Raw genomic sequence first — 57,671 nt, 5'->3', positions numbered from 1 at the left:
AGGCATTCGGAGGTCATTGCTCCGCTGTTGACAAGATCTGTGGCAGACAGGTGCTTGTTGCTGAATTTCCGGATACTGAGGGAAGGTCCGTCGAGGGCAATCGGGGGCACGATGGCGTTGACACGGGAACCGTCCGGCAACCGGGCATCCACCATCGGGCTGCTCTCGTCGATACGGCGTCCAAGCGGTGCCAGGATCCTGCGAATGATCCTGACAACGTGCTCGTCGTCGATGAAACGGGTCTGTACTTTCTGCAGCACGCCGGCGACTTCAATGAACACCACATGGGCGCCGTTCACCAGGATGTCGTTGATCTGATCATCCGCAAGCAGGGGCTCAAGCGGACCGAAACCGACAATTTCGTCGAGGGTTTCCCGGGCCAGCATGGTCTGATCCGGCGTAGCCAGCGGAATCCGGTGGTTGGCAATGTACTGGCCCACGGCCGTTTGCACGAACGCCTGGAGCGACTCGCGAGTCGCTTTTTCGACTTCCACACCTTCCTCATCGAGCCGCTCAATCAGGTAGATATGAACGCTCTTTTTGAGTTGCTGGTAGTCTTCGTCAATTCGAGTCGCCACGCTTTACCCCTGGGTGCTACTTCCGGCCCAAAAAACCAAAACGGTGTCTTGAGGGTGACTTTGACGAGAACGTTGAACGAACGTAGCCACTCAGTTTTTTGTGGTATCCGGAGCGGCTGGGCAGCATGCCAAGAGGCACGCCGGCATTGATCGAGTCGAGGCGGTGGCGCCACTCCATGGGCAGCACCAGGTCGCAATCCACACCCGCGGTCTTTTCGATGTCGTCGATCGACAGCTTCGCCCGCCGCTCGTAACCGTCAACGATCAGGCATTTGCGACACTCTGCGGGCAACCATTCATCCACTTTCTCAAAAAACGCCTCGGCCTCCTGAACCTGATCCACCACCGGGTGCATAACCACATATAGGCGACTAATGTTCGCGCCAATGGCTGACAACCACATCTCGGCCAGATCGTGATCGACGCGCACAATCACTTCATCAAACAGTTCGCCGAGCTGGGTGAGGGTGATGAACAGATCGGCGCCCGCGTCACCGCCCAGCTCGCCGCGGTCGAGACCGCCCGAGAGCAGGCGCAACCCTTTCGAGTACTCGCCAAGGGCGGCTTCAACAAAGGATCGGTCAATCGAGTCTTGCCGCGTAACCATTTCATCAAGAGTCAGGCGATTCAGGTTATCGAAATAAAAGGTTCTCTCACCGCGAGACAGGGAGTCGATTGCCAGAACCTGCTTGTCTGGCAGTGCACGATTGATTTCACTGACAAAGTTCTGACAGAAAAAGCGGGTATCGGCGACAGCGCTCACCGAGGTGACCAGGGTGATGTTGCGGCGCGACCGCCCACCCTCTGCCGGGGTTGGCTTTTTATTGGCCGCTTCAATTATCCGGCGTATGCGCTCCGGGGCTGACTCCGTATCGACACCGGTAATCAGGCAATCCCTGGCGCCAGCACGCATGATTTTGAGCAACATATCCTGGGAGATGCGCTTGGCAATGGCGATTAGCTCGGCCGATTCGCACACCTTACGGATGGCGGCAAAAGTCTTGATGGCCCGCTCCGGATTGTCTTCCTCAACGGCGACCAATACCACGGGCGCACCCATCGCCTTGACCAGGCGGCTTACCCGTGAAAGATCCGAGGAGCTGACGGATTCAACGGTCCATTCGCTGTCGAGGGAACGTTCCAGCCAGACCCTGACACCAATGTCGTCAGCTACACAGACAAGGGATTCGTTCATGTATGGTACTCCCTACCAACTCAGTCCATGTTCAATGGGCTCACCAGCTTTTCGTGTTCCCATGAACATGTCCGGCCAGTCCGTGCTGCTGCTCTCGTATTCCATACCGAAACGTTTGACGGAATCGGGCATTTTTTTCTGAGGGCTGACGATTCGGGGCGTGACCACCATGATCAGCTCCTTTTCCTCAGTGGATACCCGGTCGGAGCGGAACAGCGCGCCGAGAATGGGAATGTTGCCAAGCCCGGGCAGACGATCACTGTTGTTTAGTGTGGATCGGCTGACCAGCCCGCTGATGATGAACGTTTCGCCGGGCGCCATGGAGACGGTTGTCTCGGTGCGGCGAATCCTCAGGCCGGGCACCGCAACCCCGGATGTGGCAACACCCGCGGTAAAGTCCAGCTCGCTGACTTCCGGAGCCACCTTGAGAATGATCTGGTCATCTGCAACGACGGTGGGGGTTAACGACAGGCTCACGCCGAATTCCTTGAATTCGATTTGCGTGCCATTGTTATTCGACTGGGTCGGAATCGGAAATTCCCCACCTGACAGGAATGTGGCGCTTTGCCCACTCAGGCTGACCAGTGACGGCTCCGCCAGGGTATAGGCGAACCCGCCGGACTCAAGCGCGTTAATGATGCTGAGCGAGCTGCTGCCAAACCCGAACAGGTTGAAGCCTTCACTGGAAATGCCGGCAGCCGCGCTTGAAGGCGACCCGAAACCGCGAAATCCACCGCCACCGGGAGGCGCAATCCCAAAACTGCTGTTGCCACCATTGAACAGCTTGGCGTAGTAGAGCCCCAGCGTGTTCAGCTCACTGCGATTGACTTCCACAATGCGTATGTCGGTCTGTACCTGCATGGCAAGCGGTGATTTCGCACCACGGGTGGCACTGACAACCACACTGGACACCCGCGGCTCGTCATCGCCTTCCAGCCAGATACTGAGCGTTGCGGTGCCACTGCCCTGGGCGGTGACCAAAACTTCTGAATCGCCCGAGGCGGTGATCCTGACAATATCCGGATTGGACGTGGCCACTTTGCTCAGCTCACTCGGGAAATTCAGGGCGCGCTGCTCGCCGGGCCCCATTTCCAGCACGGCCTCCTGCTGCTGGGCCGCAACGCTACCGACAAGAAACAGCAACACCAGAACCTGGCTTGCGGTTGTGATTAACCGGTGCATTCCTCGCTTACTGGACATAAACATTCCTTGCTTCGGAGCCTTCAAACACCTGCACCTTGCGCCCCGGATCTTCAGGCGGGCGCTCAACAGTTGCGCTTCTCTGGGGCGCCCGCGGCGCTTCCGGAATCAGGTCAGACAGGAAAATGGCTGTTTCTTCCTCGGCCGCTTCCGGTTTTTCAGCCTCGGGGTCTGCAATCACCACGGGCGATCGCTTCACGGCCGTGAAATTAAGCTGCGCCTCTCTCGAGGCCAGCACCAGCGCTCTGACCTCCTCTTCGGGCACCGCCAGCACCATCGTGCTGTTGCGCCGGCGCTCGTCATCGGAAGAGGCAGATCCCACCGTGGTTTCGCCCTGCACCGCCAGCACTTCGATGGATTTCAGCAACGTTTTCGACGACGACTCGCCATCTGCGCGGCCCTTGAACGAGGCGACCACATCGACGAAGTCGCCTGGCTTCAACAAGCCGCCGATACTGGCCACACCGCTCATTTCAAGAGCGATGGCGGTATGGCCGTCCGGTACGATCTGGCGGATCAGACTTTGCTTTTCGAGGGTCTGAGCGGTTAACAGTTCACCGGGTTCCAGAGCAGTCTCGATGGTGAGATCGTAAGGCACATCGGCAACAGCGATGGCGCCCTCGATGGGTGAGGCAGTTTCGATTTCAATAAAGCTCTCGGCAGACAGGGTGTCGCCCGCCTCGATTGGATGAACGGCCACCACATAACGGTAAACCGGTGCCTGCTCGGCCTCGGGCGCGGTGGTTCCGGATTCCGACCCGGTAGACAGCGCTTTCTGCGCCTCTTCGGCGGCGTCGTACTTCATCAACCCGAACAAGGCCAGGGCAATGGCCAGCGCAGCCATGAGAAGAGAAGGGATAAAATAAACAAAACGAGACTTCATAGTGGCTTCATCCCGTACTTACAAAGGTATGGTTTCGGGCTGTCTGACATAAACACCTCATCCTTGAGCAAAGCCGCGCAAAATCAGAATGCCACCGCAGACCGGACCTCGATGGTATCCGGTAACGGTGGAAACTCTCCCAGGAATCCGAATTGCAGCTGTGGCACGAACGGGGACTCTTGCCCGTTTGCCACCACCCGGCACTGGACGAGCGAGACGCCACCCGCGCCCTCTACGCTGCAGCCTCGCTCGCCGGAGCGAGACACCAGTGAAGCCGGCAAATCGGACATCAGGAATTCCAGCGCCTCGGACGCCCGGGTAACCGCCTGTTGCCCGGCGTTTTCTCCGAACTGACTGCGGTCGAGCGACATCACCGACGAGGCCGCACGATCCACAGCCTTCTGAAGCTGAAATTTCTGGAAAAACACCACACCGTAGGCCGCCGAGCCGTAGACCATGGCCACGATCAGAGGAAAGACCAGCAGGAATTCCAGCGCGACAGCGCCCCTGCTGCGACCGATCGTGTTTACGTTTGGATATGACACCATGATCTTCGCCCAGTCATCCGCTGTGCAACGCCCGTTCCGGCCTCGTCTGCAACTGCCGGGCCAGGGAAAGCTCAAGCCAGCGCCTGTTCGTTACGGGGTGCCACCAGAGGTGTCAGCCGCATCGGTGAAGATACCTTCAAACGCGCCCGAAACAATGGTCCCGAGACCACTATCACTGGCCGCAAGTGCGCCAATGACAATGATGATGGCCGCTGCCAGCACAAGATACTCGAGTGCGGAAGCGCCCTTCTGCCGATTGGGGCTAGCGATAGAACCGAATCTTTGTCGTATGGTATGCAAGCTCATGGTATGCCTTCCGTTTAATTGTTTTTCCGACTGCCCGACCCTGAAACCCTCCAGAGCCTTACTCTCACTTGATCTTAGCATCGGTTGCTTGTAAAGGTGTGTAATTTTTATGGCATTATTCGATAACTATTATTGTCTTTTTATGTGATCTAGCTCTCACTCAGCAACATACCCCCTACACTCCTGTCCCAACAAGCGGCATAACGCAGCAAAATGTCAACTTTCGTGAAAACCATGCAGATCAGGCCTAAACGTTATATTTCGCGATGTTGCATGATTATCATTACCGCTTCCATTGGCCGAAAGTACCGGTTGGGCTATTTGTGCCAGCGGCCGTCTCGCCAGAACTTGATGGGGTCCAGGCCGCGAGCGGACAACTCATCTTCGACACATGCGCGCATACGTTGATAAATGGGCTCACCCATGTCAGACCGCTGGCGAAAAATACTGGCCAGGCGCCGCGCAAAAAACGGGCAGGGCAAATCGTCGTTGGCAAAGCCGTAGCTCATGACTCGTGACGCGCCGAACAACGGGCCCAACTGACTGAGCCGGAAGCCCGGATCTTCGCGCTGGATGCGCGCCAGGATGTCGCTGCCCTTCTCCGGGCTACGAACGAATATTGCAATGTCTTCCGGGTATCGGAAGAGGTAGCGGATCAAGATGGAAGTGGGTGCGGAAATTCGCTGATTCGCGCGCTGACGGAAGCGATAGAACGCTTTTACCTGGATGCCAAGGGTCCAGTATGCCTCGGCACTGGTCAGCTCAAAACTTTCCCGAAACAGCGAAAACAGGCTTTCGTTATTGCCCAGAATGGGCTGGGTTCTGCGGGAATACGCCCTGAATGCGGCATCGGAAACTGGCTCATTGTTCGTCCAGTTACCTTTACGCAACGCTTTTTCGGGGTCCAGGTCCCTGGAGACCGCTTCATCCTCCAGCACGCGAAGGTAGTGGCTCTGGAACCAGTCGCCCCACTGTGCGTGCAGCTCTGCGGAGAACACCTGATAGGTCTCATCCGGCATCCAGGCGGCCAACGAATCCTGCTCCCGCAAGGCGGCCCAACCGTTCGATTCTATTTTGCGGATGTCTGGCTGAACATCTACCCCGGCCGCCTCTGCGTACCGAAGCAGCAACGTCAGAAACAGTTCGCCAAACTTGCCTGCCACCAGCATTTGCAGTCGGGTTACCGGCAAACTGCTGTTGGCAGAGCCCGCCCCGTCTTCTGCCAGCATTTTGTATGAAGAAATGTAGGACCGCCCGAACAATGGCGCAAAACCACTCTTCTTGGGCATCACATCACTGCCGTCCACCCCTGCTTCCTCGAAAGGAATATACCGTGCAAGCAGACTGAACACTTCCGGATTGGACGGACGCAGCATCAGCTGTCCGTAATGAGGGTACTTCAGCAACAGCCGTATCAGAATAGCCTGACTTGGCCGCAGGCTCGGCAGTTCGCTTGCGGTTTGATCGTCGTCGTCACTGACATCCGTGTCTGCGCTCACGTTTCCCAGCACATCGATCGACGACTTCGCACGCTTGAGCTGACTGAGGCGATTCACCGGCACGTTCATCAGCATGGCGAGGTCCAGATCCCGGACTTCGTCCCCACCCAGTACACTCTCAAGCATAACTTTCAGATACTGCAAATTTTCGCCGCAGATCGGTTTACTGGGATGGATCAGCTCATTTTTGTGTGACACAGACATGTTTATAATCTCTGAGAGCAGTTTTAACTGACAGGAATTTTACACGTTTTCCCCACCCGGTTTCGATGGTAATATTGGCCTCTTCGCCCGATGGCGGAGCGCTCTCCGACGTTGACATAAAAGAGCATCTGTGAAGTACATTCAGTTTCAAGAAGGTATGGTCTGTGTCAGTAATCGGGGCGAAAACGTTTTTCTTTTTCGAGGGTGAGTCTCAACCCTCGGATATCGTAATCAGCCAACCGGACTATTTTCAGAAACCGGACCTGGTATTGCCGAAGTCGGGCATCACTCTGCTCTACGGCCACAAAGGGCCCGGCAGCCTGATCGGCGCGGCTATCCGCAGGAGCGCCAGTGAGAATGTCGGCGTGTGCTTCGCAGATGTGAAAATTGACATTGGCGACTGGGACGCCAACAAGCAAACCCTCGAAGGTTTTGACCGCTGCCGCTTTCTTAACCTGCCCACCAGGGCCAACAAAGAGATTCTCGACGACATTAACCAGCACTGGAATCGATGGCTGGATGAAGAATGCCTTGAGAGAGAATCGTTCCCACGCAAGCCCTCTGCGAACATGCACCTGCTCGACAGACTTATCAAGGAGGAGCCTTACTCCAGGCTGAATGCCATCGCGTTCGATGCAGTCACCAAATTCGGCATTTCAAAATTCGTGACCGTTTTCAACCTGGACGCCATTCTTCAGGACGAGGTTATGGTCATCCCACCCTCCACACGCGTATCGTTCGTCAGTCCCGAAATGCGCGATTGACACTGGGCACCACGTTGTTTCTGCCACTGTTTTTGGCTTCGTACAGCGCCAGATCTGCTCGCTTGATCAACGAATCTCTGGTATCGCCCGAGGCATGCTCCGCGACCCCCATACTGACGGTGATCGACTCACCCAGGCCGAAATTGTAAGCACCCACGTCCCGACGAATGGTGTTGGCAACACCAATCGCCTTATCGAGCGGGGTTTCCGTCAGAATGATGATGAATTCCTCGCCCCCCCAACGACCAATCAGGTCTGCGGCCCGCAGTTTCTGCCGCACCAGTTCCGACATGTCGGTTAATACCCGGTCCCCCACATCATGGCCAAAGTTGTCGTTGATCAGCTTGAAATGGTCTATATCGAAAAGAATCAGTGACAGCGGGTTGTCATAGCGCTGGCTGCGCTCCAGCTCATGCTGTAGAGCTTCTTCGATTTTATTGCGGTTGAACAGCCCGGTCAGACGGTCGTGCAGGGCTTTGTGCATGAGACTTTCGATCAGCCTGTGCCGGCCCAACGCACTCGCCAGGATCGGGGCGATCGTGGACAGCAGGTTCAGCTTTCTATCCAAACGGTACTCCCGGGGGTTGAAAACAAGAAATCCCTCGAGGGTCCGGTCTGCGGACAATGGGAACACCAGAAATTGCTGGGTCAGGCTCTGCTGTGTCTGATCGCTGTCTTTGTGCAGCTCCATCAGGCGGGCCATTCTGTGATCAGTACTCAGATGCAGACACTGGTACTCGGCTTCCAGCGATGCTTCGAATTCTGACTTATGAACAAGCAACTCATCGCTTGCCAACCAGCGCCTGACCTTCTCACCTTCCAGCATTGGACAGACAATAACGTGTCCCTCGGCAGCACTGCCCACGGGACGGTAGACATCTTCTTTTTCGTTCAGCATCCAGCAACGAAGACTGGCGGCAGGGATTTGCATGAACGAGATGATTTTACTGACGGCATCAACAAATGTGCTGTCATCCGGCTGATGGGGCGTGGTCATTAACTGCTGATTGAAGAACCGCAAAAACCCCTCGAACCGGGCGTTCTCTCGAAGCGCCTGTAGAGACTGGTGCCGCTCAATGGTGGCACTCGCCAGGTGAAAAGGGGTGGCCAGCTTTTCAAAATCGATCCGTGCATCTGTGTCATTATCGAAATGAAAGAAATCCAATGTACCGAGGAGTTCGTCGTTGATACCCAGGATGGGAAGAGCGGTCCAGCGAGTGACACCACTGGACTTCAGCGCACTCAGCACCTCATCCGTTGCCATGTTTTCAGGCCCCTGGAAATCCGAGAACACTTCCTTTTTAAGCACGGCAGCCGTGGCGTGAATGCCGTTTCCGAACACGATCTTGGCGCGGTTGATTGTGCTCAGGGTCGACTCGCTCACCTTCTCCGGTTCGACGACGTAATGCAGACAATCCGTCTCATCATCAAAGATGCTGATCGCGATGGACGCGTCAGTCGCGGTAACGCTCTGACAGAGCTGAGTGACCGCATGCAAAGCCTCGGGAAGCTTCTGCTCCGTCAGGGCGAAATCCACCAACTGGTAGTATTCACGAAGTAACTTTTCCTGATCACCACTTCCTGTCTTGTCATCCAGGGAAATAATGTAGCCCTGACCAAAGGTACTGCGGACCGGCTTCAGGCTGACGGTTACCGCCAATGATGCGGCATCACCGCTTTGCCGGGAATGCGCCAGCATAGAATCTTCAACATCAATGGGTGACGACACACCCTCACGCAGCAAGCGCCTCAGATTGACCAGCTCTTCGGACGTTTGATCGTCCCGGGCCAGAAGTCGCTCGAGCTTTTTCTGCGCCGCCCCCTCCGAGTTCTCCCCCAGGAATTCCACACAGGCACTGTTGAGCGATCGGACGGAAAACGGCGTTTTCTGCACCACGAACAAGGGCACATGAACCGCATTGAATATCTGCACCAGATCAAGATTGGCTACCTGAATCTGGCGCGAGAGCTGGCGATTCCGCTCCAGAATAGATATCGACTGGGACTCGGCAACGGATGCTTTCGAAAAAATCGCCCATAGCGCCACCACCGCGAGTATCAGGATGAGCGCCAGCATTAACAGCGCCAGCCAGTTTACGGGCAGCCCCAGATTCGCCATTTTATTGGTCGCCTACTTCTCTCAACGTATCCACCAAACCGAAAATATCATTGGCATTTTTGTTCCGGTCCACCAGCAATCTGTAACGAACACGAATTTCCTGGTCCTGCCGGATCGTGGGCACATTGCCGCTCACACTATCGCGCCATAACAGGGTAAAGCCTTCGCCACAGTGAATGTCGCTGGACATGTCATCCACCAGAATATACTGATGGGAATCCATATGGGTAAGAACTTTGATCACCCGGAAGTCCTGCGCGAAGACAGGTTCGGGGAAACCCTTGCCCCACGGCTGCTTCTCTATCCAGTGCGCCAGGGCAAACACTCGCTGCTTTCTGCCCAGAGGGCCATCACTCTCGCCCAACTCACCGGGCCCGGTATGTTCGCGGGACACCTTTCCAAGGTAGTCCCGGATCGATGCTTCGAACTCGGCAAGCCCGGCCTCATCCAGCTCGAGCGAGGCATACAGCGTGTCGGCCTCCCACTCAGGATTGCGGTTCATCAAGCCGGATGCGAACGACAGGGCGACCAACGCATCGGCAAGATGGATGTTTCTGGACCTCAGATAGCAATGAACCCGGTCCGCGTCTTCGGTTTTCGACGACACCAGCAAATAGACCCCGCCCAGTTGGCTGCAGTTTTGGCCTGCAACCACAGGCAACAGCGCCTCCGACAGAGAATCATTTCTCTCGGTTCTCAGGCTGTACAGGATATCGCAGGCATCGCCCCAGTCTTCGTCCGGCTCAGTCAGCGCAGGCATTGCGTCACTGCTTCCGCGAAAGCTGGGGAAATCGGCTTTTGAGGCGAGCAGCGCGGCTTTCGCGCTTTTGTCGTTTGCCACTTTACGATCATTGGTCAGCAAGCATTCGATCAGGGTCCGAGTGTCTCCTGCCAGAGCCATCACCTGGAAAAACGGCGCCAGGCAGAGAGCGACCTCTCGAGACGTAAAGGGATAATCGGCGCCGCTCTCGGTCAGCAGCGACCTCAGACCGTAACTCAGCAATCCCCGGGAATGCGCAGTTCTGGCAGGAAGGGACCATCCACGGTTGATCTGTTCAAGACCGGATCGGACCATCAGTCGCATCGGCGCAGTCATGGGCATATCGTCCATAATCACCGACAACCCGGCCAGGGCCACGTTGGTCTCCAGTCCGGAGGATTGCAGTTGCGCTACCAGGGCCTGATTACGGGGATGGGACGCGATGGATTGAGAAACCTCGTCACGCACTCTCAACAGCAGAAAATGAAGAACACAGCACAGAGTGTACCGCTTGTGAGAGTCGCCCCCGGATACAGGCGAAACGTTGAGCTGGTCCGAGGCATCATCGATACAGCCAGCCAGCGTCGAAACACCCGCAATTGGGACGTTGTCACCGGCAGCGTCAAACATGTCCCCGATACGACTGGATACGCTTCCGGCCGGGTTCAGTAACAAAATCAGATCCGGTGCCTGCTGGCTGGTGTGATTGCGGATAAGGGACTCAGCCTGCGACTCAAGTGAGCCCAACACCACATTGACCTCAGCGCCTGACCGCCAGGCCCCGAGATCGCCCCGGGAGGTCGTCACCACGTCTCTGGTGCGCCCCATTGCCTGCACGAGCAACTGAATGCCACGCTGAAAGCAGGCGGCACTCAGAATCACTTCGGATGACGCTTTGCCGACGACAAGAATTCGCTGCCCATTAAGGACGATGTGCGCAAGCATGGACGCCAGTTTCTGGAATTCCGCCGTCGCCAATTCGCTGGCAATGGTCTCAACGCCCTGCAAATCCGGAAAAGTGGCGCCCCTTGCGTCGAAGATTCCTTCTTTGACCGCGTCGAGTTCACCGGATGAGTCTGATTTGCGTACTCTGAGGTGACGATCAATGTTTGCGGTGATCACAGTATCCGGCATGCGGTGTCCCCATCGTTAGGACGATCGTTATTTTTGGACCTTTGGCTGACTGCCTCGAGCTGCTCAACGCCACTTTGCGGCTTGATTGCGCCCTTGCTAGCATCTACAGCGGGGGTATCGGGTACGCGGCGCTGTTTACCGGTATATGCACAACATCTTTTTGTAGTATAGGCGGGTTTATTCTGTATTTTCAAAAAAACCGCTGCCTCTGCAGGCAGCGGTTAATAGCTTGACGGAAGCTTAAGGTTTACAGCCAAAAGACACTTCAACCCAACCGGCAAATACAGTAACCGCGTTGGTAAAGTGAGTATTGTACGATAACCGTAATTAGTCAAACGGATATCAACACTCGACCAGCAGGGACTCGAAATCATGGCAGTCTTCAATGAAAGAAAAGCGGCGGGTCAGCTGACCGCCGAAGCCAAAAAGATTCGCCCCGAGAATCTTGAAGCGTTGCTGGCCAAACAACGCGCCATCGAAGACAAGGTAAAAGGCAGCGGCAAGCTCAACCGTTTCAAGTCAGACATCAAGCTGATGTTTGACATGATCCGGGATTACTGGAACGGCAGCTATCGAGACGTGCCCTGGAAAAGCATTGCGGCGATCGCCGGGGCGCTGGTGTATGTTCTGAATCCGTTGGACCTCATCCCTGACCTGCTCATCGGCATAGGCTTCCTTGATGACGCTGGTGTGGTTGCTTTGTGCCTGAAACTCGTTGAAACAGATCTGTTCCGCTACGCCGCCTGGAAAGAGCAACAGCGAGAGGTCACAGATTCGCATCCGACGAATTGATTAAGTTCTGGCCGGGGAGTAATCTCAGCCCCTTGCCTCGGCCTTGCCCTCTTCCAACCGTTCTGGAGTCACTGTGGATTTCGCCACTCTTATCGGTCTTGTTGGTGCGTTGCTGCTGATCGCCACGGCAGTGATTGTGGGTGTATCGCCCACCGTATTCATCAACCCGGCGTCTCTGCTCATCGTTGTCGGAGGCACCCTGTTGGTGGTTCTGGCCAAATTCAGCTTTGTCCAGTTTTTCGGCGCATTCCGGGCCGCCGCAAGAGCATTCAAGTTCAGGCTGCCAGCAACCCAATCGAGCATTGAAGAGCTGGTAGAGATCAGTAATGTCGCCCGGAAGGAGGGCGTGCTCGGCCTTGAAGGGCGCGAGACAAGCAGCCCGTTTCTGAGCCAGGGCATCCAGATGCTGGTGGACGGTCGTGATGGTGCCACTATCAAGCAGATTCTCAACAAGGAACGCCTGATGACGCTGGACCATAACCGGTCAGGCGCCAAGGTATTTACCGCCATGGCGGACGTTGCGCCCGCCATGGGCATGATCGGTACGCTGATCGGTCTGGTTCAGATGCTGTCGAATATGGAAGACCCCAAGTCCATCGGCCCTGCCATGGCTGTCGCGCTGCTGACCACATTATACGGCGCCATGATTGCGACGATGATCGCCACACCCATTGCAGACAAGCTGTCACTGCGCATGACCGAGGAGGCTCGGCTGCAATCGCTCTATACGGACGCCCTGGTTGCCATTCAGGAAGGCACCAACCCCCGAATTATCGAGCAGATGCTGTCCAGCTACCTGCCACCCAAAGAACGCGAAAGAGCCGCCGAATCCGAGGGTGCCTGACCATGGATGAACTGCCAGAGGAGGAGAAGCCGGGAATTCCGGCCTGGGTTGTCACCTTTGCCGATCTGATGTCCCTGCTTATGTGCTTCTTTGTGCTGCTACTCTCTTTTTCCGAGATTGATGCCCAGAAATTCAAGCAGATCGCCGGTGAGCTTTCCAAGGCGTTCGGTGTGCAGCGGGAGGTACCCGCGCTGGAAATCCCTCAGGGCACGAGTCCCATTTTCGACCGGTTTTCCCCCGCTCCGCCAGAGCCGACGGTGCTTGACGAGGTCAAACAGATCACAACCGATCAGAAGCCGGAACTCCAGACCCTGACAAGCCCGACGGACCAGGCGGTGGAGGCGGCGATTGAAGACCGGATGAAGGAGACCGTGGACCGGATTCTGCAAGTGTTGGAACCTGCCATCATCGATGGCCGCATCAATGTCAGCCAGGACCAGCGCCGTATTGTCATTCGCGTGGAGGAAAAAGGCTCGTTTCCATCCGGTTCTGCTCAGTTGACCTGGGAGTTTGAGGGGCTGCTGCTGGACATGGCAAAGATCCTCGCGGATATTCCCGGCAAACTGACCATTGAGGGTCACACCGATGACGTTCCCATTCGCACGGAGCGTTTTTACAGCAACTGGGACCTCTCAGCGGCCAGAGCCGCGGCCGTTGCCAACGTGCTGCTGGCACAGAATTATGTTGAGCCGGCGCGGATTGCCGTAACCGGCCTGGCCGATACAGAACCCAGGGTGCCGAACACCTCCGCAGACAACCGCGCCAGCAACCGTCGGGTCGAAATCATCATCGATCTCTCCGAGCCCATGCAGGAGCAGGAAATTCGCCTGAGGGAGCTCATCCGCTCGGAATCCGCAGACCCTGACACCGCCCTCGACATCGAGTCCGACAGCACCTCACCCGAGACCTTGAACTGGTAACCAAGCCAATCCATTTTGGTGCGATTACGCCTTAAGCGCACCTTCGTAGTGCGCTTTCATCGGAGAATGTGCGCTTAACGGTGGCACTTTATCCCGCAACCACCCCTCCGCCCTCAAAATGCATTGTTTTGGAACACCTCTTGCTTACTGTGCACTCCATTCATGCACACGTTGCCCGACAAACGGCAGCCAATTCATCTATCAGGAGCAAAACCCGTGGACATCACGAGTGCAGTACAAACCCTGACCGACAGCTCCAACACGCTGTTCATTCTGATCGGTGCCATCATGGTACTGGCCATGCACGCCGGCTTCGCCTTTCTGGAAGTGGGCACGGTGCGCCACAAGAACCAGGTAAACGCCCTGGTGAAGATCATGACCGACTTCGGCGTGTCCGCCGTGGCCTATTTCTTTGTCGGTTACTACATTGCCTACGGCAGCCACTTCATGGCCGGCGCCGCTGAACTGACCGCCGCCAACGGCTACGATCTGGTCAAATTCTTCTTCCTGATGACCTTTGCCGCCGCCATCCCCGCCATTGTGTCCGGCGGCATTGCCGAGCGGGCAAAGTTCTACCCGATGCTGATCGCGTCGGCGTTAATCGTGGCGTTTGTGTACCCGTTTTTCGAGGGCATGATCTGGAATGGCAACTACGGCTTCCAGGCCTGGCTTGAGAGCCAGTTTGGTGCAAGTTTCCATGACTTTGCCGGCTCTGTTGTGGTGCACGCTGTGGGTGGCTGGATCGCTCTGGCGGCGGTTCTGCTGCTGGGTGCCCGAAACGGGCGCTATCGCAATGGCCGGGTGGTGGCCTTTGCCCCCTCCAACATTCCATTTCTGGCCCTCGGTGCCTGGATTCTGACCGTGGGCTGGTTCGGCTTTAACGTGATGTCAGCGCAAACCCTCGACGGCATCAGCGGCCTGGTCGCCGTAAACAGTCTGATGGCCATGGTCGGTGGTGTGCTGGTCGCCATGCTGGCTGGCCGCAAGGACCCGGGCTTCATCCATAACGGCCCACTGGCCGGCCTGGTCGCTGTGTGCGCGGGCTCGGACTTGATGCACCCCGTTGGTGCGCTGATCACCGGCGGCATTGCCGGTGCCATCTTCGTTTACCTGTTCGAATGGGCCCAGGCCAAAATCGAACGCCTGGACGATGTACTGGGTGTGTGGCCACTGCACGGGGTGTGCGGCGTGTGGGGCGCTATCGCGGCCGGCATCTTTGGCCAGGAAGCCCTCGGGGGTCTTGGTGGCGTCAGCCTGATGTCTCAGATTGTCGGCTCTGTTGCCGGTGTATTGGTGGCGTTCGTGGGCGGCCTGATCGTCTACGGCATCGTCAAAGCCCTCTCCGGCCTGCGCCTGAGCGAGGAAGAAGAATTCAACGGGGCGGATGTCAGCATCCACAAGATTGGCTCTACCTCACAGGAATAAACCGTAAGTGCCAGCCGCGCAAACAGCGGCTGGCACTCCACCGCTTCACCCTCCACTTTCCCTGTGAACCCACCTTCCTCTTCCCCCGGAATTGACACTGCCCTCCGCCTGACCTTTGCTTAATCAGAGCCTTCCGGCCAGAAACTTTACACTTTCAGCCAGGATGGCCTGCCTTTTGCTGTTTCTTTTATAACGGAACAGCTGGATATCGACTCTTCACATCCGGTGAGGGGCGTGTTCAGGAGAGGTTCATGGTTATGCTGATTCAAACCCCGCCCGAGGGTATCTACGACGAGCTGTTCGACGAGAATAACCGGGTACGCCCAAGCTGCCGGGTACTGGAAAACTGGCTCATGCAGTCGGAAGAAGCCATGCTGGCCGAAAAGCGCCGTGAGGCGGATGTCCTCTTTCAGCGCCTGGGCATCACCTTCAACGTGTATGGCGAAGATCAGGGTGCTGACCGGTTGATCCCCTTCGACCTGATCCCGAGGGTGATCTCCGCCAGCGACTGGCAGCGCCTGCAAGCCGGACTGCGCCAGAGGGTTCAGGCGCTGAACCGGTTCCTGTTCGACATTTACCACGATTTCGACATTATCCGTGCCGGGGTGATCAGCGCCGAGCAGGTCTTCGCCAATCCCCAATACCAGCCCGGCATGCAGAACCTGAAGCTGCCCCGCAATCTGTACTCCCACATTGCTGGCATTGACTTGATCCGCCATAGCGACGGCGACTTCTACGTGCTGGAAGACAACCTGCGGTGCCCCAGCGGTGTGTCTTACATGCTGGAAAATCGCCGCATGATGATGCGCCTGTTCCCCGAGCTGTTCGCACAGGCGCCGGTTGCGCCGGTGGAGCAGTACCCGGCACTGCTTGGTGAAACCTTGCGCGCCGCCTCCCTGAAACCCGACCCCACAGTGGTCGTGCTCACCCCGGGCCGCTTCAACAGCGCCTACTTCGAACACGCGTTCCTGGCCCGGCAAATGGGTATTGAACTGGTGGAAGGGGCGGACCTGTTCGTTCGCCAGAACCGGGTCTACATGAAAACCACCGTGGGGCCCCAGCAGGTGGATGTGATCTACCGCCGGGTCGACGACGACTTCCTCGACCCGTTGGCCGGCAACCCCGACTCCATGCTCGGCGTACCGGGGCTCTATGCCGCCTACCGCACCGGCAATGTGGTGTTGGCCAACGCCATGGGCACCGGCGTTGCCGACGACAAGGCCATCTACCCCTTTGTCCCGGACATGATCCGCTTCTATCTGGGCGAAGAGCCAATCTTGAAAAACGTACCCACCTGGCAGGGCAGGAAGCCCAAGGATCTCAGTTACATCCTCGACAATCTCGCGGATCTGGTGGTCAAGGAAACTCAGGGGGCCGGCGGTTATGGCATGCTCATCGGACCTATGGCCAGCAAGAAAGAGCTCAGCCACTTCCGTTCGTTATTGAAAGCCCGGCCCGACAACTACATCGCCCAACCCACGCTGAGCCTGTCTACCTGCCCCACCTTCGTTGATCAGGGCGTGGCGCCCCGGCATCTCGACCTGCGCCCGTTCGTGCTCTCTGGCAAAAAGGTGCAAATGGTACCGGGGGGGCTTACCCGAGTGGCGCTGAAAGAAGGCTCACTGATTGTAAATTCGTCCCAGGGGGGTGGCACCAAAGACACCTGGGTACTGGAGGACGACCCATGCTGAGCCGTGCCGCATCAAGTCTGTTCTGGATGGCCCGCTACCTGGAACGAGCCGAAACCCAGGCCCGCCTGCTGGATGTCAGCCTCACCATGGCACTCATCGATGTGCCGGAAGATCGCGAAGAGCAGCTCTCGGTACCCTTGCTGGTCACCGGCACCCAGGCGGTGTTTCAGGAATTGTACAAGGAGACCACCCCCCAGAACTTGATCGACTTCCTGCTGCTGGACGATCGCCACCCCGCCAGTGTGTTCAGCATCATCGGCAGCGCCCGTGACAATGCCCTGCACGTGCGCGGTAACCTGTCGGCAGACGTGTGGGAAAGCATCAACCTGGCATGGATGGAACTCAAGGAATTACGCAAGAAGGGCGTGACCGAATCCAGCGCCAGCCGGGTATTTGACTGGACTCGTGAGAGATCAAACGTATTCCGGGGGGCTGCCTACGGCACCTTGCTGCGCAACGACGCCTTCAATTTCCTGCGCCTGGGCACCTTTATCGAGCGGGCAGACACCACCGCGCGGGTGCTGGATATTCGCCATCGCATGGCCACCAAATCCCTGGAGGGCCACCCGACCCAGTCGTTCTTTGAATGGACAGCCCTGCTGCACTCACTGGCAGCTTTCGAGGCTTACCAGAATACCTACGGACACAACATCGAACCGATGAACGTGGCGGAACTGCTGATCCTCAAGCGGGACGTGCCCCGCTCTCTGCACGCCTGCCTGCAGGAAATCTCCGACTTGCTGGAGCAGATCGAGAGCGGCGAGGCGCGCCGTGCACGGCGCCTGGCCACCAGCCTGTACGCCAACATCCGTTTCGGCGACCGCGAGTACATCGAGGAACGCGGGCTTCACGAGTATCTGACCGATTTTCTGGCACGTATCCAGCGCATCACCGGCCAGATCCAGAAAGACTACATGGGGTGGTAACAATGAAACTGAACATCCGCCATGACACGACCTACACCTACGATGCGCCCATGCACAACGGCATTCAGTACCTGCGCCTGACACCCCGCAACACACCGCAGCAGAAAATACTGGAATGGCATCTCACCACCCCCGGCGAAACCAGCCAGATGACCGACGGTTTCGGTAACCTGGTGACGGTGATGACCATGGACAAAGCGGTCTCCGAGATCACCCTCACCGCCGAAGGCATAGTGGACCTGACCGGCAAACCGCTGACCAGGGACGATTCCCCGTTTCCGCCGGCGGTCTTCCTGCGCCACACCCCGCTAACCGAGGCAGACAAAGCCATCAAGGCGTTCGCCAGCCAGTTCTCACCGAACAAGCGCAGCCTGGTGAGGATGATGAACCGCATTCTGGAGCACATCGAGTTCATGCCCGGTGCCACCAAGGTCACCCACACCGCAGCCGAGGCCTTCAAACAGAAAGCCGGCGTGTGCCAGGACCATACCCACATCTTCATTTCCTGCTGCCGCCACATCGGGGTGCCCGTGCGCTACGTCAGTGGCTACATCCACACGTTCAGCGAAGACCACCTCTCCACCCACGCCTGGGCTGAGGCCTGGCTGGGTCACAACTGGCACACCTTTGATGTGGTCAATCTGCTCAATGTGGCAGAGAGTCACATCAAACTGGCGACGGGACTGGATTATCGCGACGCCGCACCGGTGCGCGGCATCCGCAGTGGCGGCGGCATGGAAAACCTGCACACTCGCGCCTGGGTGACCCTGGCCGGTGATGGCCAGTAACAAAAAGCTTTGAAAACACACACGCCAAATCATGTTTTCCTCGCAGAAAGGATTACACTGGGCGGATTCCGACGACCCGAGGGCAGCCCCCATGACTTACTGCGTGGCGATGCGCCTGGCCGATGGCCTGGTGTTCGCATCCGATTCCCGCACCAACGCGGGCTTTGACCAGATTTCCACCTTCCGTAAGATGCATGTGTTCGAGCAGCCGGGCGAGCGGGAACTGGTCATCCTGTCTGCTGGCAATCTGGCCACCAGCCAGAGTGTGATCAGCCTGCTGGAGAAGCGCGCGGGTTCCGAAGAACCCAATGTGTTTTCCACCACGTCGATGTTTGAAACGGCCGAGATTGTAGGCAAAACCATTCGCGAAGTGGTCCACCGTGACAACCCTGATGGCAGGATCAATCACGTGGATTTCAGCTGCTCGCTGATTCTCGGCGGCCAGATAAGCGGTGAAGAGTCCAGACTGTTCAACATCTACCCCGAAGGCAACTTCATTGAAGCCACGGTAGAAACGCCGTATTTCCAGATTGGCGAATCCAAGTACGGTAAACCGATACTGGACCGGGTGGTGAGCTACCAATCCTCCCTCGACCGGGCCTATCAGTGTGCATTGATCTCCTTCGACTCAACCATGAAAAGCAATTTGTCGGTGGGTATGCCCATTGATGTGGCGATCTACCGCAACGACGAGCTTAAGCCCTGCTTTACAGACCGGGTCGGTGAATACGATGACTACTTTCATCAGCTCCGCCAGCAATGGCACCAGGGCATTCAGGCGTTGATTGAAGGCCTTCAGCCGCCCCGGGTAAGGTGAGGCGCACGGCTTGGTGGGCGTTGCCGGCGGCGCTCAGCCGCCGTAGCCCGTCAGTTCCATGTAACCCACACCACCGTGGGAACCGGTGACCGACACCGGGCTCTCCCAATAGGGGAAAAGCCCATTGTTCCAATAGTCACCTGCGGGTGCTTCGATAAGCAGGTCCACCTCATGCGGTGGAATGCGCAACCGCCACTGCGCCGGCACTCTGCCATGTTGCGATGTCTGCCAACCGGCCGGTTCCAGCAACAGGTCACCAGCGCCCAGCGATTCCACGTCGCCGTTGGCGTTGATCCAGCTACCGGATACAAACGCGCCTTCGTCCTCGCGCAGGCGAAACGCCATAAGCTTGTAGCCACCGTCCAGATGCAGTGCAAACCAGTCCCAACCCTGCTGGCCGGCTTTCAGAAACTGACTGCTCCACTCCCGATCAAACCAGCCGAGCCCGGACACCCGGTGAACCTCTCCGTTCAGTGTTACCTCACCGGCAATCGCCAGATTCACCAGGCTGAAATACATCGAGCCCTCGCCACTGGCGGATTTGGCGCTGAACCCATGGTCGCCATGGGCAACCGGCTCTCGCTGCACTGTTAACCGCAGATCGTAAGACCACCCCTCACCATTGACCTGCAAGCGCCATTGCCCTTCTTCCAGGGCCTGTAAGTGCCAGTCATCCAGCCACACGTTGAACGGCTCGGCCGTGGCGCCGGCCTGCCCGATATCACCCCGGGCCAGCTTTTCCGCGAACCCGTGCTGTTCCCGGAAAGACACGGCGGCGTGGGCCATCCAGCCCGCCTCCATGGGCCAACGGTTGGCGGCGGGCGCCGGTGCATCGGCGTCGCGGGCCACCAGAGCCTGGCGAAACTGAGTCCATTGCAGTCCCAGCGGTTCACCCTGATCAGTGGTGAGGTTGGCGGTCAGATACCACCATTCAATGCGATGGCGTGGATGAGGGCCGAAGTCTTCCGGAAAACGTAGCCGGTCCCCGGGTGCAGGCTGGGCAAACTCGCCCGCATCCGCCTGCTCATCCAGCCCGGCAAACCCGGAAGACGGCGGAGACTCCGAACAGGCTGACAACGCCAGACAAAGCACCAGTGCAGCCCGCCGCAGCGAACCCGGGAATCCCATCATCGCTCACCCCCACCTGCCACATTGGCCATGGCCGGCACCGCAGCCACACCATGCAGCTGCCGGCGCATCAATGTGGCGATGGCCAGACCAATGGCGAGGCACAACACCAGCATTTCCAACCAGAATCCCGGATATACCGCCATGGGTAGCGACCAGCCGAAGGCCAGGGGATTGATCCGGCCCACCAACACCCAGGTCAGCCACACGCCCAGCGGTAACGCCACCAGAGCCACGGTGCCGGTGAGCACCAGCGCCAGCCACCGCAGCTGCGCTGCCACCTCCCGCCGTGACAGGCCTCACACCGACAACAGGCGGTAGTACCAGGCCCGCGACGAAAAGAAGACCCACCCCATCATCAACAACGACGTACCGGCCAGCACCAGGGTCAGCACGGTAATGGCACGGGTCAGCAGGAACGTTTGATCAAACACCCCGGACGCCAGAGCCTGGATGCTGCGATTGTCCCGCACCGTGAGCTTCCCGGCGTTCCAGACCTCCGTCAGGCCCTGCTCGATCTCCGTCATGGTCACGTCTCCCGGGTTCATTGACAGGCTCTCGAACTGCGGCCGGAACGCCTGCGGCAGACGCTGCCCGGCCGCCAGGATCTCGCCGGCGGGCCGACCGTAATCCGCGTAGACGCCCAGTATCGCGAATTCCCGGGCCTGCCCCCCCACCGTGAGGCCAAGGGAATCACCGGGTTTGAGGCCCTCCCGCCGCGCCAGCTGCTCGTTCACCATCACCCCCTCACCGGCCGCCAGCTTGCTCCAGGCATCGGCCACCGACGTCTGCAACGTCCAGCCAGTGACCAGGGGCCCGATGGGGGCAATGGCAAACAGATCCACCTCCACCGGCGCGCCGGACCCGGCCGCCGCGCTTAACCGGGCAGTGCCACGCTGCACCAGATGCCAGTCGCCCAGCTCCGTGCGACTTGCCAGGTAACGGACACCGTCTGCGGCCCGGGCCGCGTCCGGCACTTCAACATAGAACTCCGCCTCCAGCCGTTGCGCCAGCCAGGCCTCGAACGTGTCTTCGAAGGTGGTCACCAGGGCCTGCACCGCCAGCACCATGGCCACGGCAAACTGCAGCGCCACCACCGGCAGCGCCAGGCGGCGAAACAACACGGCCAGTTCCCGACGCTGCCACAGCACCAGCCCCCCGGCCCGATCCGACCACCACTGGGCGCTGGCCGACAACAGGCGGGGCGTTAATACGCCCACGGCCACAAACACCAGGGCGATGCCGGTGAACAGCCAGGTCAGGCCAGGGGTAACGCCGACCATCACCACCCCGAGAAACAGCATCGCAAGCCAGAGCGACGGCCCGGCAGCGGACACACCGGGCAGCTTTGCCCACAGCCTTTGGTCAGTAAAGCAGGCCACCAGTACCATGGTGACCATCACCACCGCGGGCAACGCGAAGCCGCCACCCTCCACCGCATACAGCGGCGTATCAAACAGGCCTTCCAGGGCCTGACCAAAGCCGCCGCCCAGCACCGCCGCCAGCCATCGCCCGAGCCAGATTCCCGGCAGCACGCAGAGCGCCGCCAACACCACCATCTCCATCAGCAACAGGCGCTGGACCCGGCCGGGAGGTACCCCGAAACGCGCCAGCAGGGCAAAACTCTCCCGGCGCTGCACCCGGCCCATCTGGTACACACTGCGCACCAGCAGAGCGGTAATCAACAAGACCAGCACCCCTAGTGCATCCAGATTGAGCAGGAAACTCTCGCCCAGCTCTCCGGTTGCCGGGCCCAGGGAAAAGTCTTTCAACTCATAGCCGGGGGGCAGCTCAGCCGGCAGCACCGTGACCGGCACCAGCAGCGACAGCGTGCCGGGGTTGTCCTGATCCACCAGCGCTGCCGCGTCGCCGATATCGAGGAAAGGTTCGCCGATCAGGGCGTCGCCACCGGCCTGGCCGGGCACCTGGTCCCCGAAACAGCCACCGGCAAACGGATCCACGCCGATGACCCGCCCAGCCGGGGCCGGCCGCCGCACTTCCAGCCAGGGCATAACACACAGGCCCTGACGCCGCAGCACGGCAAAGTCCCGCACCGACACCGCCTGGCCGTCAACCCGCACCAGCTGTTGCTGCCCCGCCACCGCCCGTTCGCTCTGGGCCAGACTGGCCCGCGCGCGCTCGGTCAGGTTGCTGACGCCGGTCCACAAGGTGGTCGCCAGCACAATCATCAGCGCCAACGCCAGCAGTTGCAGCGGATGCCGACGGTAATGGCTGAACAGCGCGACAAACAATGTCATGACGGGCTCGGGGCGGCACTGGAAGCGGTGAGCACGGGCTGGTCGTGCCCGAGATCCAGCCGGTACTGGCAGCGCGCGGCCAGCGCCGGATCGTGGGTGGCGAGAATCAACCCGCAACCGGTACTTTGCTGCAGGCTGAACAGGCTGTCTGCCACTGCATCGGCGGTATGGTGATCCAGGCTGCCGGTGGGTTCGTCCGCCAGTATCAGCCCGGGTTTCATGGCAAACACCATGGCCAGGGCGGCACGCTGGCGCTGGCCGCCGGACACCTGATCCGGGTAGCGATCTGCCAGTTCACCAATGCCCAGCTGAGCAAGCCAGTGTGCAGAGCTGGCTTGCGTTTGCCCCGCCAGCCTTGCGCGGAAACGCACGTTGTCCCCCAGAGACAACGCCGGCATCAGGTTGGCATCCTGAAACACCACGCCAATGTCACGGCGTCTCAGCCGCGCCCACCGTTCGGAAGCCGCCTTCGGCGACCGGCCACCGGCCGCCGGGAAAGTCTCACCGAACGCCTGCACCTCCCCCTGATCCGGTGTTTCCAGACCACAGAGCAGGTTCAGCAAGGTACTTTTGCCCGAGCCCGAGCGACCGGTCAGCGCCAGTGAGCCACCGTCCGGCAGTGAGAAGGACAGCTCCGACAACACGGTGACCGTATCGCCGGCACCGGCAAAACGCTTGCTCAGGTGGGTCACCCGGATCACGGGCTCTGTCATGGCTTCAGCCTCTTTAAGCGATGGGTTCGGCAGCTTCCCCGCGATCACGCGCGCGCCATTCGCGGAACTGCTCAAGATACGACAACAGCGCCGGAATCACTGCCAGCACCAGCAGCGTAGACAGACCCAGCCCAAATGCGATGGAGGTGGCCATGGGAATCAGGAACTGCGCCTGCAGGGAGGTTTCGAACAGCAAGGGTAACAACCCGCCAATGGTGGTGAGTGAGGTCAGCAGGACCGCGCGCACCCGCTGAACTGCGGCTTCGTTCAGGGCATCGTTGATGCCCAGCCCCTTCTTGCGAGCATCGCCGTAGAACGCCACCAGGATGATGGCGTTATTGACCACAATGCCCGACAGACCGAACAGCCCGAACAACGACAGGATGGTCAGCTGCAACCCCATGATCCAGTGGCCAAGCAGCGCACCCACCAGGGCAAACGGAATGATCGCCATCACAATCAATGGCAGGCTCCAGGAGGCAAACACCCAGGCCAGCACCACGTACATGAGCCCGAGACCAATCATCAGACCGGTTTTCATGTCCGCCATGGTTTCCCGCTGATCCGCGGAGCGACCTTCAAAACTGTATTGCAGGTTGTATTTCCGCACCAGCTCGGGAAGCACGTTGTCCGCCAGGTTGCCGAGCACCTGATCCGCCGTGCTGATGCGGGTGTTGAGGGACGCAGTGACCTCCACCGCCAGCTCGCCGTCGGCATGGCGCAGGGCCTCGAAGCCCTGGCGGTGGTCCAGGTTCATCACCTGGGTCAGGGGCACAAAGCGGCCATCCGGCACCCGCACCGTCATGCGCGCCAGCGACGCCATACTCTCCCGCTGGGCCCGGGGCAGTTGCACCCGCACCTCCACTTCGTCGCGGCCATCCTGGTAGATCTGCGCAATGCGACCGTCGTACGCCGCCCGTAACTGCTGGCCCAGATCCGTGGTGGTCAGCCCCAGCGCCTCGCCATAGGCGCTGACCTGATACACCAGTTGTTCCCGGCCCCAGGGCATGTCGTCTTGCACATCCAGCACTCCGGGCAGACTGCGCACCGACTCCGCCAGGGATTCCGACGCCAGTTTGAGGTCGACGGCACTTTCACCGGTGAGCCGCACATTGATGTCACGGCCGGGCGGCCCGGACTGACGCTCGGAGATGTTCAGGGAGTCCAGCCCGGCCGGCAGATTCAGGCGCTCACGCCACTCGGTAATAAAGGTGGGGTTGCGCACATTCCGCCGGTCCGAGGGCACTAGCTCAACCATCATGGACCCCAGCTCGTCACCAGCGCGTGACGAGCCCTCCGCGCCCTGGGTGCTGCCATGGGTGGTGACTGCATGCAGGATCAGATCACCGCCCAGGGCCTCCTCGGTGTCATTGAGCGTGCGCTGCATATCGGCCAGAAACCTGTCCACGGTTTTCCGGTTGGTGCCCGCCACAAAGCTGGCATTGGCGTACAGCACCGACGGCTCCGGCGTAGGGAAAAAGTTGAACCCGAGCCGCCCGCCCGCCAGCAAACCCACCGTGACCAGTGCCAACGCCAGCGCAGCCGCCAGCGTCGCGCCACGATTGGCGAGGGTAAAACGGGAGAACGCACGGAAACGGCCGTCCCGGAAGTGATCGAAACGTTGCTCGAACCGATTGCGAAACCGGGTGACCGGGCCCGGCTGCGGCGGCTCCACGTCTTTCTGGCGGCCGCGTTTTTTGCGGCGGGGAACGAAGGCGTGCCGCAGGTGGGCCGGCAGCACGATGAAACATTCCAGCAGCGAAGCGATCAGCACACAGATCATCACCAGCGGGATATCACCAAGAATGTTACCGATGACACCGCCGACCACCAGCAACGGCATGAAGGCGGCCACGGTGGTGAGCGATGACGCCAGAACCGGCCACACCATGCGCTTCGCTGCGCCTTCGGAGGCATAAAGGGCCTCCTCCCCCATGCGGGCATGGGCGTCGGCGTCTTCACCAACCACAATCGCGTCGTCTACGATCACCCCCAGCGCCATGATCAGGGCAAACAGGGAAATCATGTTGATGGAGCCACCGATCAGCCACAGCACCGCAAGCGCAGCGAGGAAGGCCGTGGGGATACCGATCGCCACCCAGACCGCCACCCGGCCCGGGAGGAAAAGGTACAGCAGGCAAACCACCAGCACCAGGCCGCCCAGACCGTTCTTCACCAGCAGCGAGATACGATCATCCAGCAGTTGCCAGGTTTCGTCATAGACCTCCATTGTCACCGTGGGCGGCAACAAGGGTCGGGTGTCTTCCAGCCAGGTCTTGAGAACCTCTGCGGCCGCCAGGGAGTTACCGTTCTCCGCTCTCTGCAACTGCAGTTCAACCGCTGGCCGGCCGTCCCGGTCCAGAGTGAGCTGACTTTCCCGGGCTTCCTGCCGGATGATGGCAATGTCGCCGAGGGTCAACTGAATGCGTTCGCCGCTGAGCACGGAAACCGTTTCAAAGGCCTGCGGGCTGCGGCGCTGTTCCACCGCCCGCAACTCCCGGGTGGCATCCTGCTGACCCATCATCCCGGCCGGCAGATCCCGCGATATGGCCCCCACCCGCTCGGCAATCTGGTCGAGGGACAGACCCAGGGTTTCCAGGCGCTCAATGGGCACATCGATACTGATCTGCTGCTCGGGCAAGCCGCGGATAGACACGCGGTCAATGCCCCGCTGCAGCAGTTCGTCTTCGAAGCGGTAGGCCAGTTGCCGCAATTCACGGCGGTCCACCTCGCCGGACACCAGCAACCTGGCCACGGGTTCGTAGCGCTCCAGCCGGGTGACCTGAGGCTCCTCGGCCTCGGCGGGCAGATTGGTGAATTCATCCACCTGCTGACGGACGTCGTCCAGCGCCTGAATCGGGTTGCTGTCTTCCTCGAATTCCAGGGTGATGGACGACACGCTCTGGGCCGAGGTGGAGGTCATTCGCTTCAACCCATCAACACTGCGCAGGCGCTGCTCAAGGGGATTGGTGATGCCCTGCTCCACGTCTTCAGCGGAAGCGCCACTCCACACCACGCGAACGCTTACCACGTCGAGAGCGAAGGTGGGAAAAAACTGAATATTCATGCGCGTCAGCGCCAGCACGCCGCCCAGCAGCATCACCAGCATCACCAGGTTGGCCGCCACCCGGTGATGCACAAAGAAACCGATCACACCCTTTTTCCGCCTCATTCCCCGGAGGCTCCGGTGTTCGCCACATCCACCTTCAGGCCGGTGATGGCATTGGGCAGATGGGTGGTGATGAGGCGAGCGCCCGCAACCAGTGCGTTTCCGGATACCAGCAAGCGGCGCTCACCGTTGTCGCCCCGGGCCTCGCCGATTCGCTCCACGGTGGCGCGTTCCATGCGACCGTCTGTGGTCAGCAAATACACACTGTCAGCGCCGTAGAGCGCACTGAACGGAATACTCACGCTGTTGTTCCGCGGGGCTCGTTCCAGGGTGACCGGCATCAGTGCGCCCGGGCGCAGACCGTCAGGCTCACCCTCAAGCTCGAGAATGGCCTCGGTGCCGGAGGCATCGCTGGTGCCGGCGAAACGGGCCAGACGGAAGCGGTGCTGACCATCGGCACTGGTGGCCATTAACGACTCACCCGCGGCCAGGGCGCGCTGCAACTCAGCCAGGAACACATCGGGCACCCGCGCCCGCAGCTCCAGGCCGTCAATTGGGTACAGTGACAGCAACGGCTCATTGCGGCTGACCTGATCCCCCCGCGCCACCTCGACTCCAGTCACGATACCGTCGAAGGGTGCCACCATTCGCGCTCGAGCCGCATCCCGCCGGGTGCTTTCCAGATTGGCCACGGCCTGGGCCTGTTTCGCCTGCAGGCTCTGCAACCGCGCTGGGTGTTCCTCAACCGCCCGTTGCCGGGTGTTGACCGTCAGCTCCGCGCGGGCGGCGGCGTCGGTGGACGCTTCCAGAGCCTCCCGGGAGGCCAGATTGCGATCGACCAGAGCGCGGGTGCGCTCCAATTGCCGGCGGGCGTTGTCAACAATGGCCTGCTCACTGGCAAGTGCCGCCCGATCGGTGCGATAGCGCACCTCCTCCGAGCGGATCTGCGCCTCCAGATCGGCCACCTGCGCCTCAGCCTGGGCCAGTGCCGGACCAATATCTGCGTCGTCCAGCGCCACCAGCAAATCGCCCGCGCTCACCTGCTGGCCCTCGGCGACCGGCCGTTCGCCGATGCGCCCTGCCAGAGTTGCGGTCACCGTCAGCTGCTCCGGCGCAAGCACCTCACCATAGAGCGCCAACACCGGAGTGTGGATCCCGGGCTCGACAGCCTGGACATCCACGCGCCAACTGCGTTCCGTGGCAGTGACCTCCACGGGCTCGGGACGTGTCATTTTCAACAACAGAAAGCCGGCGATGCCGACGGCAATGATCAGAAAGGGGATGAGTCGTTTGGACATGACATACTGGCCGGCTAAGGTGATTAATGCCGCTTGGGCGGTTCAACTCACGCTACTATACAATCAGAATACAATCAGAACGTGTCATTGGATCGGCAGGATCTCATCTTTGTGGCTTGAGCACAGCGATATCCGCCGCAGCACAAACGGAGAGCGATACCCTTGGCGTTGACCGAACAGCTCCATCTGCTGAATGCGACCCTGATCAACGCACTCATCGTGGTTGTGGTGGTGGTCATTCATAACGAGGCCCTGCTGCGCCTCAGCGGCTTTTTGGCGAGAATGCGCCAGAGTCACCATTTCCGTCTTATCACCGGCGTGCTGGGCATTCTTGCGACCCATACGCTCCAGGTCTGGATCTTCGGCCTGGCCTTCTACGTGATGCATCACGCCGAGGGGTGGGGCGAACTGGCCGGTAACTTCAGCGGCAGCCTGCTGGACTGCGTTTACTTCTCCTTCACCACGTTCACCACCCTGGGCTACGGCGACATCGAAGCCATGGGCATCCTGCGTTTTCTCACCGGCATCGAAGCGCTGACCGGCCTGGTGCTGATCACCTGGAGCGCCTCGTTCCTGTTCGTCGAAATGCAGCGCTATTGGCCAACCCGTTAACACCCGTTGTTGCGCCAGAGTGTAGTACAGCCGACGCATTCCTGAGTATCAAAAAAAACCCCGGGTGGCATGGATCCACCCGGGGCTAACGTTACCCGCTGTCTGTCGAAAACGGGAAACCGCCATCCGAAGACTCACAACCTGACTCTCAATAACGCACGCAACATGCAGCCCGGTTACCTCTATATACGAACTATGGCCAAACCGGATCAATTCCCGGTCGTCCGTGAGGAAATGCCGGGCCCACCAAACTACGCACAATTCACTACAAACATCTTATTGACATTTTTCTGGAACCTTTTCTAAGCGCCGTTCGTTTTGGTTCAGAGGCGGCCACCGCCTCGAACGACAATAACAAGCGGAAAGGTACCAAGATGGTCAGTTTCAACAAGAAATCGCTCCTGGCGGTTGTTGCAGGTAGTACCGTGCTAGCGGGTTGCCTTGACAGTGGCGGCCAGACCGGAAAGAACGCCAACCCGATCTTCGAGATCGATAACCCCAGATTCAGTCAGGATGGCACCAAACCCATCTTCCGTCCTCTGGACACCGAGTTCCCGCTTCCCAGCGATCCGCTGTTTTTCCTGAACCCGGAAAACGACGGCACCATGCTCAACGGCAACGACCCCACCAATCCGGTCACCACCGGGCTGGGCTTCGTTGACGGCAACTCCGTGCTGGCGCCTTTCGACATCAAGATCAGCGACAGTCTGGATCCGAATCAGACCCTGGACGCCCGCAATTTTGTTGAGGTGGACGGTGACGTTGTCCCCAACCCGGACCAGAACGTGTTCGTGCTGGAGATCGAACACCCCACGGGTGACGCTGTCTTCCAGCAACCGCGGGAAGTCGGTGGCGTGGTCGCCGCTGAACAGTATCGCCACGCCAAGCGCCTGGAAGCGCAAGGCGATACCGCAGCCGCTGAGGCCATTTATCAGGAATTGCTGGAACGGCGTTTCCGCATTGAAATCATTACTGTGGACGCCAACGGTCCGGCCGGAGCCGCCGGTGGTGCCGAAAACAACGCCATCCGCATTCTTCCGGTTCAACCGCTGAAACCGAAAACCAAATACGCGGTGGTACTGAGCAACGACATCCTGGACAAGAACGGCGACCCGCTGGTTCAGGAAATCCGCTTCCAGACCGCGTCCGACCCCGACTTTGTGCTCAGCAACCCGGCGCTTCAGCCCTTCCGCGACTCCATGTTGCCGGCGCGGACACTGGGCTCTGACTTCTTCGACTTCAAACGCCAGATACGCAGCGACAGCGGGCTAAGCGCGGCCGCCATACCCACGTTTGACGACGTGACCTTCGCCATCAGCTTCACCACCACGGCAGTGGAGGATATTCTGCTGGCCAACGCCGCACCCGCCACCTGGTTCCGCAACCACCTGCTCGTCGATCGCAAACAGGCAGTGCTGAATGCGCTGGTGGCCGGCGACTTCAACCTGTCCGGCCAGTCGCTGAGCGGCGCCTCCGCCGAAGACCAGCAAATCAACGCACGCATATTTGATCTGCTGACCGATGAAACCTACCGCCTGTTCGACGCCGAACTCGCTGATACCCTGGCCGCGGCTGACGAGAACGGCATGAGTGTGCTGTACAGCGACCTGGTGGCTTCGGAAGATGACGACCGCCGGCTGGCGTTCATTCTGCAGGCGACTGCCACCCAGGCCGTGGAAGACTCGGTGAATGTCTCTGCCCGCGCGGCCGAGCTGGCGGCCGACGCGGCCGACATTCTGGAAATTCCCTCAGCTTACGACCCGGCATCCGGTGAGCCCTCACCAGTGCGTTTCTTCAGCCAGAAACTGGGGCGTGAAATCAATCCGTCGCTGGGCCAACAGGCCAATCTGATCGTGATCGATGACATCGACCTTCAGGTCTACGAGGGTGAGATCACGCTGCCTTATTATCAGCAGCTGCCCAACGGCAGTGATGGCAGCCCACTGCAGACTGGCTCCTGGCAGCCGGCGGACTTCAGCGCCAACAGTGAGTTGCCACAAGCGCAGTCCAACCGCGTGAGCTATAGATTCCCGTTTATCCAAAAGCGGGCCGACACCAAGATTCCGATTATCGTTGGCACGCCCGACACCAACCCGCTCTTCGGTGGCCCGCCCACAGAAGGCTATCCGGTGATTATCTACCAGCACGCCGCTACCCAGGACCGCTCGGCGATCCTGCCGATGGCGACTGCTGCGGCGCTGCTCTGTCTGGCAGACGGTGGGGGCGTTCCGAGCAACAGCGACAACTGCTTCATCACCGTTGGCATCGATCTGCCCCTCAACGGTGTGTTCGGCGAAGCCGCCGCCAGCGCCCGGGATGAAGACGACCCCGCGACAACACCCGGTATGGTGGAGATCTCGCAGCAGTCCGGTGCGTCTGCCGATGCCACCGAAAGGCATTTCGGTTTCACCGCCAACGATGCCATGCAGGCGGTGGCCCGGGATCAGGTGGCCAATCCGGAGTCGGGTAGCCTGTTCCTCAACTTCACCAACTTTGCCAACACCCGCGACAACATGCGCCAGGGCGCGCTGGATCTGCTGAACATCAACGCTCTGCTGCCGGCCATTGAAGCGGCCATCAACCAGTGCGCGACGGACGGCGCCTGCGACGACGGCACCAGCATGAACACCGACCGTGTGTACTTCATCAGCCACTCGTTGAGCGGCATGGGCGGTGTGCCCTATCCGGTGATCAACAATCTGGCGGCGGAGGACAACCCCGACCTGAATCCGATTCTGGGTTCGATCCTGTTCAACACCGGCGGCCAGTTCTCGCGCATCGCGGAAAACTCCCGCGAGACCATTGCCCCGGAGCTGCTGCCAGGCCTGGTAGCGGCGTCTGACGGCCTGCTGGCCCAGGGCAGAACGGAGCTGAACATCTACTTCAACGTATTCCAGGCGCTGCTGGACTCCACCGATCCGGCCGCCTTCGCGCCGCTGTTCCTGGAGAGCGGCAACGAAGCCACCCTGTTGACCTCCATCGTCGGCCTGGAAGGCGACGCCAATCGCCCGTCTGACGCAACGATTCCCAACGCCGCGGACGATCAGCTCTACGATCAGGGCCCGCTGGCGCTGGTGACCTCAACGGGCTTCGAGATCGACAGCCGCCCGGCCCCGCTGGCCGGCACCGATCCCATGGCTCGCTTTATGGGCGCCGTCAGCATCGACAACGCAGACGGCAGCGATGACGGCACCCGCCCGATCATCACCCGCTATCTGGAAGGCGCCCACGGCAACCCGATCTCCGCGGGCCAGAAAGGCTCTGAGCCGTTCAGCTCCAGCGCGGTGTTTGACGAGATGACCACGCAACTGGTGGCCCTGTTCCGCAGCCGCGTGGACGCCGACACCCCGTTTACCGTGGACGTGACCAACGACTGCGTGGTGCAGGGCGTGGGCAACGCGCCGGGCGATGCAGAGTGTGACGGTGCCACCGACGGCGGCGCCGAGCCGGCTGACGGTGACGGATCCGACGGCGGAGACGGTGGCGATGGCGGCGATGGCGGCGGCCTGCTTGACGGTCTCTTCGGCGGTCTGATCTGACGGCAACGTTAAAACGTCGCCCCCGGGCCCCGCAACAAAGTGCGTGCGGGGCCCCAAGAATAAAAGAACTGGAGCAGTAGAAATGACAACAAGAAATTCTTCCCGCTTTACCCGAACCCGACTGTCGCTGGCTACGGCGGCGCTGTCATCCATGGTGTCGACCTCCGCCATGGCCTTTAGTTTTGATCTCTACGGCATCGACGCCTCTTTCAGCACCACCCTGACGGCAGGCATCGGCGTGCGTGTTGAAGATCAGGACCCGGATCTGATCACCCAGGGCAACCTCGGTACCGAATTCGCCTACAGCAATACCGGCGCATCCTCCAACAATTTTGACGATGGCAACCTCAACTTCGAGAAGGGTGACCCCTACTCGCAGATCCTGCGGGGGCGGTCCGAACTTTTCCTGGACTATAGCCCGGACAGCGATTATCTCACCCGGATCGGCGCGCTGATCCGTGGCAGCTACTTCTACGATTTCGAGCTCAAAGACAACGAGCGCGCAGTGGATCCCGTCGGGCAACGCCGCGAACTCAATCCGGAGGCCAAAGATAACGCCGCCGGCGCGGATCTGCTGGACGCTTACATCTTTACCGACTGGTACGCCGGCAACACCCCGATTTCGGTACGCTACGGCCGCCAGGTACTGAGCTGGGGTGAGAGCACCTTTATCCTCGGCGGTATCAACACCATCAACCCGATCGATGTGCCAGCGTTCCGCACACCCGGCGCCGAGTTAAAAGACGTTCTGCTGCCGGTCAATATGCTGTACACCTCCGTCGGCATCACCCCAGAAATCAACGTTGAGGCCTTCGTCCAGACCGAATGGGAACCGTTCAGGGTGGATGACTGCGGTACCTATTTCTCGTCTGCGGATGTCGCGGCGGACGGCTGTGGCCCAGTGCTTCTGGCGGGGCAGGTGCCCGATGCCCAGGCCTTTGAAGAAGGCTTTGTGGCGCCCCGGCGGGGCGACGTGGAGCCTGGTGACAGAGACCAGTTCGGCGCCGCCGTGCGCTGGTTTGTCCCGGCTCTCGATTCCGAGCTGGGCTTCTACTACGTCCGCTACCATAGCCGTTTGCCGTACCTCAGCGGCGTGGTCAGCAACCCGGAGAGCCCGACGGCAAACCAGATCAACGATCCCAACGAGCCGTTCACCCGCTTTCCCAGCTACTTCATTGATTACCCGAAGGGTATCGACCTGTACGGCATCAGCATCAACACCACGCTGCCCACCGGCACCTCACTGGGTGCCGAATACAGCTTCCGCCCCAACATGCCGATTCAGTGGAACACGTTCGAGCTGATCTACGGCGGCCTTCAGCAACGCGGCCCGGACGGCCAGGTGGTAAGTAAGCTCGAGCAGCAGGTGCGAGAGGACGACCCCGACCTCAATTACGCCGGCAAGGCCGTTGATGGTTATGACCGTTACAACGTGTCCCAGGCCCAGGCTACCCTGATCCACTTTGTGGACCGGGTGTTCGGTGCGAGCCGGCTCATCGCCATTGCCGAAATCGGCGCCACCTATGTGCACGACCTGCCGAACAAGAGTGAGGCCCGCTATGGACGGTCGGGGCTCTTTGGCGTTGGCCCGGTGCCACTGGACGGCCCATCTTTCAGCGGCGACCTGTGCAGCGAAGGACCCGGCGACGAAACCACCCGGTTGAACATCAACCCCACCAACTGTGGCTCTGATGGTTTCACCACGTCGTTCTCCTGGGGTTACCGCACCCTGTTCGCCCTGGATTACTCCAACGCCATCGCCGGCATCAACCTGCTGCCGAAGTTGTTCTTTACCCACGATGTTGAGGGCTATGCCCCGGATCCGGGCGGCAACTTCAAGGAAGGTAACAAATCGGTGAGTCTGGGTCTGGACGCTAACTACCAGAACACCTACTCCGCTTCCATCAGCTACACCTCCTACTTCGGCGGTGATTACAACGAAATCTCGGACCGGGACTTCGTTGCGGCCAGCGTTTCCTACTCATTCTGATTCACGAACCACAATCACAAAGGAGTCACTTGTGAACAACTACCGTAAACACCTCATTGGCAGTGCCATTGCCATGTGCCTGTTCACCTCGGGCGCGGCGATGGCGGCGGTTTCCGCCGAGGAAGCGGCCAAGCTCGGCAACGAGCTCACCCCTATCGGCGCCGAAAAAGCCGGCAACGGCGATGAAATCCCGGCATGGACCGGCGGGCTGACCGCGCCACCGGTGGACCAGCCGGAGGAGGGTATCTACCCGAACCCGTTCCCGGACGACAAGCCGCTGTTCAAGATCGACCAGAGCAATGTTGACGAATACAAGGACCGACTCTCGCCGGGCCAGATCGCCACCATCAACGCTTACAGCGATTTTTTCATTCCGGTTTACCAGACCCGGCGCACCGCCGCCTACCCGGACCGGCTGATGAAAAAAGCCGGCGAAAATGCCACCACGGTCTCGCTGACCGCGGATGGCAACGGCCTGCAGGATTACCAGACCGGCGTGCCTTTCCCGATTCCGAAGAAAGGGGTTGAGGTGATCTTCAACCACATCACCCGCTATCGCGGCGGCTCCATCATCCGTAACGTGGCGCAGGTCACCCCCCAGGCCAACGGCGATTTCAGTCCGGTCAAATTCTCCGAGCATCTGGCCGACCGTGTGGCACTGGCCGATTATGAGCCGGGCAAAGACGACAACGTGCTGTTCTACTTCAAACAGGTGATCACCGCGCCTTCACGCCTTGCCGGTAATGTACTGCTGGTGCACGAGACCCTGGACCAGGTTGAAGAGGCCCGCCGCGCGTGGCTGTACAATTCCGGCCAGCGCCGGGTTCGCCGTGCCCCCCAGGTCGCCTATGACGGCCCCGGTACCGCGGCCGACGGCCAGCGCACCACCGACAACTTCGACCTCTACAACGGCGCACCCGATCGCTATGACTGGGAGCTGGTCGGCAAGAAAGAAATGTACATCCCCTACAACTCCTACCGCCTGACCGACCGGAGCCTGAGCTACGACGACATCGTGCAGCCGGGACACCTCAATCCGGAGCTGCTGCGCTACGAGCTTCACCGGGTGTGGCACGTTCGCGCCAAGCTGAAGGATGGCGAGCGCCATATCTATGGCCAGCGTGACTTCTACGTGGACGAGGATTCCTGGCAGATTGCTGTGATCGACCACTACGACGGCCGTGGTGAGCTTTGGCGCGTTGCCGAAGCGCACATGCTGCAGGGCTACGACATCGGTGTGCCAAGCTACGCCGTTGAAACCCTGTACGACCTGCTTTCCGGTCGCTACCTTGCCCTGGGTCTCACCAATGAAGAGGACGACCCTTACACCTTCAATGTGAAAGCCCGCTCCAACGAGTTCACACCGGCGGCTCTGAGACGTGCCGGCGTCCGTTAATACCGGCGCCTGAACACCCCGGAAAAGGGGGCTGACACAAAAAAACCCGCTTTCGCAAGAAAGCGGGTTTTTGTTTTTTTGGCCGTTTGTTCTATCGGTATCGCCGCTGGTCCAGTGTGGTGAGACGGTCCGGATGAAACACCATCAGCCCGGTCACAAAGGCTCCGTTGGCAAATCCTTCCGGAATCATGAACAGCGGCAGGTAGCGGATGTATTCATGGACCAACTCGCTGAAGTCATACACCCCCGCGGTCCACAACATGATGCACATCATCAGCCCGGCACACGCCACGGCGATGCCTGCGCCGAAGAAGCCGCAGACAAAGATGTAGGCGAAAAAATTGCGGAAATTGCGTTGGCGCTCCCACAGCATGATGCCGTGGCTGACCAGGGCTGGCACCATCACCGTGACCAGACCGTTGGCGGCAAACATCAGCAACGGCTCACGCCCGGTGATCACCGTGATCACCAACGCCAGCAGACCCGCCAGAACCGCCAGGCCCCAGCCCAGCATCAGGGTGACCACCGTGATGCCGAACACGTGAATCGACAGACCCGGCGACAGACCCGCCCGCAGCTGCCAGAGAAACCCCAGTACCACGGCCGCCCCGAAGAACGAGTGCTGCAGAACGTTGTCCTTGCGCAGAGCACGCCAATCCACCTGGCGGACCGCCACCACCAACACGCCGAAAAACAGCAGTGCGGTGACAATCAGCTGAGTGGTGGACAACAGATTGTCCGTCATACCCATGAATGGTTCACCCTCTTCGACCGGGCACTCAGTGTATCAGCGTGCGCTGGTGACCGGCATCTCCGCGGGCGTCACCAGTGTGCGCCAGGCTTCGAATGTACTCAGGAACACCTGACCGCCAAGGCGGCTGATCAACTGGGTGTTTTTCAACCGGTCCATTACCGGCCCCTTGACCTCAGACAGGTGCAAACGCACACCTGCATCGGTCATACGCTCATTGATGGTTTCCAGACTCTCGAGCGCCGACGCATCGATCAGGTTAACAGCGGGGCACACCAGCACCAGATCTTTCAGCTGTGGCTGACGGGTGACCAGATCCATCACGGTTTCTTCCAGAAAGCGGGCGTTGGCAAAGTACAGGCTCTCGTCGACCCGCAAAAAGCTCACCTGCGGGCTGGTTTCCACCTGATGGCGCTGGATGTTGCGGAAATGCTCGGTACCGGGCACCCGCCCGACCAACGCACTGTGAGGCCGGCTGGTGCGATACAGGAACAGGCCGATGGACAGGCCCACGCCGGCCACGATGCCCGCCTCCACACTGTGCAACAGGGTCAGCACAATGGTCGCCAGCATGGCGCCGAAGTCGGGGCGGGAATAACGCCAGGTGCGCCGCAACGCCGGGAAGTCGATCAGTGTGGCGACGGCGACAATGATCGTGGCGGCCAGCGTTGTGGTCGGTAAGTAGGCGATGGCCGGCGTCAGCACCAGCGTTGCCAGCGCGATTCCCACCGCGGTGTAGGCCCCCGCCGCCGGCGTTTGTGCGCCGGCATCAAAGTTCACCACCGAGCGGGAGAATCCGCCGGTCACTGGCATGCCACCGGACAAACCCGCGCCCAGATTGGCAGCACCAAGGCCAATCAGTTCCTGGTCCGGGTCGAGACGCTGACGCCGTTTGGCCGCCAGCGTCTGCCCCACCGATACCGACTCTACAAAGCCTACAACGCTGATCAGCAATGCACCCACTGCCAGTTGTTTCCAGACCGCAACGTCCATGGGCGGCAGGGTCAGTTGCGGCAAACCGGAGGGCACTTCGCCCACCAGGCTGATGCCGTGAGCCCCGAGACCGAGCCCCCAGGCAAGCAGGGTGGTCACCAGAACCGCAAGAATCGGCGCGGTTTTGGTGGCGATGTCGGCCGCCCGGATGCCGGCGCCGAGCCTCACCAGTATCGATTTGAGGCGGGTGCGGGCGAATATCAGGAACAGCAGAGTGCCGGCCCCCATCATTAACGTCGGCCCGTGAGTCTGGCCCAGGTTGTCCGCCAGCGACTCGCCAATCTCCAGCAGATTGTGGCCGGACGCCTCAACGCCCAGCAGATGCTTGAGCTGGCTGGCCGCAATCACCATCCCCGAGGCGGTGATAAAGCCGGAAATCACCGGGTGGCTGAGGAAATTCGCCAAGAAGCCCAGCTTCATCAGCCCCATGGCGGTCAGCATCAGGCCTGACATGACCGCCAGCAGCACCGCACCCGCCAGATACTCCGGACTGCCCGGCGCGGCAATCGGTGCCAGCGCCGCCGCCGTCATCAGCGCCACCACTGCCACCGGACCAACCGACAGGGTGCGGCTGGTGCCGAACACGGCGTAGAGCACCAACGGCAGAATGCTGGCGTACAGGCCCACCTGCGCGGGCAACCCGGCCAGCAAGGCATACGCCAGCGACTGGGGAATCAGCATAACGGTGACGATCACCGCGGCTACCAGGTCGCTGGCCGCCTGTTCTTTACGATACTGCGGCAGCCATTGCAGCAGCGGAAGGTGACGTTTCAGGCTCATGAGGGGCTCAGAACAGGTTGACCGGCACTTTGAGGTACACCTGCCCATTGTCTTCTGCCGGCGGCAGGTGGCCGGCCCGCATATTGACCTGCACCGACGGCAGAATCAGCCGGGGCATGTCCAGGGTGGCATCCCGTTCGGTACGCATCCGCACGAACTCGTCTTCGGTGACGCCCTCGTGAACGTGCACGTTCTGCCGTCGTTGCTCCGCCACCGTGGTCATGTGCTGATAGGTTTCCCGTTCCGGCGCCTTGTAGTCGTGGCACAGGAAGATCCGGGTTTCCGGCGGCAGAGCCAGCACCTTCCGGATCGAACGGTACAGGGTTCGGGCGTCGCCACCGGGGAAGTCACAGCGGGCGGTGCCGTAATCGGGCATGAACAGGGTGTCACCGACAAACGCGGCGTCACCGATCACGTAGGTCAGGCAAGCCGGCGTGTGGCCGGGGGTGTGCAAAACCTCGACGTTGAGGTTGCCGATCTCCAACCGGTCGCCTTCCCTGAACAGCCGGTCAAACTGGCTGCCATCCCGGGCAAAGTCGGTGCCGGCGTTGAAGGCCTTACCGAATATGGCCTGCACCTCAACGATGTGGGCGCCAATTCCGGTGCGGCCACCCAACCGCTCATGAAGATACGGTGCCGCCGACAGGTGATCCGCGTGCACGTGGGTTTCCAGAATCCACTCCACCGTCAGCCCTTCACGACGAACGTGGTCGACGATGGCATCGGCAGAGCGCACGTCGGTGCGGCCGGCGGCGTAGTCGAAGTCCAGCACCGAATCGATGATTGCACAGGCGTCACTGTCGGGGTCACGGACCACGTAGCTGAAGGTATTGGTCGGTTCGTCGAAAAAATGCTGAACCAGAGGACGGTTCATGGGCTCACCTCGGCGTGAAAACGATATTTAGGATATAAGCATATACCGTTTTTGAATATGAGGTGAAATGATCTTTTCTTATATGCGGATAACTCCTGATGCATCCACGAAGCAATCCCGGCCTGCCTGTTTGGCAATATACAGATGGTGGTCCGCCTTACCGATGACCGGATCGGGCGTGGACGGCACCGACGGCATATCGATTACGCCTGCAATACCGGCACTGACAGTGACGTCAATCGGCAACCCCTCGAACACAAACGGGTGTTTGCGAACCGCCCTCAGTATTCGGCCCACCAGGGTTGTCACCTCATCGGCTTCGTCCAATACAAAGGCCACCACGAACTCTTCCCCGCCAAACCGGGCAACCACGTCGGTGGAACGGGTGGTATGCTCCAGAATCCTCGCAAACTCCGTCAGCACGAAATCCCCGCCAAGGTGCCCGTGGGTGTCATTGATCTGCTTGAAGTGATCAATGTCGAACATGGCGATGGCAAAGGTGTTGTGATGCCGCACTGCGCTGCCCAGCATCTCGTATAGCCGCGGCATCAGATAACGACGGTTATGCAGGCCCGTCAGGGGGTCCCGGATGGACTGATGCAACAGCTCCTGCTCCAGACGATGCCGCTCCAATGAGCCCGATAACAGGCCGGAGACAATGGTCAGCAGATCCGCCTGATCCTCCCGCCACTGGCGCGGACTCAGGGAATCCACCCCGAAAAACCCGGTCACCCGGCCACGGATGGTCACCGGTACACAGAACATGGAATGCACCCCCTGTTCCTCCAGCAGTGCCTTTTCTTCACTGGCCTCCGGCGGCAGTCGGGAAACGTCCGGAATAAACACCACCCGGCTGTTGTGCACCATGGCGTCGATCTGCCGGTGCCACCAGTGGAAGTCCTGAATCGGCACGTTCTGCTGGCTGTCTCTCAACGCCGGCACACCGGATCGTACCCATTCGTGGGTGTTGGTCATGGCCAGATAGTCATCGGAAAATTCGTAGAGGTAGGAGCGATCCACCGCAAAGAACTCGCCGATGGTCTCCAGCAGCTCTTCAATACACTCATCAATGGTGCCGAAGTGCAGGTTGATGAACTCAGTCGACAGCTTCGCAATCAGCTTCTGAAACCCGGCCTGAAACGAGAACTCCGCCTCGCTTTCCCGCAGAGATTCCTCCAGTACCTTGTAATGCTGGATGTTATGGAACTGGCCGAACCACAATGTGCTGCCGTCGGGCTGGCGCTCGGGTTCGGAGTGGGCTTCGAACCACTGGAACTCCCCGGAGGGCAGCCGCAATCTGGCGTGGCACTTCCACGGCACCAGATTCGTCGCGGAATTGAGGATGCTGTTCTGCACCTCTGCCATGTCGTCCGGGTGGATGATGGCGAAAAGCGCACCCGCGTCGGCTTGCAGCTGCGCCGGCTCGATCCCGAAGTGATCCTTCAGTTTATCGCTGACATAAGGGTAACTATGCTCAAGCGCGTCCGCGCTCAGCCAGTAGGTGAAAATGATCCCCGGCACACTGCCCGTCAGCTTGTTGAAAAACGCCGGCGACTGATGCTCCGGGCTGCCTGCGGACTGCTCATCATGCATGAAACAAACGGCTCCATCCGGTACGTACCCGCTATCCGTACTCAAGAAGTGTAGAGCAAGGCGACAAATGCCGCGACCTTGCGCTCTGCCACCGCCGGATTGCCGTCAGTGCACGGCATCCAGCCGGATAAGCTCACCGCAGTAATACTCCAGAGAATGCTCCGCGTGGAACGGAATGGCGCAGGCCTTGTCTGCGTTTTTCCAGTGATCCACGATCTCTCCATGAAGTTTGCCGATCTCCGCCGCCAGCTCCACCGCACTGTAGATCTTGTACGGACAGAACGCGGTACCGATATTCTGCAGTGTCACAAACCCCCGGGTCGGGTGAACCGGCAGCATATTAATCAGTACGTACGTCGGTCGATTTCGGAGCTGTCCGATGATGGCACTCAGGGAATCCTCCACGTATTGCAACGAACCGGAGAACAGCACCCAATCGCATGGCGGCGCCTGTTTCAGGTCATCGCAGAAACTCAGGGTGGCCGCCGTGTGATTGGCCAAGGCAAATTTCCGCGCTTCCCGGACCACCGCCGGCACATCGTATATCTGCCATTCAAAGCCTTCCGGGAACGCGAGGTACCGCGACAGGGCGTAATACAGCACGCCCACATGACCACCGAAATCGAGCAACCGCTGGTCGGGCTGCATCAACTTGTTGAGCCAGAAGGCCACCGGGTAATCGCACGGCGAGATGGCCCGCATGCGGAAACGGTACATCTCCGCCGACGCCGGGGCTTCGTTATCGTATCCGATGGGTTTGCTGGCAGGCGCATCTGCGGTGGCGGTTGCAAAATCCGGGTAGACACCGCGAAACAGGTTGGCGTTGTTCGCGCTGGCAAAACGCTTGGCGTAACGCCGGTCGAGCGCTTCGCTGATCAAAGGCAGCTGCTCGAACTGATGCAATAAGTCCTTTGCGCGTTCATACATGATGATTGCCCTCTGAGAGACAACACACCTGAAGCTTAGCAGCTCCGGGCCGTATTAGTAGCGCGCCCACCATGGCTGGCGAATTTACGTATTCAGCCCCCTGAAACCCGCCGCTGATTTGACGCTGATCACTTTACGCACAGCCGGTGGCGTCCATACTGACAGTGAAGAAATGCCCCATCAGCAAGCCACCATGGACAGGAGATGCCACGTGACTGATGAAACGCTCCCCGAAAGGAACCCTGAGGACGATCTGGCAACGCGATTTCCCACCGCCTACACCATTCTGTTTCTGCTGATCATTGTGATTGCCGCCCTGACCTGGATCATTCCGGCCGGACAGTACGAGCGCGCCATGAACGAGGACGTCGGGCGGGAGGTGGCGGTACCGGGCACTTACCAGATCGTTGACCCCAACCCGCAGGGCTTTGTTGATGTCATGCTGGCTCCCACTGCCGGGTTCTATGACCCTGACAGCTACGCTGCCAACGCCATTGATGTAGCGCTGTTCGTGCTCTTTCTCGGTGGTTTTCTGGGCGTAATGAACGCCACCGGCGCCATCGACACTGGCATTCGCAGTGCCATGCACCGGCTGGAAGGGCGAGAGATATGGATGATCCCGATCCTGATGACACTCTTTGCCCTGGGCGGCACCACCTATGGCATGGCGGAGGAGACCCTGGCGTTCTACGCCATTCTGATTCCGGTGATCATCTCCGCCGGGTATGACGCCGTCACCGGGGTGGCCATCATTCTGGTGGGTGCCGGTATCGGCGTGCTGGGGTCTACCATTAACCCCTTTGCGACGGTCATTGCAGCGAACGCCGCCAACATCCCCTTTACCGATGGCATCGTGCTGCGCTTTGTTTTGCTTGTGGGTGGCCTGATTATCTGTGCCGCCTACGTGATGCGCTATGCCCACCGGGTCAAGTTGGACCCGTCCCGCTCGGTGGTGGCCAAACAGAGAGATGCCCACCGCAAACTTTTCCTCCAGGGCCATGATGAGCTGGAAAACTTTGACCTCACAGGCACCCAGAAAATAGCTCTGGTTATCTTCGCCATCACCTTCGTCGTGATGATCTGGGGCGTGTCGTCCCAGGGCTGGTGGATGGCGCAGATGGGCTCGCTGTTTTTTGGCTCTGCCATCGTGATTGGCCTTATCGCCCGACTGGGCGAGAAGAAGCTGACTGGCAGTTTTGTCGACGGCGCCCGTGACCTGCTCGGTGTCGCCCTGGTGGTCGGCCTGGCCCGGGGCATTGTGGTGATTATGGAACAGGGCATGATTGCCGACACCATCCTGCACAGTGCCGAAACCACCCTCGGGGGCTTGCCGGAACTGGCCTTTATCAACCTGATGTTCTGGATCGAAGTGGGCATGAGTTTCTTTGTGCCGTCCTCCTCCGGCCTGGCGGTGCTCTCCATGCCGATCCTTGCGCCACTGGCAGATTTTGCCAACGTGGGTCGCGATCTTGTGGTCACCGCTTACCAGTCAGCCAATGGCCTGGTCAACCTGATCAACCCGACCTTTGCCGTAGTGGTGGGTGGTCTGGCCATCGGCCGCGTTTCCTACGACCGCTGGCTGGCCTTTATCTGGCCACTGCTGCTGATTCTCACCGTCTTTATCACGGTGGTGATCAGCATCGGCGCATTTTTATAACCCAGAGCAAAGGAAGCTGCGACATGACGGAACCTACTCTTGGCGTTCACTCGGAAACCGGCACCCTGCGGCAGGTGATTGTCTGCCGCCCGGGGCTGGCACACCGGCGGTTGACGCCTTCCAACTGCGACGCACTGCTGTTTGACGACGTGTTCTGGGTCAAGCAGGCCCAGAAAGACCACGACGTGTTCGCCGGCATCATGCGCGCCCGCGGCATTGACGTGCTGGACGTCAACGACCTGCTCGCCGAAACCCTGGATCTTCCAGAAGCAAGGGCCTGGATTCTGGACAACCGCATTACCTGGAACCACATCGGCGTGGGCATGGTGTCGGATCTCCGCGCCTGGATGGACGAACTGCCGGGGCAGGCCCTGGCCGAGTTCCTGATTGGCGGGCTGGAAGTGGGCGACCTGCCCTTCAACCCGAGCGGCCTGTTCGGCAACCACCTGGGGCCACACGGGTTTGTGCTGCCGCCACTGCCGAACTTCCTGTTTACCCGCGACAACAGCGCGTGGATCTATGGCGGTGTCACCCTCAACCCCATGTACTGGGCCGCGCGCAAACCGGAAACCCTGCTGATGAGCGCGATCTACCGGTTCCACCCGACGTTTGCGGGTAAGGTGAACGTGCATTGGGGCGACCCCCTTACGGACCACGCTCTGGCGACGCTCGAAGGGGGCGACATCATGCCCGTGGGCAATGGCACTGTATTGGTGGGCATGGGCGAGCGCTCCTCGCCCCAGGCCATCGGCCAGCTCGCCGGGGCCCTGTTTGCCAGCGGCACCGCCGAGCGAGTGATCGCCTGCCAGATCCCCAAGACCCGCTCCGCCATGCACCTGGACACCGTGTTCACCTTCTGTGGCGGCAATGTGGTAACCAGCTTCAAGGACGTTGCCGACGAAATGGTGTGCTACGACCTGCGCCCCGGCAAGGGCGACAAACACCTGTCGTTCCAGCAGGACCCACGGCCGCTGTTCGACGTGGTGGCCGAAGTGCTGGGCTACCCCTCGCTGGAAGTGGTCGCCACCGGCGGTGACACACCCGCCGAGCGCGAGCGGGAACAATGGAACGATGGCAACAACGTGCTGGCACTGAGCCCGGGGGTGGTCATTGGCTACGACCGCAACGACGACACCAACGCCGCCCTGGAAGCCGCCGGCATCGAAGTGCTGGCCATTCCCGGCGCCGAACTGGGGCGCGGCCGCGGCGGCGGCCGCTGCATGAGCTGCCCGACCATACGAGACGCCATCTGACCGGCAAGGAGCACCGCCATGGCTTTCAACCTCAAGAACCGGCACTTTCTCACCCTGCGGGATTTCACCCCACGGGAAATCACGTTCCTGCTCAAGCTCTCGGCCGATCTGAAAACCGCCAAGTACGCCGGCACCGAAGTGCCAAAACTGCAGGGCAAGGACATCGCCCTGATTTTCGAGAAGAACTCCACCCGCACCCGCGTCGGCTTTGAAGTGGCGGCGTTTGATCAGGGCGCGCGGGTCACCTATCTGGGGCCGACAGGCACCCACATCGGCCACAAGGAATCGGTGAAGGACACCGCGCGGGTACTGGGCCGGGTGTACGACGCCATCGAGTACCGGGGTTTCGGCCAGGCGGTGGTGGAAGAGCTGGCGCAATACGCCGGCGTGCCGGTTTACAACGGGCTGACCAACGAGTTTCACCCCACCCAGATACTGGCCGACTTTCTCACCATGCAGGAAAACGTGGAAAAACCCCTGCGTGACGTGGCCTTTGTGTTCATCGGCGACGCCGCCAACAACATGGGCGACAGCCTGCTGATCGGTGGCGCCAAGATGGGCATGGACGTGCGCCTGTGCGCCCCGCAAGCCTGCTGGCCCAGCGAAGCCATCCAGCAGGAAGCCCACACCATTGCCGCCAACACCGGTGCGCGGATCACGATCACCGACGACATCGATGCCGCCGTGGCGGGCGTGGACTTTGTCTACACCGACGTGTGGGTGTCCATGGGTGAGCCCAAGGAAAAGTGGGCGGAGCGCATCAACCTGCTGCAGCCCTACCAGGTCAACGCCACCCTGATGGCGAAAACCGGCAACCCCCGCGCGCGGTTCATGCACTGCCTGCCGGCCTTTCACAACACCGACACCACCGTCGGCAAAGAGATTCAGGCCGAGTTCGGCATCAGCGCCATGGAAGTCACCGACGAGGTGTTCGAAAGCCCCGCCTCCATCGTGTTCGACCAGGCGGAGAACCGCATGCACACCATCAAGGCCGTGCTCGTGGCCACACTCGGAAGCTGACAGGGAGACCTTCACATGCTGGTAGTTGCAGCCCTGGGTGGCAACGCCTTGTTACGTCGCGGCGAGCCTCTGACCGCCGAGGCCCAGCGCGCCAACGTGAAAATTGCCGCCGAATCGCTGGCTCAAATTGTCCGCGCCGGTCACCAGCTGGTGATCACCCATGGCAACGGCCCACAGGTGGGCCTGCTGGCGTTGCAGGGCGCGGCCTACAAGCCGGACGAAGCCTATCCGCTGGACGTGCTGGGCGCCGAAACCGAGGGCATGATCGGCTACATCATCGAGCAGGAACTGGAGAATGCCCTGGGCCACGACCGCCCGGTCGCCACCCTGCTGACCCAGGTGTTGGTGGACAAAGACGACCCCGCCTTCAGCAAACCCACAAAATTCGTCGGACCGGTGTACGACAGGGAAGAGGCCGAAACCCGCGCCAGAGCGGCCGGCTGGCACATTGCTCAGGACGGCGACAAGTGGCGCCGGGTGGTGCCTTCGCCCAAACCCCTGGAGATTCCCGATCTGCGGGTGCTGCAACTGCTGCTGGAGCAGGGCGTTGTGGTGATCTGTGCCGGGGGCGGCGGCATCCCCGTTCTGCGACGGGACGATGGCAGCATGATCGGCGTGGAAGCGGTGATCGACAAAGACGCCGCCAGCGCGCTGCTGGCCCGCCAGCTGGGGGCCAACGCCTTGCTGCTGCTCACCGACGTGGAGGCCATCTATCGCGATTTCGGCAAAGCCACGGCCGCGCCCCTCCATAAGCTGAGCCTGGAGGAGGCCCACAAACTGTCCCTGCCCGACGGATCCATGGGACCCAAACTGGCCGCCGCCGCCGGCTTCGCCGAAAGCGGCGGCATCAGCGGCATCGGCCGTCTGGAAGACGCGCTGGCAATCCTCGCGGGCAAGGCGGGGACGGCTGTCAGCGCTTGAGTGCCAGCCACGACCATCAATGTGTGGTTGGCAATTCAGGCCTTATGACCCCCGTGTCCAGTACAAACTGGTGGGCCCTGAGCCTGTGAACTAGTCTGAATTGTGTCACATTGCAAACAATAAGCGCTTCAAAGCATGCTTCCAGAGAATAATAATGATGACCAATTCAGCTCAGCAGACTCCTGAAACCCAACCGACCTGGCGCCAGAGGCTGACCGGGGTCCTCGACATGTTTGCCTACCCGTTGCGCACGTCCCACTATGTGGAACTGGTCAACCCGCTCTGGAGTACCCACCAGATGCAGGCACAGGTAGTGGATGTGTGGGACGAAACCAAAGACGCCCGCACCCTCACCCTGCGGCCCGGTGTGAACTGGCGGCTGAACCGGCCCGGCCAGCACGTTCGCATCGGCATTCCCATTGAGGGCCGGCACTACACCCGCACCTACACGATTTCGTCGCCGCCGGAACGTAACGACGACTGCTTTACCATTACGGTGAAAATCATCGAGGGCGGGCGCGTATCCCGGCACATCGTGCGTAACATCAAAGTGGGCGATTACTTACCCATCGGCCTGCCACAGGGCGACTTCTACCTGCCCGATGCCTCCCCGATCCAGCCGCTGTTCATCACCGCCGGCAGTGGCATCACCCCGGCCATGAGCATGCTGAGAAGCCTGGTCGTCCAGCAGCGGCTGCCAGACACGGTGCACATACATTACGCCCCCCACGAATTCGATGTGATCTTCAGCAAGGAACTGCGACAGCTCGCCGCTGACAAGAAGCAGTATCACCTGCACGAAGTACACACCCAGGAATTCGGCGAGCACAAACAGAGCCAGGGCTATTTCAGTGAAGAGCAGCTGGCCACCCTGTGTCCCGACTGGAAAGAGCGGGATTGTTACGCCTGCGGACCGCCAGGGCTACTGGCGGCCCTGGAGAGCCTGTATGAGCAGGCCGGCCTCAGCCGCCGATTGCACATCGAGCGCTTTCTGGCGGATTTTGCCGAGATTCCACAGGACGCGGTGGGCGGCAAGGTCCGCTTTGCCCGGAGCAATATGGCGGTGGACGCCGACAGCGAGACCAACCTGCTGCGAGTTGCCGAAGACGCCGGCATGAATCCGCCCCATGGCTGTCGCATGGGCATCTGCCATACCTGCAACACCCGGTTGCTCTCCGGATGTGTGCGCGACCTGCGCACCGGCGAAGTGCTGAACGAAACCGGGGCCATCGTGCAAACCTGCGTTTGTGCGGCCGCGGGTGACTGCGAACTGGATCTTTAGGAGTACAGACCATGGCTACCCAAAAACCGCTGCCGGTGGATCTCACCGACGAGCAGATCGACGAATTCGGCCGCGAGATGGAGTCGATCTATGACGACATCATGCAAAGCCGGGGCGAGAGTGATCGCCAGTACATTCTCGGCATCATCCGCACCCAGCGCAGCATGGCCCTGATCGGCCGCCTGTTCATGTACGCCGGCCTGTTCTTCCTGCCGGCCTGGCCCCACGCCCTGGCGGGCTGGACCGCCACGCTGCTGATCATGGGGCTGGGCACCTTCATGCTGGGCATCGCCAAGATCCTGGAAAACATGGAGATCGCCCACAACGTGCTGCACGCCCAGTGGGACTGGATGAAGGATCCGGAGATCCAGTCCAACACCTGGGAGTGGGACACCATGAGCCCCTCGGACCGCTGGATGCATTCCCACAACGTGGTGCACCACACCTGGACCAACGTGCTGGAAAAGGATCTGGACGTGGGGTACGGCATCATGCGGGTCACGCCGTTACAGAAATGGCACCCGAAATACCTGCCCCAGCCGGTGTACTTCCTGTTGCTGATGCTGTTCTTCGAGGAAGGTGTGGCGCTGCATGAGCAGGCCCTGGTGGACGTGGTTGAGGGTCGCAAGAAACCGGCGGAACTCAAGCCCCTGGCGCGCCGTATCGGGCGCAAGATCTGGGGACAGGTCCGCAAAGACTACATCATGTGGCCGGGGCTGGCGGCACTGGTGGCGATTCCGATTTCGTTCGTCGTGCCGGCCTCGCCACTGCTGGTGTTCGGGCTGGTGGCCGGGGCGAACTTCGTTGCCAACATCATTCGCAACATCTGGTCCTTCATGATCATTTTCTGCGGCCATTTCCCTGAGGGCGTGTACAACTTCACCCCCGATCAGGTAGAAGGCGAATCCCGCGGCCAGTGGTATCTGCGCCAGCTGCTGGGTTCCGCCAACATCACCGGTGGCAGCCTGTTCCATGTGCTGTCCGGCAACCTGAGCCACCAGATCGAGCACCACCTGTTCCCGGACATGTGCAGCAACCGCTATCCGGAAGCCTCGCAACGGGTGCGTGCGGTGGCGGCCCGCTACGGCCTGCCGTACAACCGGGCGTCGCTGTGGCGCCAGTTCGGCACCACCTGGCTGAAAAATCTGCGGCTGGCCTTCCCCGGCGGCCGACCGCAGCCGGAAGTCGCCCGCGCCTGACCGGTCACTCATCAACCCTTGGGGCGGTCGCCGGGCGCTGTGCGCGTTCCGGCGGCGCCCACAAGGGCACCTCCGCCTGGCTCGGCGCCTCCCATTCCTGCTTCATCACGTCACTGAGTGCCTCCTCCAGCTTCATGAACAGTTCGCCATAGCGCGGGCTGAAACTGATGCCGGACTCGATGTCTTGCCACGCGTCCGCCAGTTCCGCTTCGTGCGCCTTTTCGTTGTTGACGAAAGCCCAGGTCATCTGCCGCGCGCGCAGGGGATGCACACCAAAGGCCGTCAACGCCTGACCGCCAAGTTCGAGGGCGGAATGGTAGGTTTCACTGATCACGTCATCGGCGCCCGCCGCCCTGAGATCGTAGCCATGGCCCCGGTCAAACGCCCGCGCCAACACCCACACCCCCGGGAAGTGCTGTTTGACCTGATGCACCAGCGCCACGGCCCGCTCGCGGTTGTCAATCGCCACCACCAGCAAGCGCGCATTGGCGATACCGGCGGTTTCCAGCAGGTCCATCCGGCTGGCGTCACCAAAATAGCTTTTGATATTGATGCGGCGCAGGTTTTCGATCTGGTCCAGTGCCAGATCCAGCGCCACGATCGGAATGTTGTTGGCCCGCAGCAAGCGGCAAACAATCTGGCCGAAGCGCCCCACACCGGCCACGATCACCGGAGCCTGCTCCTCAATGGTATCTGCCGCCCGTTGTTCCTGGTTTTGTGCATCGCGGTAGCGCGGCAGAATCAGGCGGTCGTAGGCGATGAACAACAACGGCGTAAGGAACATCGACAGCGCCACCACCAGCGCCAGGACCTGGGCAATGTCCGTGGGTATTACCCGGTTCTGCATGCTGTAGGTCAGCAGCACGAACCCGAACTCGCCGGCCTGCGCCAGCCCCAGCGTAAACAGCCAGCCATCGCGGCCACGGATCCGGAACAGCAGCGCAAGCAACAGCAAGATGCCCGCCTTCACCGCAATCACCAGCAACCCCAGCGCCAGCACCGTGCCCCATTGTGCCGACAGCACCTCAAAATTAATGCCGGCACCCACGGTGATGAAAAACAAGCCCAACAGCAGCCCCTTGAACGGCTCGATGTTGGCTTCCAGCTCATGGCGGAACTCACTGTTGGCCAGCACCACACCTGCCAGGAACGCGCCCAGAGCCGGCGACAGGTTCACCAGGCTCATCAGTGCCGCGATGCCGATGACCAGCATCAGCGCCATGGCGGTAAACACCTCCCGCATACCGGACTGCACCACGTAGCGGAACAGGGGGCGGCTCAGGTAATGACCGCCGACAATCACCGACGCCACGGCGCCGATCACCACCAACCCGTGGGCCCAGCCGGGCAGATCCGCCACCAGACTGAAACTGCCGTGATGCCCGGCGTCGCCACCCCCCACCGCGGCCAGCCCGGCAATAGTCAGCAGCGGAATCACCGCCAGCATGGGAATAACGGCAATGTCCTGGAACAACAACACCGAGAAGGCACTGCGGCCGCCTTGAGTCTTGCTCAAGCCTTTCTCGTTCAGGGTCTGCAAAACGATGGCGGTGGACGACAGCGAGAAGATCAGCCCCACCGCCACCGTGGTCTGCCATGGCAATGCCAGCCACCAGGCGATGGCCATACCCGCCAGAGAGGTCAGCACCACCTGCAGGCCACCCAGGCCCAGCAAACGCACCCGCATGGCCCAGAGGGATTTCGGGTCCAGCTCCATGCCGACCAGAAACAGCATCATCACCACCCCGAATTCCGCGAAGTGCTGGATAGTGGCGGTTTCCTGGCCCACCAGGCCGGTGACCGGCCCGATCACCACACCGGCCACCAGGTAGCCCAACACCGACCCCAGCCCCAGGCGCTTGGCCAGCGGCACCGCGACTACCGCCGCCAGCAGATAGATAAAGGCCTGGATGAAGTATTCCGTCATGGGTATGGCTCCGTTTTTATTGGGTTATGGGTTGCTGCGTCTGACCTGCTTGATCTGCCGTGCTCGCAGCAACAAATACGCGGCAAACCCCACCGCCACCCCCGGTACCACACCAAGAACCAGGCATACCCAGCCGTTACGGACGGAAAGCGTTCTGGCCTCGTAAACCACCCAACTGGCAAGAATGAACCAGCAAACAAGCACGTCTGTTGAGTAGCCGCTGGCGTAAGGGTTAACAAAGCCCGCCGCCAATGCGCCCCATACATCGGGATTTTCAAGAAGCGGAGGCACGACAACCAACGCAAAAAAGCCCGTGAAGAAAAGAAGGGCGAGGACCAAACTTGCCTTGAAGATTGACTCGGGCATTCCAGAACTCTCCTGATTGGGTGAGAAACGTAACTTTAAGGCCATAAGGCTTTTGATCAATCATGAACTCTTCTATCTTATCGGGTGTATCGGGCCCGGTGTAGCCTTGGCTTCGTTAAGCCGTCGCGACATCCTTGAAAACAGGGCAACCGTCGTTGCACTCCGAACGACAGCAACTTGAAAAACAGGTACCAAGCGTGAAAGAGCGGATAGAAGTCGGTCGGGTCAAAGAGTTGTGGCGTTATCCAGTCAAGTCCATGGAGGGCGCCAGAGTCACCGAAAGCTTCATCGGTAAAGCCGGAATGTCGGGCGACCGTCATTGGGCACTGAAAGATGAATCCCTAGGGGAGCTGAGCACCGTCAGAAAACTCCCCAAACTCCTGAAGTTTAAAGCCCGGTACCAAGAGGCGTCGAACTCAGACCGCGTTCCCCCTGTGACCATCGAGCTGCCGGATGGCCGCACGGTGAACAGCACCGATGACAATGTGAACGCCGTATTGAGCGAGGCGATTGGCAAACCCGTCAGCCTGTGGCCGCTCCAGCCCAAAACCAACCTGAAGCACTACCGGCTGAACGTGCCGGCGGGCGCCACGGCGATGAAAAAACAGTTTGCCACCAAAGAGCTGCCGGATATGTCCTCGGTCAGCTGGCGAATGATGATGGAACTGGCCATTTTCACAACGCCGCTGGGGCGTTATCACGACGTTTATCCCCTGCACTTGCTGACCAGCGGATCCCTTGAAACATTGAAGGAACTGGAGCCCGAGGGGGATTTCCAGGTTGAGCGCTTCCGGCCCAATCTGCTGATAGAAACACCTCAGGGCGTCGCCGGGTTTGAAGAATTTCAATGGGTAGACGGTAAGCTCTACATCGGTGAGGTCGTGCTGAAAGTGGTGTCGCGCACCGTGCGCTGCTCCATGCCCGCTCAACCGCAGGTTGCCATCACAAAAGACGCCAAAGTACTCCGCGCCCTGGAAGCTCACACCCAGCGCCACCTGGGCGTGAACATTTCCGTGCTGAAACCCGGCATGATCCGCGAGGGTGATGCGGTGCGGCTGGAGCCGTCCAATCGCTCGGGCGCGTTACGACGCGTGGACGCCCTCTCATCCAAAGTAAGAAACCGGGCGATCCAGGGTTCCTTCAAATTGATCGATCGCTTCACCAAACGGCGTTAGCGCGCACGAGGCGGGTGTGGTCCGCAACCGGGTCAGTACAGGTTCTTTTTATAGTCCAGCTCCAGCCCCTTCTCCATGGCGCCAGGCAAAGACACCGCGGCACGGGCCACCTTTGCTTTCAGTGAGCTGTCTTTGCTTCGTTGTATGTGCGCTTTGAAGATGTCTGAGGGCACCAGGTCTCCGGGGCCTTTTTTCGAGGGCCAAAGAGCGGACCTGGTAATTGCAGGGCTCGGCCTTACCAGCAGTGAGGCCGGTCGTATTTTAATGATGAGCTTTGGCTTTTTGCCGTTTATTTCGAATCGCTGCAGGAGATGATCATCACTGCACAGCTCCGCTTTGCCCCTGAGCTCAAGCACATCTTCACAGCCCGGCACCAGGGCCAGAACGCTCACCTCCGGCTGCTCAAGAATGTTACGGAAGCTGTCTATCCGCCGGTTACCCGGTCGATCAGAGAGATAAAGGACACCCTCATCTTCCTGAATCAACAGATGCGCCGGGTCACCCTTGGGACTGACATCCGCCTCCCCACGACGGTTGATGCTCGCCAACACCAGAAATCTGGACTGCCTGATGAAGTCTGACAGCTCCCCCTGTGACTGCCCTATGGACGATGGCAACCAGAAATCGGAGCGGCGGAACGATTTGGCGCAATGCAGGTAACACTCGGCTACGTTCAGGGTCGCATGGCCATCGGCTACGTGGGACACCGTGCCGTTGACCCGCAAGGTCTCGTCCATACCGCTCACCATGAACAATGAGCCAAAAGACAGATCAGGCTCAACGATGCTTGCATCATCCAGCGCGGCGAGGGGAATCTGCAGATGTCCGGAATCCACTACCGTTGCAAAGGCTCGCTCGCTCCCCGCTGGGGTAAGCTGGATATTCCCGGCCTTGCCAAATCCGATGAACGCGAAATTGGCGTAGGACAGCCAACGTCGGGCATGCTCGTCCACATGGTCGATGACTTTCAGGTCTCGAGGAGCAGGCAGAACGCCGACTCTTTTTTGCACCTCTTCAATACTGGTCAGTTTCATATCCCGGCTGCTCCACCTTACCTGGTCCATCACACGAGTGTGTGGGCTCCAGTGTCTACCGCGGTCGCCACGTATTCAATCCACCCGGGCAGGATCTGGCCTGAAAGGATGCCAAAAATCATGAGTCGGGACCGGCTGATCCCGGGGTCAATCCAGTGAGGGGGTGTACGTCTGGAAACCGTTCTTTCCGGAGTACTTAACGGCGTACATGGCCTTATCGGCCTGAGCCATCAATGAGCAGAAGTCGCGGGCGGTGCCCGGGAACATGGAAATACCGATGCTGCACCCAACGGTGACCTCGCCCTTGCTCATCGGTACCGGATCACTGACCTGGGCAATGATCCGTTCCGCGAGGGGCTCCACCGGGTAGTTATCGCCTCCTTCCCGGGTGCCATCCACCAGAAAGGCGAACTCATCCCCGCCCACCCTGGCCACCATTTCACCGGCTCGCTGGATTTGCCGGAAACGGTCGGAGATCACCTGCAACAAATGGTCCCCAGCCATGTGCCCGTGACAGTCGTTCACATTCTTGAAACCGTCGATATCCACCAGGTAAAGCACCACTTCGCCCGTCGGGTTCCGCTCCTGTAAGGCGATGGCAGACTCCAGGCTCTCTTCAAAGGCAGCCCGGTTGTAGAGACCGGTGAGGGAATCATGGGAGGCCTTGTACAGGATCTCCGCCTCTTTGCGGCGATCTTCGGTAATATCGCGGGCAATGGCAAACAACTTGGTGGTGGCGTTGGTAATGGCCGGACAATACCAGGCGATCCAGCGCCAGCGGCCATCCTTCGCCAGGTAGCGGTTCTCAAAACTGATGCTGTCGCGACCGCTACCCAGCCCTGTCAGTTCCCGCATCGTTTTGCCCCGGTCGTCGGGGTGCACAAAGTCCACGAAGGGGCGGGCCAGCAACTCTTCCCGGGTGTACCCGAGGGTGTTGGCGAAGGTCGCGTTCACCCGACGGAAGTAACCGTCCAGCCCGGCGATGCAGAGCATCTGAACGGAATGCTCGAAGAACCACTCCCACTCCTCCAGGCTTCGGTGGTACTTCTTCAGCTTTCGAGACAGGCGGTTTTTGCTATTCAGCAAATCTTCCCGCTCTTGCTCAAGGGCTGCAAGTTCGCCTTCAAGGCGCTCCAGCCGGTCGGCTTTCTCGCGGAGCGTGGCGAGAATGGTGCTCTCTGAATCGTCCCTTTCAGCCATCAGCGTCCGTCTCCATACGGCAACATGCGGCCCCGCAATCGCAATAACTGCGCGCCGGAATGCGCAAGCTCATGCTTTCAACATAGCACCCAAAAAGAAACCCGTGAACAAATGTTCATGCCCCCTCGCCTCCCCGGGAAACGGTTACCGTAACTGGCAAGTGGCATGCGCCGGATCAGGATGTGCTTACGACGAGGGGATCCTGCGGCGTGACTGACCGGCTCGTCAGTGACCAAGACGAACAGGTGAACGCCAGAAGTCCCAGCGGACCAAACAGGTTCACGCCAAATATCGCTCGACTTTCACAATCAAGGCCCATGAATTTACCCTCGCAAAACCCCGAGAGCGGCCATACTGCCAACGCAAGCAGCATCATCGATAAGACGATCTCGATCCATGTCACGGTTCTCAGCATCCGGATATCCCTTCGGGTTAGCGCATTCTTTCCTGTGCTCGACGTGCCGCGATAACTATCTGTTGAACAGTGGCAGTGAACGACTGGATTGCATCGCAATCCAGTTCATCAAGATCCTCTGCCAATGCGCCCTCAGATGCCTCAATGTACTCCAGGAGGACGTCGTCCGGATCCAGTTCGGTTAATCCAGATTGCGCTCTCAGAGACGCCGGCACCGCCTCAAAATTGATGCTGTTCAGGTCACATTGCATGTGTGCCACGCGCAACATTCCGTAGACCTTGGCCCACCCTTTAACCATCTGTTTCACGACCACTTCTGATTTTTGATTGCTCTCGTCCAAAGTGGCCAAATGCTTCAGTGATTGCTCCTCGCAGGATGGACTCATTGGAGCATTTCTTTGAGGCGCTGCTTTCATGCAACGCTCTCTGTCCAGCTCTTTGATAAACGCCTCGTTTTCCGAGGCCAACGTACTCAGGGACTGGTTGATTAGTCGCAGTTCAGAGAATAAGCGCTCGTCCAGGCTCTCTGCCGCGAAGAGCGCTGCAGGGAAAACGAAGAGAAAAAAGCTGATGGGGTAAAAACACAGAAATCGCATATATCCTTTGCTCGCTAACGCCCGGCTCACGCGCCGGTTTGGAGCCGCGAAGCGACGGAAAATTGTCCGGCAACAGCGGCGGGTTGTGCATTATTCGTAGTGGCCCCAGAGCCTTAAAACCTTAACCACACGCTCGTTTTCGAGCACTTGGGCAACCTGAACACCGAGTTATCCGCAAAAACCGATGACTGACTGGCGGCTGTGTTTTGCCTGAAAACTACTGCCAAGCCGCGCCCGAACACCACACCCACGAACACGGGAGCCAAGGCATTTAACGCCAGCCAGCATGCGCGGCTATGGAATGGAGGCGAAGACGCAATGCAGTAGGCGTCGCCATGACTGGCATTGTTAGCATCTAGCGCTCCCCGGCCCATTTCCCGTCAACATTAATAATCTTGCACGGATGTTCAGCTTCGTGTCTTTTGTTATTTCTTTGACAATCTATCAAAGAGTTCTCTATCGCGTGCTTTATTGAGGTTCTATTAGACTTCCAAGACCAGGCACCTACATCAGATTGAGCAAAAGCCTTGTGTGCGGTTGCATGGACATATTCCTCCCGGTACGACTTCAAGGCCTGATTCGTCATGATCGAGGCCTCTCCAACGGCCTTCTGCTCAAAGGTAGGCTCGACGATTTCGCCTGTACTTGTTGCTGTAGGAATGTGTTGTTCATAGCTTGCACATCCAACCAGCAAAGCAATAAATACGATGAAGATTCCCGATCTCAAACTTGACTCCTCCATTGATGCTAACGTGGCCAACCACGGCAGACTTTTTTTGCATTTTTTCGATAAAGGCGCAGCTCGCGCAAACAATGCAACGAAAAGGCTGTCCAGAGAGCGCAGCGAATGATATTACTCGACCTTGCTATGCATTTTATAAATAGAGATTAAGATATGCGCCCTGTGTTTTTCCGTGATTAGTTTTATTGTCATAATCAAAATGCTTTTGTGAGAATTTATTAAGTACCCGTTGGGCTTTAGCATTCGCCTTTTTGCTTAGAAGATCACAGTTAGAGTAAGATGGCAGATCCCTAAGGCTTCTTTCTATTAACTGTGCCGCGTCAATTGCTATTTGGCCATGACCCTCTTCATGCTCAATAAGTGCTGAGTAATATATATTCCATATTCTTTTTACTTCAACGTTCTTTGTTTTTGAGGATAAGTGTGGAAGAGTGTATGTGATTGTCACAGTAGTTTCTACACGATTTAACTTACAGTAGTTATTTCGTTTATCCCACCAGTAGTTCCAATTTACATACGTACCAGTGTGAGCATGAAAAACTTCACCGCTCTCTCGAATTGGCGATGCATTGTTGATTGCAGAAAGCAATGAGCCTTTGTCATTAGCCCGGATTTCTCATGACGGGATAAAAGAAAGCGGCTGAAAGTGCTATAGTTTCAGGACCTTACACCGTTCACCAAGCACCAAAAGCCGCTATCCAAAATGGTACCTGAAAAACTGACCTTCTCGCCACTGTCTCGCCGTCAAATTGAAGCCGATTTCTCCGGCGGCCATATCACCTCCGATGCCGGCCTGCTCCTGCTTCGCGAAGTCGACAATCAACACCAGCTCACTCAGCGCCTGGCTACGGTGCTGGACGATACCCGTAATCCGGTGCTGGTTCGCCACAAGCTTCAAACCATGATCCGGCAACGGGTCTTTGGCGTGGCTGCCGGGTACGAAGATCTGAACGATCACGAAACGTTACGCGCTGACCAGGCACTTCAGACCGCGACTGGCGAAGAGGCCATTCTGGCGGGCAAATCAACACTGTGCCGAATGGAGCAGCGCGTAGACCGGCAGGCCGTGGTCAAGGCCCACGAACTGATGTGGCATCACTTCATTGAACAGCACGACGCCCCACCCAAGGAAATCGTGCTGGACTTCGATGGCACCGACGTTCCAGTGCATGGCGACCAGCCCGGCAAGTTCTTTAACGCCTACTACGATCACCATTGTTACTTCCCGCTGTACGTGTTCTGCGGTCGCCATCTGCTGGTGAGCTACCTGCGCACCAGCAACCGAAGCGACAGCCGCCACAGCTGGGCCATTCTGGCCCTGCTGGTGAAGTTCATCCGGCAGTACTGGACGAATACCCGCATCGTGTTCCGGGGTGACAGCGGCTTTTACCGTCCCCGATTGCTGAGCTGGTGCGACCGGAACAACGTGGACTATCTGGTGGGCCTCAGCAAGAACAGCCGGCTGCTCAAGGAGGTGGACGTACCCTCGATGCTGGTTCGCAGGGCTCACGGGGAGTTGGGAGAAAAAGT

48 protein-coding genes (1 of these 48 running past the window's edge) are annotated in these 57,671 nt (G+C 59.6%); 21 read left to right on the top strand and 27 right to left on the bottom strand.

Annotated features, from left to right (window positions below; translation table 11 throughout):
* From MLC70_RS08940 to MLC70_RS08910, 7 genes are all read right to left on the bottom strand, one after another.
* Positions 1 to 578: the beginning of a TadA family conjugal transfer-associated ATPase gene (locus tag MLC70_RS08940; RefSeq protein WP_248183184.1), read on the bottom strand. 616 nt of this gene lie to the left of the window's left edge; the window shows 578 of its 1,194 coding nt (coding positions 1–578); its start codon is at positions 576 to 578; its stop codon lies off the left edge, out of view.
* A gap of 16 nt (positions 579 to 594) precedes the next feature.
* Complete coding sequence (locus MLC70_RS08935; protein WP_248183183.1) at positions 595 to 1,773, bottom strand: CpaE/TadZ family protein; 1,179 nt, start codon at positions 1,771 to 1,773, stop codon at positions 595 to 597.
* Positions 1,774 to 1,785: 12 nt separating this feature from the next.
* Positions 1,786 to 2,973 carry a type II and III secretion system protein family protein gene (locus MLC70_RS08930; RefSeq protein WP_248183182.1) on the bottom strand — a complete coding sequence of 396 codons (1,188 nt, stop codon included), beginning with the start codon at positions 2,971 to 2,973 and terminating at the stop codon, positions 1,786 to 1,788.
* Entirely contained in the window at positions 2,963 to 3,856 is an 894-nt protein-coding gene (gene cpaB, locus MLC70_RS08925; protein WP_248183180.1) for a Flp pilus assembly protein CpaB, read from the bottom strand. Before cpaB ends, MLC70_RS08930 begins: the two co-directional genes overlap by 11 nt.
* A gap of 83 nt (positions 3,857 to 3,939) precedes the next feature.
* Positions 3,940 to 4,404 (bottom strand): TadE/TadG family type IV pilus assembly protein, encoded by a 465-nt coding sequence (locus MLC70_RS08920; RefSeq protein WP_248183179.1) that lies wholly within the window; start codon positions 4,402 to 4,404, stop codon positions 3,940 to 3,942.
* Between the two features lie 90 nt (positions 4,405 to 4,494).
* Positions 4,495 to 4,710, bottom strand: coding sequence for a hypothetical protein (locus MLC70_RS08915; RefSeq protein ID WP_248183178.1), 216 nt, complete (start codon positions 4,708 to 4,710; stop codon positions 4,495 to 4,497).
* Between the two features lie 317 nt (positions 4,711 to 5,027).
* A complete protein-coding gene (locus tag MLC70_RS08910; RefSeq protein WP_248183176.1) occupies positions 5,028 to 6,413 on the bottom strand; it encodes a hypothetical protein in 1,386 nt (461 codons plus the stop codon).
* A 164-nt stretch (positions 6,414 to 6,577) separates the two neighbouring features.
* Between MLC70_RS08910 and MLC70_RS08905 the strand changes: the two genes are divergently transcribed.
* On the top strand, positions 6,578 to 7,177 hold the full coding sequence (locus tag MLC70_RS08905; protein WP_248183174.1) for a hypothetical protein: 600 nt from the start codon (positions 6,578 to 6,580) through the stop codon (positions 7,175 to 7,177).
* On the opposite strand, the gene MLC70_RS08900 is transcribed toward MLC70_RS08905, so the two are convergent.
* Both MLC70_RS08900 and MLC70_RS08895 read right to left on the bottom strand, forming a co-directional pair.
* Positions 7,155 to 9,296 (bottom strand): GGDEF domain-containing protein, encoded by a 2,142-nt coding sequence (locus tag MLC70_RS08900; RefSeq protein WP_248183172.1) that lies wholly within the window; start codon positions 9,294 to 9,296, stop codon positions 7,155 to 7,157. The two genes, MLC70_RS08905 and MLC70_RS08900, sit on opposite strands and share 23 nt — an antisense overlap.
* Before the next feature lies 1 nt (position 9,297).
* Complete coding sequence (locus MLC70_RS08895; protein WP_248183171.1) at positions 9,298 to 11,190, bottom strand: hypothetical protein; 1,893 nt, start codon at positions 11,188 to 11,190, stop codon at positions 9,298 to 9,300.
* Positions 11,191 to 11,562: 372 nt separating this feature from the next.
* Between MLC70_RS08895 and MLC70_RS08890 the strand changes: the two genes are divergently transcribed.
* The 8 genes from MLC70_RS08890 (at position 11,563) to MLC70_RS08855 (ending at position 19,393) form a co-directional block, all read left to right on the top strand.
* Positions 11,563 to 11,982: a YkvA family protein gene (locus MLC70_RS08890; protein ID WP_248183169.1), complete on the top strand. Its 420-nt coding sequence runs from the start codon at positions 11,563 to 11,565 to the stop codon at positions 11,980 to 11,982.
* 73 nt (positions 11,983 to 12,055) lie between these two features.
* Positions 12,056 to 12,826, top strand: coding sequence for a MotA/TolQ/ExbB proton channel family protein (locus MLC70_RS08885; RefSeq protein WP_248183165.1), 771 nt, complete (start codon positions 12,056 to 12,058; stop codon positions 12,824 to 12,826).
* A 2-nt stretch (positions 12,827 to 12,828) separates the two neighbouring features.
* On the top strand, positions 12,829 to 13,746 hold the full coding sequence (locus MLC70_RS08880) for a flagellar motor protein MotB (protein WP_248183163.1): 918 nt from the start codon (positions 12,829 to 12,831) through the stop codon (positions 13,744 to 13,746).
* A 216-nt stretch (positions 13,747 to 13,962) separates the two neighbouring features.
* Positions 13,963 to 15,171, top strand: coding sequence for an ammonium transporter (locus tag MLC70_RS08875; RefSeq protein WP_248183162.1), 1,209 nt, complete (start codon positions 13,963 to 13,965; stop codon positions 15,169 to 15,171).
* 257 nt (positions 15,172 to 15,428) lie between these two features.
* Positions 15,429 to 16,862 carry a circularly permuted type 2 ATP-grasp protein gene (locus tag MLC70_RS08870; RefSeq protein WP_248183386.1) on the top strand — a complete coding sequence of 478 codons (1,434 nt, stop codon included), beginning with the start codon at positions 15,429 to 15,431 and terminating at the stop codon, positions 16,860 to 16,862.
* A complete protein-coding gene (locus MLC70_RS08865; protein WP_248183160.1) occupies positions 16,856 to 17,788 on the top strand; it encodes an alpha-E domain-containing protein in 933 nt (310 codons plus the stop codon). Before MLC70_RS08870 ends, MLC70_RS08865 begins: the two co-directional genes overlap by 7 nt.
* Positions 17,789 to 17,790: 2 nt before the next feature.
* Complete coding sequence (locus MLC70_RS08860; RefSeq protein ID WP_248183157.1) at positions 17,791 to 18,576, top strand: transglutaminase family protein; 786 nt, start codon at positions 17,791 to 17,793, stop codon at positions 18,574 to 18,576.
* A 91-nt stretch (positions 18,577 to 18,667) separates the two neighbouring features.
* Entirely contained in the window at positions 18,668 to 19,393 is a 726-nt protein-coding gene (locus MLC70_RS08855; RefSeq protein WP_248183155.1) for a proteasome-type protease, read from the top strand.
* A 33-nt stretch (positions 19,394 to 19,426) separates the two neighbouring features.
* Here MLC70_RS08855 and MLC70_RS08850 read toward each other — a convergent pair whose 3' ends face one another.
* Genes MLC70_RS08850 through MLC70_RS08830 form a run of 6 tightly spaced genes read right to left on the bottom strand, consistent with a single transcriptional unit; the run spans position 19,427 to position 27,899 of the window.
* Complete coding sequence (locus MLC70_RS08850; protein WP_248183151.1) at positions 19,427 to 20,524, bottom strand: lipocalin-like domain-containing protein; 1,098 nt, start codon at positions 20,522 to 20,524, stop codon at positions 19,427 to 19,429.
* Positions 20,521 to 20,817 carry an FtsX-like permease family protein gene (locus MLC70_RS18660; protein ID WP_345799547.1) on the bottom strand — a complete coding sequence of 99 codons (297 nt, stop codon included), beginning with the start codon at positions 20,815 to 20,817 and terminating at the stop codon, positions 20,521 to 20,523. The genes MLC70_RS08850 and MLC70_RS18660 overlap by 4 nt, the downstream gene beginning before the upstream one ends.
* A gap of 3 nt (positions 20,818 to 20,820) precedes the next feature.
* Entirely contained in the window at positions 20,821 to 22,779 is a 1,959-nt protein-coding gene (locus MLC70_RS08845) for an FtsX-like permease family protein (RefSeq protein ID WP_345799543.1), read from the bottom strand.
* Complete coding sequence (locus MLC70_RS08840) at positions 22,776 to 23,492, bottom strand: ABC transporter ATP-binding protein (RefSeq protein ID WP_248183150.1); 717 nt, start codon at positions 23,490 to 23,492, stop codon at positions 22,776 to 22,778. The genes MLC70_RS08845 and MLC70_RS08840 overlap by 4 nt, the downstream gene beginning before the upstream one ends.
* A gap of 13 nt (positions 23,493 to 23,505) precedes the next feature.
* A complete protein-coding gene (locus tag MLC70_RS08835) occupies positions 23,506 to 26,664 on the bottom strand; it encodes an efflux RND transporter permease subunit (RefSeq protein WP_248183147.1) in 3,159 nt (1,052 codons plus the stop codon).
* Entirely contained in the window at positions 26,661 to 27,899 is a 1,239-nt protein-coding gene (locus MLC70_RS08830; protein WP_248183144.1) for an efflux RND transporter periplasmic adaptor subunit, read from the bottom strand. Before MLC70_RS08830 ends, MLC70_RS08835 begins: the two co-directional genes overlap by 4 nt.
* A gap of 186 nt (positions 27,900 to 28,085) precedes the next feature.
* On the opposite strand from MLC70_RS08830, the gene MLC70_RS08825 reads away from it, so the two are divergent.
* The 4 genes from MLC70_RS08825 to MLC70_RS08810 all read left to right on the top strand — a co-directional run bounded on the left by MLC70_RS08825 (position 28,086) and on the right by MLC70_RS08810 (position 35,436).
* Positions 28,086 to 28,511 carry a potassium channel family protein gene (locus tag MLC70_RS08825; RefSeq protein WP_248183385.1) on the top strand — a complete coding sequence of 142 codons (426 nt, stop codon included), beginning with the start codon at positions 28,086 to 28,088 and terminating at the stop codon, positions 28,509 to 28,511.
* A gap of 374 nt (positions 28,512 to 28,885) precedes the next feature.
* Positions 28,886 to 32,050 (top strand): hypothetical protein, encoded by a 3,165-nt coding sequence (locus MLC70_RS08820; RefSeq protein WP_248183141.1) that lies wholly within the window; start codon positions 28,886 to 28,888, stop codon positions 32,048 to 32,050.
* A gap of 82 nt (positions 32,051 to 32,132) precedes the next feature.
* The gene (locus MLC70_RS08815) at positions 32,133 to 34,040 is read left to right on the top strand and encodes a DUF1302 domain-containing protein (RefSeq protein WP_248183138.1); all 1,908 of its coding nucleotides are present in this window, start codon (positions 32,133 to 32,135) and stop codon (positions 34,038 to 34,040) included.
* Positions 34,041 to 34,113: 73 nt separating this feature from the next.
* Positions 34,114 to 35,436 (top strand): DUF1329 domain-containing protein, encoded by a 1,323-nt coding sequence (locus tag MLC70_RS08810; RefSeq protein ID WP_248183383.1) that lies wholly within the window; start codon positions 34,114 to 34,116, stop codon positions 35,434 to 35,436.
* Between the two features lie 91 nt (positions 35,437 to 35,527).
* On the opposite strand, the gene MLC70_RS08805 is transcribed toward MLC70_RS08810, so the two are convergent.
* From MLC70_RS08805 to MLC70_RS08785, 5 genes are all read right to left on the bottom strand, one after another.
* Positions 35,528 to 36,187 (bottom strand): energy-coupling factor ABC transporter permease, encoded by a 660-nt coding sequence (locus MLC70_RS08805; RefSeq protein WP_248183134.1) that lies wholly within the window; start codon positions 36,185 to 36,187, stop codon positions 35,528 to 35,530.
* 36 nt (positions 36,188 to 36,223) lie between these two features.
* Complete coding sequence (locus MLC70_RS08800) at positions 36,224 to 37,960, bottom strand: SulP family inorganic anion transporter (RefSeq protein WP_248183131.1); 1,737 nt, start codon at positions 37,958 to 37,960, stop codon at positions 36,224 to 36,226.
* 7 nt (positions 37,961 to 37,967) lie between these two features.
* Entirely contained in the window at positions 37,968 to 38,834 is an 867-nt protein-coding gene (locus tag MLC70_RS08795) for an MBL fold metallo-hydrolase (RefSeq protein WP_248183129.1), read from the bottom strand.
* A 78-nt stretch (positions 38,835 to 38,912) separates the two neighbouring features.
* A complete protein-coding gene (locus MLC70_RS08790; protein WP_248183127.1) occupies positions 38,913 to 40,427 on the bottom strand; it encodes a sensor domain-containing diguanylate cyclase in 1,515 nt (504 codons plus the stop codon).
* Positions 40,428 to 40,532: 105 nt separating this feature from the next.
* Positions 40,533 to 41,354 carry a methyltransferase, TIGR04325 family gene (locus MLC70_RS08785; protein ID WP_248183124.1) on the bottom strand — a complete coding sequence of 274 codons (822 nt, stop codon included), beginning with the start codon at positions 41,352 to 41,354 and terminating at the stop codon, positions 40,533 to 40,535.
* A 211-nt stretch (positions 41,355 to 41,565) separates the two neighbouring features.
* Between MLC70_RS08785 and MLC70_RS08780 the strand changes: the two genes are divergently transcribed.
* From MLC70_RS08780 to MLC70_RS08755, 6 genes are all read left to right on the top strand, one after another.
* Entirely contained in the window at positions 41,566 to 43,011 is a 1,446-nt protein-coding gene (locus MLC70_RS08780; protein ID WP_248183123.1) for a YfcC family protein, read from the top strand.
* Positions 43,012 to 43,034: 23 nt separating this feature from the next.
* Positions 43,035 to 44,264, top strand: coding sequence for an arginine deiminase (locus MLC70_RS08775; protein WP_248183120.1), 1,230 nt, complete (start codon positions 43,035 to 43,037; stop codon positions 44,262 to 44,264).
* A gap of 18 nt (positions 44,265 to 44,282) precedes the next feature.
* On the top strand, positions 44,283 to 45,284 hold the full coding sequence (locus MLC70_RS08770; protein WP_248183118.1) for an ornithine carbamoyltransferase: 1,002 nt from the start codon (positions 44,283 to 44,285) through the stop codon (positions 45,282 to 45,284).
* Between the two features lie 15 nt (positions 45,285 to 45,299).
* Complete coding sequence (gene arcC, locus MLC70_RS08765) at positions 45,300 to 46,205, top strand: carbamate kinase (protein ID WP_248183116.1); 906 nt, start codon at positions 45,300 to 45,302, stop codon at positions 46,203 to 46,205.
* Between the two features lie 154 nt (positions 46,206 to 46,359).
* Entirely contained in the window at positions 46,360 to 47,487 is a 1,128-nt protein-coding gene (locus MLC70_RS08760; protein ID WP_248183111.1) for a ferredoxin reductase, read from the top strand.
* An 11-nt stretch (positions 47,488 to 47,498) separates the two neighbouring features.
* Complete coding sequence (locus tag MLC70_RS08755) at positions 47,499 to 48,686, top strand: fatty acid desaturase family protein (RefSeq protein ID WP_248183108.1); 1,188 nt, start codon at positions 47,499 to 47,501, stop codon at positions 48,684 to 48,686.
* 4 nt (positions 48,687 to 48,690) lie between these two features.
* Here MLC70_RS08755 and MLC70_RS08750 read toward each other — a convergent pair whose 3' ends face one another.
* Positions 48,691 to 50,613 carry a monovalent cation:proton antiporter-2 (CPA2) family protein gene (locus MLC70_RS08750; RefSeq protein ID WP_248183105.1) on the bottom strand — a complete coding sequence of 641 codons (1,923 nt, stop codon included), beginning with the start codon at positions 50,611 to 50,613 and terminating at the stop codon, positions 48,691 to 48,693.
* A 24-nt stretch (positions 50,614 to 50,637) separates the two neighbouring features.
* The gene (locus tag MLC70_RS08745; RefSeq protein ID WP_248183104.1) at positions 50,638 to 50,979 is read right to left on the bottom strand and encodes a DUF2834 domain-containing protein; all 342 of its coding nucleotides are present in this window, start codon (positions 50,977 to 50,979) and stop codon (positions 50,638 to 50,640) included.
* 197 nt (positions 50,980 to 51,176) lie between these two features.
* Here MLC70_RS08745 and MLC70_RS08740 point away from each other — a divergent pair, with 197 nt between their 5' ends.
* A complete protein-coding gene (locus MLC70_RS08740) occupies positions 51,177 to 52,154 on the top strand; it encodes an MOSC domain-containing protein (protein ID WP_248183102.1) in 978 nt (325 codons plus the stop codon).
* 32 nt (positions 52,155 to 52,186) lie between these two features.
* Here MLC70_RS08740 and MLC70_RS08735 read toward each other — a convergent pair whose 3' ends face one another.
* The 5 genes from MLC70_RS08735 to MLC70_RS18755 all read right to left on the bottom strand — a co-directional run bounded on the left by MLC70_RS08735 (position 52,187) and on the right by MLC70_RS18755 (position 56,754).
* Positions 52,187 to 53,188, bottom strand: a complete 1,002-nt coding sequence (locus tag MLC70_RS08735; protein ID WP_248183100.1) for a pyridoxamine 5'-phosphate oxidase family protein — start codon at positions 53,186 to 53,188, stop codon at positions 52,187 to 52,189.
* A 147-nt stretch (positions 53,189 to 53,335) separates the two neighbouring features.
* A complete protein-coding gene (locus tag MLC70_RS08730) occupies positions 53,336 to 54,388 on the bottom strand; it encodes a sensor domain-containing diguanylate cyclase (protein ID WP_248183096.1) in 1,053 nt (350 codons plus the stop codon).
* 432 nt (positions 54,389 to 54,820) lie between these two features.
* Entirely contained in the window at positions 54,821 to 55,399 is a 579-nt protein-coding gene (locus MLC70_RS08725; RefSeq protein ID WP_248183095.1) for a hypothetical protein, read from the bottom strand.
* Between the two features lie 355 nt (positions 55,400 to 55,754).
* Positions 55,755 to 56,126 (bottom strand): hypothetical protein, encoded by a 372-nt coding sequence (locus tag MLC70_RS08720; protein ID WP_248183094.1) that lies wholly within the window; start codon positions 56,124 to 56,126, stop codon positions 55,755 to 55,757.
* Positions 56,127 to 56,274: 148 nt separating this feature from the next.
* Positions 56,275 to 56,754: a DUF922 domain-containing Zn-dependent protease gene (locus MLC70_RS18755; RefSeq protein WP_427902100.1), complete on the bottom strand. Its 480-nt coding sequence runs from the start codon at positions 56,752 to 56,754 to the stop codon at positions 56,275 to 56,277.
* A gap of 90 nt (positions 56,755 to 56,844) precedes the next feature.
* Here MLC70_RS18755 and MLC70_RS08715 point away from each other — a divergent pair.
* The coding region (locus MLC70_RS08715; RefSeq protein WP_248183090.1) for an IS1380 family transposase at positions 56,845 to 57,671 on the top strand (827 nt) is incomplete at its 3' end.

Source organism: Marinobacter goseongensis, assembly GCF_023156235.1.
Lineage (GTDB): Bacteria > Pseudomonadota > Gammaproteobacteria > Pseudomonadales > Oleiphilaceae > Marinobacter > Marinobacter goseongensis.
The sequence above is the reverse complement of the archived record's forward strand: the minus strand, read 5'-3'. Positions and strand labels throughout refer to the sequence as shown.

Excerpts from the sequence above, each read along its gene's own strand:
- MLC70_RS08935 (WP_248183183.1), bottom strand. The coding sequence starts at position 1,773 with ATGAACGAATCCCTTGTCTGTGTAGCTGACGACATTGGTGTCAGGGTC.
- MLC70_RS08930 (WP_248183182.1), bottom strand. The coding sequence starts at position 2,973 with ATGTCCAGTAAGCGAGGAATGCACCGGTTAATCACAACCGCAAGCCAG.
- cpaB (WP_248183180.1), bottom strand. The coding sequence starts at position 3,856 with ATGAAGTCTCGTTTTGTTTATTTTATCCCTTCTCTTCTCATGGCTGCG.
- MLC70_RS08920 (WP_248183179.1), bottom strand. The coding sequence starts at position 4,404 with ATGGTGTCATATCCAAACGTAAACACGATCGGTCGCAGCAGGGGCGCT.
- MLC70_RS08915 (WP_248183178.1), bottom strand. The coding sequence starts at position 4,710 with ATGAGCTTGCATACCATACGACAAAGATTCGGTTCTATCGCTAGCCCC.
- MLC70_RS08910 (WP_248183176.1), bottom strand. The coding sequence starts at position 6,413 with ATGTCTGTGTCACACAAAAATGAGCTGATCCATCCCAGTAAACCGATC.
- MLC70_RS08900 (WP_248183172.1), bottom strand. The coding sequence starts at position 9,296 with ATGGCGAATCTGGGGCTGCCCGTAAACTGGCTGGCGCTGTTAATGCTG.
- MLC70_RS08895 (WP_248183171.1), bottom strand. The coding sequence starts at position 11,190 with ATGCCGGATACTGTGATCACCGCAAACATTGATCGTCACCTCAGAGTA.
- MLC70_RS08890 (WP_248183169.1), top strand. The coding sequence starts at position 11,563 with ATGGCAGTCTTCAATGAAAGAAAAGCGGCGGGTCAGCTGACCGCCGAA.
- MLC70_RS08880 (WP_248183163.1), top strand. The coding sequence starts at position 12,829 with ATGGATGAACTGCCAGAGGAGGAGAAGCCGGGAATTCCGGCCTGGGTT.
- MLC70_RS08870 (WP_248183386.1), top strand. The coding sequence starts at position 15,429 with ATGCTGATTCAAACCCCGCCCGAGGGTATCTACGACGAGCTGTTCGAC.
- MLC70_RS08865 (WP_248183160.1), top strand. The coding sequence starts at position 16,856 with ATGCTGAGCCGTGCCGCATCAAGTCTGTTCTGGATGGCCCGCTACCTG.
- MLC70_RS08860 (WP_248183157.1), top strand. The coding sequence starts at position 17,791 with ATGAAACTGAACATCCGCCATGACACGACCTACACCTACGATGCGCCC.
- MLC70_RS08855 (WP_248183155.1), top strand. The coding sequence starts at position 18,668 with ATGACTTACTGCGTGGCGATGCGCCTGGCCGATGGCCTGGTGTTCGCA.
- MLC70_RS08850 (WP_248183151.1), bottom strand. The coding sequence starts at position 20,524 with ATGATGGGATTCCCGGGTTCGCTGCGGCGGGCTGCACTGGTGCTTTGT.
- MLC70_RS08845 (WP_345799543.1), bottom strand. The coding sequence starts at position 22,779 with ATGACATTGTTTGTCGCGCTGTTCAGCCATTACCGTCGGCATCCGCTG.
- MLC70_RS08840 (WP_248183150.1), bottom strand. The coding sequence starts at position 23,492 with ATGACAGAGCCCGTGATCCGGGTGACCCACCTGAGCAAGCGTTTTGCC.
- MLC70_RS08835 (WP_248183147.1), bottom strand. The coding sequence starts at position 26,664 with ATGAGGCGGAAAAAGGGTGTGATCGGTTTCTTTGTGCATCACCGGGTG.
- MLC70_RS08830 (WP_248183144.1), bottom strand. The coding sequence starts at position 27,899 with ATGTCCAAACGACTCATCCCCTTTCTGATCATTGCCGTCGGCATCGCC.
- MLC70_RS08820 (WP_248183141.1), top strand. The coding sequence starts at position 28,886 with ATGGTCAGTTTCAACAAGAAATCGCTCCTGGCGGTTGTTGCAGGTAGT.
- MLC70_RS08815 (WP_248183138.1), top strand. The coding sequence starts at position 32,133 with ATGACAACAAGAAATTCTTCCCGCTTTACCCGAACCCGACTGTCGCTG.
- MLC70_RS08810 (WP_248183383.1), top strand. The coding sequence starts at position 34,114 with ATGTGCCTGTTCACCTCGGGCGCGGCGATGGCGGCGGTTTCCGCCGAG.
- MLC70_RS08805 (WP_248183134.1), bottom strand. The coding sequence starts at position 36,187 with ATGGGTATGACGGACAATCTGTTGTCCACCACTCAGCTGATTGTCACC.
- MLC70_RS08800 (WP_248183131.1), bottom strand. The coding sequence starts at position 37,960 with ATGAGCCTGAAACGTCACCTTCCGCTGCTGCAATGGCTGCCGCAGTAT.
- MLC70_RS08795 (WP_248183129.1), bottom strand. The coding sequence starts at position 38,834 with ATGAACCGTCCTCTGGTTCAGCATTTTTTCGACGAACCGACCAATACC.
- MLC70_RS08790 (WP_248183127.1), bottom strand. The coding sequence starts at position 40,427 with ATGCATGATGAGCAGTCCGCAGGCAGCCCGGAGCATCAGTCGCCGGCG.
- MLC70_RS08785 (WP_248183124.1), bottom strand. The coding sequence starts at position 41,354 with ATGTATGAACGCGCAAAGGACTTATTGCATCAGTTCGAGCAGCTGCCT.
- MLC70_RS08775 (WP_248183120.1), top strand. The coding sequence starts at position 43,035 with ATGACGGAACCTACTCTTGGCGTTCACTCGGAAACCGGCACCCTGCGG.
- MLC70_RS08770 (WP_248183118.1), top strand. The coding sequence starts at position 44,283 with ATGGCTTTCAACCTCAAGAACCGGCACTTTCTCACCCTGCGGGATTTC.
- arcC (WP_248183116.1), top strand. The coding sequence starts at position 45,300 with ATGCTGGTAGTTGCAGCCCTGGGTGGCAACGCCTTGTTACGTCGCGGC.
- MLC70_RS08760 (WP_248183111.1), top strand. The coding sequence starts at position 46,360 with ATGATGACCAATTCAGCTCAGCAGACTCCTGAAACCCAACCGACCTGG.
- MLC70_RS08755 (WP_248183108.1), top strand. The coding sequence starts at position 47,499 with ATGGCTACCCAAAAACCGCTGCCGGTGGATCTCACCGACGAGCAGATC.
- MLC70_RS08750 (WP_248183105.1), bottom strand. The coding sequence starts at position 50,613 with ATGACGGAATACTTCATCCAGGCCTTTATCTATCTGCTGGCGGCGGTA.
- MLC70_RS08745 (WP_248183104.1), bottom strand. The coding sequence starts at position 50,979 with ATGCCCGAGTCAATCTTCAAGGCAAGTTTGGTCCTCGCCCTTCTTTTC.
- MLC70_RS08735 (WP_248183100.1), bottom strand. The coding sequence starts at position 53,188 with ATGAAACTGACCAGTATTGAAGAGGTGCAAAAAAGAGTCGGCGTTCTG.
- MLC70_RS08730 (WP_248183096.1), bottom strand. The coding sequence starts at position 54,388 with ATGGCTGAAAGGGACGATTCAGAGAGCACCATTCTCGCCACGCTCCGC.
- MLC70_RS08725 (WP_248183095.1), bottom strand. The coding sequence starts at position 55,399 with ATGCGATTTCTGTGTTTTTACCCCATCAGCTTTTTTCTCTTCGTTTTC.